The sequence below is a fragment of the Ralstonia flatus genome, assembly GCF_958439105.1.
Classification (GTDB): domain Bacteria; phylum Pseudomonadota; class Gammaproteobacteria; order Burkholderiales; family Burkholderiaceae; genus Ralstonia; species Ralstonia flatus.
The window spans coordinates 111997-167506 of record NZ_CAUDLI010000006.1 but is presented as its reverse complement, the minus strand read 5'-3'; the positions used below and the strand labels follow the sequence as shown (position 1 = coordinate 167506).

Sequence of the window (55510 nt, the reverse complement as noted above, 5' to 3'; positions counted from 1 at the left end):
GAGCAGCGTCAGCAGCGGCTGCACGCCGAGCACCGTGGCCAACAGCCCGGGCGTGAGGCCGCGGTCCAGCGCGAGCAGATAGCAGATCGAATAGCCGCCGGTCAGCAAGGCACCGGTGGCGGCCACCTTCAGCCGCGAACCCGGCGCCGGCCACCACCGCCCGCGCCGCAGGCCGAGGCCCGCCAGCACCAAAGACGCGAGCGCAAAGCGCCCGACCAGAAACGCGAACGCCGGGACATGCTGCACCCCGATCTCCGCAAAGATTGCACCGCTGCTCCACAGCAGCACGAATAGAACCGTCGCGCCGGACCCTGCCAGCGCGGCTTGCATGGAACGCATTCCACTCACCTGTCGAAAAGAGATGTCGGGTTCCGGCGCGCAGGCAAGCGCCTGCCTCGGGCGTGTGCCCGAGCCTGGTTCAGGTCAACCGGAAACGAAGCGGCTGGAAATCAGCCGAGAGCGGGCGGCGGCGGCGGCTGTGCAGCGACCGCGTCGTAGCCCCAGGAGACGACAGGAGGCGGGAAGGGCCCGGGCTGCACGCACACGTCATCCACGCGGGCGCGACGGCCGGCGGCGAGGAGGGTGGCGTGAAGTCGGGACATGAAGACGAAGATTCAGAGAATCAAAGAGGCGATGAATCGGAATTGGCCGATGGCGTCTGAGCAGACTATCGGGATCGCGCGCTGGGCGCAAGGGCGGCGCGTTACGGTTACCTCAGGTACGACTTGATCACCTGCATCACCGCATCGAGGTCTTCCTGGCGTTGCGCCTCGGCAGGTTCCTTCACGACGTGATCGGTCAGGTGGCCCTCGATGACCGCTGCCATCAATCCGTTGACCGCGCCGCGAATCGCCGCGATCTGCTGCAGGACGGCCGTGCAATCGCCCTCGTCGGCGAGTTGTTTTTCCAGCGCAGCGGCCTGCCCCTGGATGCGCCGTACGCGCGCCAGCAGCTTGGCTTTGTCGCGGATGGTATGAGCCATGGGTCGGGTATCGAGGTGAGGTGAACGACGCGCGAGGGTAGCATCACTATACTCGGGGGGAGTATATTTCGCCTACCCGATTTCACTTCCTTCCCCATGACCGCGTTCACCACCCTGCTGCAGCAAGGCAACGCCTGGCTGTTCGTTCCCAGTGCGATCCTGCTCGGTGCGCTGCATGGCCTGGAGCCCGGGCATTCCAAGACGATGATGGCGGCGTTCATCGTTGCGATCCGCGGCACGCTCACGCAGGCGGTGTTGCTGGGGCTGTCGGCCACGGTGTCGCATACGGCGGTGGTGTGGGCGGTGGCCATGGCGGGCCTGTACTTCGGCCGCAACTGGAACGCAGAAACCACCGAGCCGTATTTTCAGATGGTGTCGGCCGTGCTGATCGTGGCCGTGGCAGCGTGGATGATGTGGCGCACCTGGCGCAGCACGCACGCGGCGCACGGCCACGATTATCACCACCACGATCACGGCCATGACGACATCCAGCGCATCGACACCGGCCATGGCGTCGTGCAGCTGGCCATCTTCGAAGATGGCGTGCCGCCGCGCTTCCGGCTGACACGCGAGGGCACGCGCGGCACCGCATGGTCAGCCGAGCAGGTGCAGGTCGTCACCGAGCGGCCCGACGGCAGCCGGCAAACCTTCCGCTTCGTCCAGCGCGACGGCTTTCTCGAATCGGAGCACGCGATTCCCGAGCCGCATGCTTTCGTAGCGCGCCTGTCGCTCGGGCACGAACACCATCGGCATGACTACGACGTCACGTTCTCCGAGCATGATCACGACCATGACCATGATCACAGCCATGGCGGCCTCGATGTTTCATCTGCCGAATACCAGGACGCCCACGAACGCGCGCACGCCAACGACATCCGCCGCCGCTTCACCAACCGTGAAGTCACCACGGGCCAGATCATCGTGTTCGGGCTCACGGGCGGGCTGATTCCGTGCCCGGCGTCGATCACCGTGCTGCTGTTGTGCCTGCAGCTCAAGAAGATCACGTTGGGCGCGGCGCTCGTGCTGTGCTTCAGCATCGGGCTGGCGCTCACGCTGGTGGCCTCGGGCGCGCTGGCGGCGCTGAGCGTGAAGCACGTCTCCCGGCGCTGGGGCGGCTTTGGTGAATTTGCACGCAAGGCGCCGTACCTCTCAGGCGTGCTGATCGCGCTCGTGGGGTTGTACGTGGGCTGGCAGGGCGTGCATGGGGTGATGCAACTGCCGTAGCAACGGCTGCGTGTTTGGTGCGACAAGGCTGCATCCATTGCCGCAGGGCCTGCGTATCTGCAGGTACAGGCTGAGGCTGGTGCGGCATGTTTTTCGTCGATGCAGTGTCAGGTTTGCATGCGCACCGCGACCAACCTGTGGGATCCGGGCGGCCACGCGCCGCTAGCGATCCAATGGATGCCGCCTCCGGCGGCACGTTCACCGCACGAGGAGTTCATCATGCACACCCGCCGCCTTACCCTGGCCTTGCTTGCCACGCTTTCCGCTTCCGCCGCGCTGTTCATCGCCCAACCGGCCTCGGCCGTGCAGGCCAAGTACGATCCGTACACGCAAGGCGCCGTCGACAAGACGGACCCGTTCACGCAGGGCGCTGATCGCCAGGCCGACACCTATGGCTATCTGTCGTGGAAGTACGATCGTTTCGACCCATATGCGCAAGGCGCCGATCGGCAAACCAGCGCACACGACGTGCTCGCATGGCGCGGCGATACGAGCTACCCGGGCAGCACGGACGGCGCACGCGCGTGACGGGCCGGGTTGGCACGGGAGGGACCGTGTAAGCGGGCCCTCCACGCAGCATCACGTCGTCGATGTTGCCCCGTCGACGATCCGGTCATACAGGGCACGCGCTGCAGGCGACAACTGCGCTGCCTTGCGCGTGACGAGCACCAGCGTGCGCGACACCTCGGGCTCGACCAGCTCCACCGTACGAATCATCGGATACGCGTTCTTCTGCATCGCCAGCCGCGGCACCACCGCCGCGCCCAGGCCTTCGGCCACCAGGCCGAGCGCCGTTGAACTGCGCTGCACTTCATAGAACGAATGCAGCGTCACGCCGCTCGCCTTGAGTGCGCCGTCGAGCAGGCTGCGGTTGCCGCTGACCTCGCCGGCAAAGATGAGCGGGTGGGGCTGCAGGGCCTGCCACCGGATGCGGCGCCGCTTGGCGAGCGGATGATCGTCTCGGCAGACGAGGACGTACGGATCGCTCGTCAGCGGCACGCTCACGAGTTCCGGATGCTGGTCGCCCGCAATGCTGATGCCGAACTCGGCTTCACGACGCAGCACCGCCTGCAGCACGGACGCCGAGGCGTGGTCGAGAATCTTCACGCGATCGTGCGGCCGGTGCTCGGAGAACGCGCGCAGGATGCGCGGGAGGTAGTGCACGCCCACCGTCGGGACGCAGGCGATTGTGATGTCGCCGCGCTGGCTCAGGCCGGTCTCGCGAATCTCCGTGAGCGCATCGGACAACTCATTGAGCAGCCGGCGCGCCTGCGGCAGAAAGCGCTGACCGATTTCCGTCAGCTCGGTCCGGCGCGTGGTGCGCTCCACCAGCGCCACGCCAAGAAACGCCTCCAGCTTGCGCAGGCGCTGCGTGATGGCGGTCTGCGTCACGTGGAGCGTATCGGCGGCTTGCGTAAAGCTGCCGCTCTCCGCAATCGCCACGAATGCCTGCACGCCGAGCGTATCGATTTTCATCAGATAAATGAATGAATTCCAGCAATGAATTCATTTTACTGATCTTCCGCCGCGCCACAGAATGCCCGTGTTCGATCGCAACCCCGGCAAGGAGAACCACCATGACCACGCAGCACGATTGGAGCGCAGATCAGTACGTCCGGTTTGAAGAAGAACGCACGCGGCCTGCCCGGGACTTGCTGGCCGCGGTGCCGCAAACGGCCATCCGCAGCGCCGTCGACATCGGCTGCGGGCCAGGCAATTCCACCGAGGCACTGATGGCGCGCGCGCCCGGCGCGGCCGTCCGCGGGTTCGATACTTCGGCCGACATGATCGAGGCCGCGCGCAAGCGCCTGCCGCACGTGGATTTCGAGATCGCCGACGTTGCCACGTGGAACCCGCCCGAACCGTTCGATCTGATCCTGGCCAACGCCGTGCTGCAATGGTTGCCCGATCACGGCACGCTGTTCCCGAAATTGATCGGCAAACTGATGCAGGGCGGCCACCTTGCGGTGCAGATGCCCGACAACCTGGACGAGCCGACGCACCGCCTGATGCGCGAGGTGGCTGCCGACGGTCCGTGGGCCGGCAAGCTCAAGGGCGTCGAACGCACGGAGCGGTTTGACCCACGCCGCTACTACGCCATGCTGTCACCGCTGTGCAGTCGGGTGGACGTATGGCGCACCACGTATTTCCACCCTCTGCGGGGTGGCGCGGATGCGGTGGTGGAATGGCTGAAGGGAACCGGCCTGCGACCCTTCCTCGCGGCGTTGAACGAGGACGAGCGCCCCGCATTTCTCACCCGCTATCGCGACGCGATTGCCCAGGCCTATCCGGCACTCGACGATGGCACGGTGCTGCTGCCGTTTCCGCGTCTCTTCATCGTGGCGACGCGCAAGTAGGCGCAATCGCAGAAGCAGACGCGCCGCCATGAAAAAAAAAAGCCCGACGGCAAATACCGGCGGGCTTTTTTATCCGACCTCTGCGTCGCTTAACGCGACGGGTTCAGGGTCAGGTTCATGTGACGGTTCACATCCTTGTACAGCAGGTAACGGAAGCGGCCAGGGCCACCCGAATAGCAGGCCTGCGGACAGAACGCGCGCAGCCACATGAAGTCGCCGGCTTCCACTTCGACCCAGTCCTGATTGAGGCGATAGACGGCCTTGCCTTCGAGCACGTACAGGCCATGTTCCATCACGTGGGTTTCGGCAAACGGAATCACGCCGCCCGGCTCGAACGTGACGATGTTGACGTGCATGTCGTGGCGCATGTCGCTCATGTCGACAAAGCGCGTCGTCACCCAGGCACCATTGGTGCCCGGCATCGGGATCGGCTCGACATCCTGCTCGTTCGTCACGAAGGCTTCCGGCAGGGGAATGCCATCGACAACCTGGTAGTGCTTGCGGATCCAGTGGAAGCGCACCGCGGCATCGCTCACGTTGTGCAGCGTCCAGTCGGCGCCCGGCGGGATGAACGCGTAGCCGCCCGGCGTGAGCGTGTGCTTCTTGCCCTGCAGCGTCAGCTCGGCTTCGCCTTCAACGACGAACAGCACGGCTTCGGCGTTCTTGTCCTGCTCGGGCTTGTCGCTGCCGCCGCCCGGATTCACTTCAACGATGTACTGCGAGAAGGTCTCGGCAAAACCCGACAGCGGGCGGGCGATCACCCACAGGCGCGTCTGGGTCCAGAACGGCAGCCAGCTCGTGACGATGTCGCGCATCACCCCCTTGGGGATCACCGCGTACGCCTCGGTGAACATCGCGCGATCGGTCAGCAGATCCGTCTGCGGCGGATGGCCGCCATGCGGCGCGTAATACGTGGTCTTAGACATGTTGCATTCAGGCAATGGGTTGGTCCGGCCCCGAGCGCAAACAGCAACAGGCGGTTCGTACGCGGGCGGCGTTGACGATAGCGAAGTCGCCCGCAATCGACCAATTAAATGTTCCGATAACTTCCATTCGATTTGCCACTACCGCGCCAGCATCAGATCAAGGTTCTGGACCGCTGCGCCGGATGCGCCCTTGCCGAGGTTGTCGAACACCGCCGTGAGCAGGACCTGGCCGTGGTCGTTGGCGAACACGCCCAGCCGCATGTCGTTGGTGCCGTTGAGCGCCTGCGGGTCGAGATGCGGCACGGCGGGCGGCACCTGCAGCGGCATCACCTCCACATGCTGCGCACCGGCGTAGTGTTCAGCCAGACATGCGTGCAGCGCCGTCGCATCAACGTCGGCGTTGAGCAGACGCAGCTCCAGCGGCACCGTCAGCACAATGCCCTGGCGATACGCGCCGTAGGCCGGGACGAACATCGGCCGCTGCGTGAGCCCGGCGTGCAGTTGGATCTCCGGCGTGTGCTTGTGCGCCAGACCCAGCCCGTACACCTGGAACGGCAGGGCGTTTGCTGCCTCCGGCCCCTCGTACGTTTCCACCGCGGCGCGGCCGCCGCCCGAATAGCCGGACACGGCATGAATGCTGATCGGGTAATCCGCCGGCACAAGGCCCGCCTGCACGAGCGGGCGCAGCAGCCCGATCGCGCCGGTCGGGTAGCAGCCCGGGTTGGTCACGCGCGACGCGCCCGCAACACGTTGAGCTTGCTCGTCGCTCATCTCCGGAAAGCCGTAGACCCAGCCCGGCGTGGTGCGATGCGCGGAGCTGGCGTCGATCACGCGCACGTGCGGGTTGACGATGGCCTCGACCGCCTCGCGCGCGGCCGCATCGGGCAGGCACAGGATGGCGATATCGCAGGCGTTGATGGCTTCGGCACGGCGTTGCGCGTCTTTGCGGGCGTCGGCGGGAAGCGTCAGCAGTTTCAGGTCTTGCCGCTCGACGCGGCCGCGCAGACGCTCGTGGATTTGCAGGCCGGTGGTGCCTTGGTCGCCGTCGATGAAGACGAGGGGCGTGGACATGGCGGGCGCTCCCAGGGAAAGAAGATGGTGATGAATGCGAGCCTCCATCTTCGAGCGCGACCTAGAATATGAAAAGTTGAATTTCACAACCGTCACATTCAGGTTTTCTGAATCATGCGAGAGATCAGCCTGGACCGCCTGCGCACGCTCGTCGAAGTGGCCCAGCGCGGTTCGTTTGCCGACGCGGCGCGGGCGCTGCATCTGGCGGCGCCCACCGTCAGCCTGCACATTGCCGAACTGGAAGATCGCGTGGGCGCGCAGTTGCTCTCCCGCAAGCGCGGGCAGGTGCAGCCCACCGCCATCGGCGAGGCGATGGTGGAGCGCGCTCGCAAGCTGCTGGCCGATGCCGAGCAGGCGCTGGACGACATCCAACGCCAGGTGCAGGGACTGAGCGGGCGCGTACGGCTGGGCGCCTCCACCGGCGCCATCGCGCACCTGCTGCCGCAGGCGCTGGAGGTGCTGCGGCAAGACCACCCCGGCATCGACGTGCAGGTGGCGGTGCTCACATCGCAGGAAACGCTGGCGAGGCTCGCCGATGGCGCGCTCGACATTGGCCTCGTGGCACTGCCGCAATCGCGGGTGGCGGGGCTCGCCATCAAGCCATGGCGGCGCGATCCGGTGATGGCGTTCCTGCCGGCGCACTGGACGAGCCCCGCGCGCATCACGCCGGCTTGGCTGAGCGCGCAGCCGTTGATCCTCAACGACGCCACCACGCGTCTGTCGCGCCAGACGACCGAGTGGTTCGCCACGGACGGTTATCACCCCGTGCCGCGCATCCAGCTCAACTACAACGACGCCATCAAAAGCCTGGTCGCCGCCGGTTATGGCGCCACGCTGCTCCCGCACGAGGCGTCCGCCGCACCGTCGGATGTGCGCATCACCATGCGGCCGCTGCGGCCTGCGTTGTGGCGCGAACTTGGCATCGCGCACCGGGCCGGCCACGTCGAGCGATCGACCCAGCATGTGCTCGACGTGCTTTGGATGCTGCGCGCGAAATAGCGCATTGCGCGCCTTGGCACCGTGACGAGGCGGAGAATCCGCTGAATAAGGTTTGACTTCTTGTGTCGTGACAACTATCGTAAGATATGTTTTTCGACACAACCCGGCGCGCCCGGCCGCCCATTCCGAGCTGCGCGCGCCGCCTCCTCCCTTTCTTTCTTCGCCCTCATGCCTCTACTTGATCCCTCGCGCGAGCGCCGGTTGCTCTGGCTGCTCGCGCTCACGCAGTTCACCGTCATCATGGATTTCATGGTGATGATGCCGCTTGGTCCGCAGATCATGCATACGTTTGGCATCGGCCCGGCGGCGTTCGCCACGGCCGTTTCGGTGTATTCGTTGTGCTCGGGTGCGTCGGGCCTGCTGGCCGCCACCTATGTCGACCGCTTTGACCGGCGCCGGCTGCTGCTCGCCGTCTACGGCCTCTTCACGCTCGCCAACCTGGCCTGCGCGCTGTCGGGCAGCTACAGCATGCTGCTGTTTGCCCGCGCGTTTGCGGGCGTCACGGGCGGCGTGCTCGGGTCGATCATCATGGCCGTGCTGTCCGACGTGATTCCGCCCGCGCGGCGCGGCGCGGCCACGGGCGTGGTGATGTCGTCGTTTGCGCTGGCGGCCATGGCGGGCGTGCCCGTGGGCATTGCCATTGGCGCGCACTTCGGCTGGTCGGCGCCGTTCTTCCTGCTGACGGCGCTCACGGTGCTGATCTGGCTGGGCGCGCGGCAAACGATTCCGCCGCTGGCCGAACATCTGGCCGGCAATCGCAGCCAGACGCTGGGCGAGGTGCTCTCCGGCCTGTGGCGGTTGCTCACCAACCCGCGCCATCTGCGTGCCTTCGTGCTGACCTTCGTGATGATGGGCTCGCACATGCTGGTGATTCCGTTCATCTCGCCGGTGCTGGTGGCCAACCACGGCGTGGCGCCTGAAAACCTGTCGTGGCTGTATGTGGCGGGCGGCGCGGCGTCGTTCTTCAGCTCGCGCGCCGTCGGCAAGCTGGCCGACCGCTACGGCCGCCGCCGCGTGTTCGTGGGCGCGGCACTGCTGGCGTTCATCCCGGTGCTGCTCATGACGCATCTGCCTGACTGGCCGTTCATCGGCATGCTGCTGTTCTTCCCGTTCTTCATGGTCATCCTCTCCAGCCGCATGGTCCCGATGCAGGCGCTGATGACGACGGTGCCCGCCCCGCAGGTGCGCGGCGCGTTCCTGTCGGCCAACAGCGCGGTGATGTCGGTGGGGACCGGCGTGGGTGCGTGGCTGGGCGGTCTGCTGCTGTCCGGCGGTGCCGGCGGGCGCATCGAGGGCTATGGCCTCAACGGCTGGCTGGCCGTGGCGGCCGGGCTCTTCTGCGTGTTCTGGGTGAGCCAGGTGAAGGGCTCGGATGCGCAAGGCGATCCGTCGCTGGCGGCATCGCCTGCAGCACCGGCATCTGGTGCACCTGCCGGCGCGTCGGGTCCGCAAACGGTGCCGCAAGCACCGCAGGCGGAAAAGGCCTGAGCGGTTATTCGGCTTCCAGCACCGTCTTCAGCTTCACCAGGTCGCGCTGCACCCATTCGGCATCGGCGTTGAATTGCGCGTCGTCCATGTTCGGCTGCTGAAACAGCGTGAGCGAGACGGTAGTGCCGGCGCCGTTGCGCACCACGCGCAGCGGCACGTAGACGATCGATCCATCGGGCAGACGCACCCAGTGATCGGCGATGCCAAATTCATTGGGCGGGCTGAAGCGGATGAACACGGTGCCTTCGTCGCTGTTGGGCGCCGCCTTGGCGATCCACTCGTCGGGTGCGGCGCCCGAACCCTGCGTACCGGGCGCGAGCCCTTCCGACAGGCCGGTCGCCCAGATCGGAAAGTTCAGCGGCTCGGCCAGGAACATGGCCACGTCATCGAAGTGACGCTCGACGTTGATGCTCAGGGTGCGGACGTTGTGCAGCATGAGGCCTCCGTGTGCGGCGTTCGCCGTGCGAGGCAGTATATGCGGCGCTCAGGCGGGCAGCTTGCGAAAGCTGATGGCCAGGCGGTTCCACGTGTTGATGGTGCTCACCAGCAGCGTCAGGTCGACCAGCTCGGCATCGGAGAACTGCGCGCGCACGGCCCGCCAGACGTCGTCGGGCACGCGCGTTTCTGCGACGAGGGTGACGGCTTCCGTCCAGGCCAGCGCGGCGCGTTCGCGGTCGGTGAAGAAGGGCGTTTCATGCCAGACCGACACGGTGGCCAAGCGGCGGTCGTCTTCGCCGCCCTTGCGGGCATCGGCGGTGTGCAGATCGACGCAATAGGCGCAGCCGTTGATTTGCGAGGCGCGCAGACGCACGAGTTCAGTCAGCGGTTTTTCCAGCGTGCTTTTGCCCAGCGCTTTTTCGAGGCCCATGACCGCCTGGATGGCGGCGGGATTGCTTTGATAGAAGTCGAGGCGGGGTTCCATGAGAGGCTCCTGTATTCGCTGTATTGAGAACTGGAGCCAGTCTAGGCGCGCAGGTGGCACCTTGGAATTGCCAATCCCCGCGAATATCAGGTAGCCACCTTAGCCAGCGCTTCCGCGAGCTTGCCGAGGCCCGCGTCGATCTCGGCAACGTTCACGTGGCCGTAGCCGATCAGCAGCCCAGGCTGCGGCGGCCGCGCCACATACATCCTGGCGGTGCCGTACAGCCCGACGCCCACGCTTTCCGCCAGCTTCACCAGCTCGGCTTCGGGCAACGGCGCGTGCACCTGCGCTGCCAAATGAATGCCCGCCGCCGACGGCACGGGCGCCAACCACGGCGCCAGCGGGCCACGCAGATGCCGCAGCAGCGCATTCCGGCGCGCCGCGTATTCCTTGTGCATGCGGCGCAGGTACTTGGCGAAATCGCCGTCGAGCATGAACTTGCCCAGCGCCGCCTGCATGAGCGATTCGCTGTGCCAGTCAGCCAGCTGCTTGGCGTGCCGCAACGGCGCCACCAGCGACGCCGGCGGCACCACATAGCCGATCCGCAGTTCCGGAAAGATCGTCTTCGAAAACGTCCCCACGTAAGCCACGCAACCGGCGGTGTCCAGGCTTTTGAGCGATTCCATCGGACGGCCGTCGAAGCGGAATTCGCTGTCGTAATCGTCTTCGATGATGAGCGCGTCATGACGCTGCGCCCAGTCGAGCAGTTGCGCGCGACGCGCGAGGCTCATCGGCATGCCGAGCGGAAACTGGTGCGACGGCGTCACGTAGACGAGCTTGGCGTGCTTGGGCAGCGCATCAACGACGAGGCCTTCGGCATCGACCGGCACCGGCACGACCTTGGCACCCAGGGCCTGCAGCGCAATGCGCGCGGGCGGGTAACCCGGATCTTCGATGGCGACGGTGTCGCCCGGGCGCACCAGCACGCGCGCAATCAGGTCGATGGCCTGCTGCGCGCCATGCGTGACGACAATATCGGCCCAGGCACACACCACCGCGCGGCTGAATGCGAGATAGCGCGAGATGGCCAGACGCAGCGCCTGATCGCCCGCGGGGTCGTGATAGCCGCCGCGCCCGCGCGCCTGCTGGCGCAACGCGTGCGCAACACAGCGGCGCCACACGTCGAACGGAAACAGGCGCTTCTCGGTCACCCCGCCAACAAAATCGTGGACGATGTTCAGGCGCGGCTGAGGCAGCACCGCCGGCATGTTGTTCCACGGCGTGTCGAAGGTGCGAGCCACCGGCGCAGGCGACGCCAGTTGTGCAGCGGGCGAGGCCATCGGCGTGCGCGCGCGCAATCCTTCGGTGGCCTCAGCGACGAAGGTGCCGGAACCGGCGCGCGTGCGCAGATAGCCCTCGGCGATGAGGCGTTCGAATACGTCCAGCGTGGTCTTGCGCGACACCCCAATCTGCAGCGCCAGGTCGCGCGTGGAAGGCAGACGCTCGCCCGGCACGAGCCGGCCGTCGAGGATGGCGGTGCGGAGTTGTCGATAGAGCTGGCCGGCAAGGTCATGCCGGCCGTGGATCGTCAAATGGACATCCATCGTGGGCGCAGTGTGCGAAGGGGCTGCGCCATTCTACGGAAGGTGCCGGAGGCGGGGCAGAGCGACCGACGCTGAAGCTCAGCCCTCCCGGCCGTCGGCGCGCGGCGCCATCAGCCAAGGCGTGTAGCGCCACAGGTACGCCACGAACGCCGCCACCCACAGCACGCTCGCCCCGCCGATCCACATCTCGCGCGGCAGCAGCGCTGGGCCTGCCACGCGCACGACTGCAGCCAGCGCGATGGCGGCGTAGGCGAAATTCTCTGCCCGCCCCGTGCGCAGCATCCGGCCGGTGTGGCCGAGCGCGGTGCGCGTGATCATCGCGATGATGGCGCCGCCGATGGCTCCCGCCGTGAGCGCATGCAGCGCGGTAGAACGGTCGCCCCAGCCGAGTGCAGCCGCTGCCAACATGGCAAAGCCGACGGGCAGGAAGGCATACGCCACATGCAGGATGGAGACGATGGGCGTGCGCAGCGTGCGGCGTGTGTCCCAGCCTGCCCAGCGGACGGCCTGCACGACTGCCGCCGCCGCAAACACGGTGGCAGGAACGATGCCTTGCAGCGGCGTCGCCAACATGACGACTGCGAGCGCCGTTGCAGGCACGATTGCGCGCTCGGCCCAAACCACACGGCGGACATGCACGCCCGGAACCGCGTTGGACGTAAACATCGGGATGACGCGTCCGCCAATGACCGTGACGAACAGGCAGACCAGCCCGGCGGCCGCTTCCAGGCAACGCAATGCAGCAAGGGGCGCCTCAAGCGCCAACGCGCCATGAAACGCTGCGTTGACGACACCGAGCACCAGCAGGGCGATGGCCAACCCGTAGTTGCGTGCGCTCTTTGCGCGCCGCAAGACGCGTAGGAACGCCACGCCGCACGCCGGCAGGAACGCCACATCGGCTGCCACAGCCAGCGACACGGGCCCGGTCCACATCAGCACACGTGCCGCCAACCACAGCCCGGCGAGCGCGGCGAGCTGCGGCCCTTGCGGGGTCTGCAGGCCCGTCCAGTTCTTGCCCGCGGTGAAGAGAAAACCGATCACCACCGCCGCCGCAAAACCGAACACCATCTCGTGCGCGTGCCAGAACAGCGGCGCCATCGTAGCCGGGCCTCGCGCCGAAGGCAGTGCACCCAGCAGCAACGCCGCCCACAACGCCATACCCAACACGGCAAACGCCGCCGCCAGCAGATAGAACGGCCGGAAGCCGAGCGCGAAGACGGCCCGCCCCGTGTAGGGCACGCGGCTTGCCGGGTCAGGCTTGCCGATGGTGAGCAACGGGGCTTGGCGGGGCATGGTGAAGTCCGTGGTTCAAATCAAAGGATGTCGTCCAGCAGGTCGGGGCCGAACACTTCGCGATGGATGCGCTCCGACGGCACGCCGCTGGCGAGCAGCGCCGCACGCTGCGCCTGCATGAACGGCAGCGGGCCGCAGAGATAGAAATCCGCGTCCGCCGCGTTATCGCGCACGAATGTGTCGACCGTCATGCGGCCGGGCCGTGCGGGGCGCGATGCGAACTCCGCGTCTTCGCCGGACTCCAGGAAGACGTGCGCCTCGAACGCCGGCAGCGCTTGCGCCGCACGCTCCAGATCGTCGGTGTGGGCAACATGCGAGGCGGCGCGGGCGGCGTGGCTGAACACGATCTTGCGGGCGCTGTTCTCCTGCGCGAGCGTGTTGAGCGCCGAGATCATGGGCGTAATACCAACACCCGCCGACATCAGGACGATCGGGTTGTCGGTTGCCAGTTGCGGCACGAAGTCGCCGTAGGGTTGGCTGACGAGCAGGACGTCGCCTTCGCGCGCATTGGCATGCAGCCAGCTCGACACGGTGCCCGCAGGGCGATCGGCATCACCCGCATCGCGCTTGACCGAGATGCGCCACGTGCGGCCATTCGGCGCGTCCGACAGGCTGTACTGCCGCTGTTGCAATGCGCCCGGCGCCGGCTCCACTTGCACCGAGATGTATTGGCCCGGCAGGAAGTCTGCCAGCGGCGCATCACCCACGGCTTCCAGCGTGAGAGACACCACGTCTTCGGCCTGCTGACGGCGGCTGACAATGCGCACCGGCTGACGATGGTCGGGGCCGCTGCCGGTGTGCTGGTAAAGGCGCGCTTCAGCGGCGATCAGCTCGGCGGCGAGCAGCCAGTAGGCTTCGTCCCAGGCGGCAAGCAGGTCGGGGGTGGCAGCATCGCCCAGCACTTCGGCAATCGCACCCAGCAGGTGGCGCGCGACGATCGGATAGTGGCTCGGCTTGATACCGACAGCGGCGTGCTTGTGCACGATGCGGTTGACCACGGGCGCCAGCGCGGCGTTGTTGCCATGGTTGGCGGCATACGCAAACACCGCCGAAGCCAGCGACTGCTGCTGCGACCCATTGGCCTGGTTGCCCATGTTGAACAGGTTCGTCAACTCGGGATGGCTGGCGAACATGTTGCGATAGAAGGTCTGGGTGATGGTCAAGCCGTGCTCGCGCAGCACCGGAACGCTGGCATCGATGTAGGGCTTGGACTGGTCGGACAGCATGCTGGACTCCAAATATGCGTGAAATATGCAACAAATAAGACGGGGGCGCCGTCACGCTTTTGTTCTGGATGGCCTGGTGCTCAGGCAACGGCTTACGTTGGATTCTATTAAACGTATATTCGTGATGCAACAAATAGACCTGCGTCAAACCGGCGCATCTCCAGCGGCAACTTCCGGATAAGATGCGCCATTCATGAATGTTTTACCTGCAGAGCCCGCACCCCCGCCATGCGACTGACCGACTACACCGACTACGCCCTGCGCACGCTCATCTACGTGGCCGTGCATCCGGACGAACTCGTCACGATCCAGCGCATTGCGGATGCCTTCGGCATTCCGAAGAACCACCTCATCAAGATCGTCCAGCAGCTTGGTCAGGACGGCTTCCTGCATACCGTGCGAGGGCGCGCGGGCGGCATCACGCTCGGCCGGCCCGCCGCCGAAATCAATCTCGGCGACGTGGTGCGCGCCACCGAGCCCGACTTCCGCATGGTCGAATGCTTCCAGGGCGACGACAACCACTGCGTCATCACGCGTGTGTGCGGCCTGCGCGGCGTGCTGCACGCGGCGTTGCAGGCGTACTTCGACGTGCTCGACGGCTATACGCTGCAGGATCTGGTCGACAAGCCCAACGCGGTCAACCGGGCGTTGGGAGAGGCACCGCTGCCGATGCCGCGTGCGGCCCGGCGCAAGGTGAGTTGATCCATGCGCGCAGGAACGTTCGTCCGATGGCTTCCTACAGTCTCTTCGATGTATTGCCCCGGAGCCATTCCAATCCGTCCGCCCTGCGCTGTCTAAGCCGCATTGCGCGCCTCAAAGCCGCCCCACTGCGCCGCTCTGGTCCAACTCGAAGCGCTATTCGCCTCACTGCAGTCCCGCTCCCCGCCGGGCACAAGTTGACAACGTTTGACAGCAAACGTGCCTGACGCTGCCTAAATTGTCCGCTCCGAAAACACTCGGCACCCAGGCTTCGCGCTCGCGACATGCTGTCAGTTGGCAGCCCAGGTGCCGGCTATCTGGGAGCAGGCATGAGCGAAAGGCGCATCAACACCAAGCACGTACACACGTTTGAAAGCATCAAACAGCTGAACGAAGACGATTCCGAATTCTGGTTTGCACGCGATTTGGCGCCGGTATTGGAATACCAGGATTGGCGCAACTTTGTGCAGGTGGTCGAAAAAGCAAAAATGGCCTGCCAGCGGTCAGGCCAGGCCATCGAAGACCATTTCGGTGAGTTCAACAAAATGGTCGAACTCGGCTCCGGTGCGGTTCGCAAGATTGTGGACTTCCGGCTCACTCGCTACGCCTGCTACCTCATCGTGCAGAACGGCGACCCGTCGAAACCTGTCATCGCCAACGGGCAAACCTACTTTGCCGTACAGTCGCGGCGCCAGGAACTGGCCGATCAAGCGCGCTTTGGCGCGATGTCTGAAGACACTCGCCGTCTCATGCTGCGCGGTGAGCTGACGGAGCACAACAAGGCCCTGACGACCGCCGCCAAGCGCGCGGGGGTGGAATCCGGACTGGACTACGCCATCTTCCAGAACCACGGCTACAAGGGCCTTTACGGTGGCCTGGGCGCCAAGGACATCCACACCGCTAAAGGGCTGTCGAAGAAGCAGCAGATTCTCGACCACATGGGAAGCACCGAACTGGCCGCCAACCTGTTCCGGGCCACACAAACCGAAGACAAGCTGCGGCGTGAAGGCGTCCGCGGCAAGCGCGAGGCCAACCAGACGCACTTCGAAGTGGGTGCCAAGGTGCGCCAGACCATCAAGGAGATCGGCGGCACCATGCCAGAACAACTGCCAACGCCGGCAAAGAGCATCCAGCAGATCGCGAAGGAACAGAAGCGGCTTCAGCGCAGCGCCAAACCATCGGGGGAAGAGAGCAGCTGAGCCCGCGCAATCGCGGCTTAGAACAACACCCTTACCAAAGCGCGTCGGGAGACGCTCCATGTCCAAGACCCGCGCGCGTCAACATCGCATGCTGACGTAGCCCGCGCGCCGCTTCTACCTTGAGCGTGTCTTCGGCTCTCGCGCATCATCGCTCAGGCATGTTCACTGCTGCAAAACGGTCGTTGGCCGCGCCATTTCCGGTGACGGCCAAATCAACCGACCAGCGGAGGTGTCATGAAACCCACTCGCGACAAGAGCAAGCACGCGTCGCATTCGAAATCGACGTCGCACAGCAATCGCAGCAGCGCATCGGCCAAGGAGCGCGGCGGACACGCCAGCCAGGGCAGCGGCGGCAAGTCGTCTGAACGTGCCGGTGCCAAGTCGCACGAGCGCGGCGCACATGGCGGGGGCGGAGGCGAACACGCAACGCACTCGCCGATCGGCATCCAAAAGGCCTTGAAGGGCGCGTCTTACCCGGCGAAGAAGCAGGAGCTGCTGAAAACCGCGCAGGCCAATGGCGCAGACGACAGCACGCTGAAGACGCTGCGCGATATGCCCGACGACGAGTACGACACGCCGGCCGCGGTTTCCAAGGCTGTCAGCAACGAAAAGTGATGCGCCTCGGCGCAGGAGGACGACTCATGAACAGATCGACACAGCGTTTGAGCGCGCGGCGTGTGGCCGCGTTGCTGGTGGCAGGTGCGCTCGGCTTTGGCGGCGCGCTGAGTGTGGCGCGGGCGGCAGCGGACAAGTCCGACACGACGTTCGTTACCAAGGCCGCAGCCTCGGGCATGCTCGAAGTGCAGGCCAGCCAGGTTGCGATTACGCGCGCGAGCAATCCCGACGTGCGCGCCTTCGCACAACGGATGGTGAAGGATCACACCACCGTCGGCGACGAACTGAAGACGCTGGCTGGCAAGAAGGGCATCACGGTGCCCGACAGTCTGCCCGCGGACGAGCGCGCCAAGGTCGACAAGCTCAGTGCGCTTGAAGGCGCGAGGTTCGACAAGGCTTACGCCGATGAAGTGGGCGTGAAGGCGCACAAGGAGGCGGTCTCATTGTTCGACAAGGCATCGAAGGACGCCAAGGACCCCGACATCAAGGCGTTCTTCGCGCACAACCTGCCTGCGCTGCGCGAGCATCTGCAGATGGCGGAGCAATTGAAGCCAGCGGTGAAATGATCTCGTGGCCCAACCCATGACTGAGGTGATCATGAATAGCCGACACCAGAAGGGCGCCGGACACCAAGCCGGCGACGACACCTTCCTGACCGACGTGTCCGAGACCGATGCCGAGGGCACGACGGTGCGCGAAGCCGAAGTCCGCGAACGTGACATGTCCGAAGTGGACGGACGGAAATCGCACCGCCAACCGGCCGGCGAGGAAGAACGCGATACGTCTGCCAAAGACGCACCCTGACGCTGCACCAACCTTGCGATGAACACGGCCCCTTCGATGGGGCCGTTTTTCTTTGCGCGTTGTTTGCGTATTCCACTCATTCGCTGCATTGCGCACCGCTTGCGGTTTTCACAAGGCGTCTTCACCAAACCGTCATGGTGGAACGCGAAGATTCCGCCACGCAAACGTTTCACTCGTGCATGAGCCGCCCACACGCATGGGTGGCCGGAGGCGTTTGCCCGACCTCATCGAATCGACAGGAAACCACAATGCTTTCGACCAAGAAGACGCTGCTCGCGATTGCGGTGCCGGCGTGCATGACCCTCGGCTTGTACGCGTGCGGCGGCAGTGACGACGCCGCGCCCACGACCACCGCAGGCACCTCGCCGGCACCCGCTCCGACGCCTACGCAGCCGGCCAAGCCGCAGGGCATGTGGACCACGGGCGACCTGCACGTGCACACGGCGGAGTCCGTCGATGCCGTCACGCCGCTGTCGACGGTGCTCGATCACGCGTTCGACCTGAGCGGCCTCGACTGGATGGCCGTGTCGAACCACCTGCGGCCGTCGCCGCGCGACGCCACCGGCGCCACGCTTGCCGGCGGCTCCATTGCCGCGTCGGCCGGGATCGCCAAGTACGAGATGCCCACCATTGCGCAAGCGCAGGCGGCAGGCAAGTACGCCGGCAAGCTGATCTTCTCCGCGGCCGAGTGGGACATGCCAACGCACGACCACCTGAACGTCGGCATCTTCGATGGCACCGACAAACTGCAGACGTCGGCCAAAGGCCTGAACAAGTTCGAGTACTTCTTCACCCAGCAATCTGCATCGCTGTTCGATCCGAACGATGTGACCGCATGGCAGCAGGAAGGCCCGCGCGCCGGCACGACACACACCGACGTGGTCAACGCCTTCAAGTGGCTCAAGACGAATTACCCGAACACCAGCTACGGGCTGATCAACCACCCGTCGCGCAACCCGGGCAAGTACACGGTGGCCGACTTCCGTGAGTTCAACGACACGGCGCCCGACATCATGTTCGGCATCGAAGGCATGGTCGGCAACCAGATGGAACCCGATCGCGGCGGCTATACCAGCGCCTACATCGACGCCAACCTGAAGAACCGCACCTACGGCGGCGTCGACTACGTGGTCGCGCAGGTCGGCGGCGTCTGGGATGCGCTGCTCGGCGAGGGCCGCCGCATCTGGAACTTTGCCGATTCCGACCACCACTTTGAAGTGGATGCCACGCAGCAGTTCAGCAGCGGCTACTACCCCGGCGAATACGCCAAGACCTATATCTGGCTGCCGGGCACCAGCCCCGACCTGAAGACCTTGTTGGCGGCCATGCGCTCCGGCAAATCGTTCGCCGTGTTTGGCGACCTGATCAACGCGCTGGATTTCACCGCCGGTACCGCGGCCACGTCAGCCGACATGGGGGGCACGCTCACGGCCAAGGCCGGCGACAAGGTGACGATCACCATCCGCTTCAAGAGCCCTGATCACAACAACTATGAGTACCCGCTCGGCAGCGGCTTCAAGGTCAACATGCGGCCGGTGGTCGATCACGTCGACCTGATCGCCGGCGACGTGACGGGCAAGGCTGCAGCAGGCACGCCGGCCTATGCGAAGGACACCAACGACTCCACCAAGGTCGTCGCCACGTTCACCAAGGCGGACTGGAAGGTCGACGCAGAGGGCTACAACACCGTCACGTACACCTACACGGCCGGCAAGAACCAGTACTTCCGCCTGCGCGGCACGAACCTCGGCATGAACGTGTCGGGCGAGACCAGCAACGGCAATCCGCTGCCCGACCAGAAGACCGTGGTGACGGAAAACGCCGCGCGCTTCAACGCCATCAACGATCGCAACTACAACGATCTGTGGTTCTACTCGAACCCGGTGTTCGTGTCGGTGCAATAAGTGCCGCGGCCGTCAGGCAGACGCGGTGACCGACGCTGCGGCGGGCGCGCTGGTGCGCCGCAGCCACACCGTCACCGCCAGCCCGACGCCGCCCGGCCCGGGCGCCAGCGCAATCTGGCCGCCCATGCGATCCACGATCTGACGCACGATCGCCAGGCCCAGGCCGCTGCCCTGGGTCTGCGTGCCTTCCAGACGCGTGAAGCGTTCGAACACGCGTGTGTACGCCTCGGGCGGAATGCCTGGGCCGTTGTCGATCACGGTCAGCATGGCCCAACCGTAGTCCGCCGACACCTGCACCGTCACGTGGCCGCCTTCCTGCGTGTAGCGCACGGCGTTGTCGACGAGGTTGAACAGCAGGGCGGCGATCAGCGTGCGGTTGCCCGACGTCCACACAGGCTGCTCGGCGGGCTCGATGCCCAGATCGATCTGGCGGCCATCGGCCAGCAGCGCGAGGTCTTCCAGCACCGTGCGCGCCACCTGTGAGAGGTCCACCGCCTCGCTCGTCGCAGCCGAGGCTTCGGCCTGAGACAAGAGCAGCAGGTCGTTGATGAGATCCGCCAGATTGCGCGTGCTGGTGCGCGCGGCCTTCAGGACTTCGTGCAGCGCAGCATCGGCGTTGGCTTGCGCCGCCACCTGCATCTGCGTATCGAGAATCGCCAGCGGCGTGCGCATCTGGTGCGCGGCATCGGCAATGAAGCGCTTCTGCGTGAGCGCGTTGTCGGCAATACGCTGCAGGTACTGGTTGAACGCGCCGGCAATCGGCTGCAGTTCGTGCTGCAGGCCGTCGGGGTCGAGCGGCGCAAGGTCGGTGGGCGCCCGTGCCGACACATTGCCGGCCAATCGCAAGATCGGTCGCAGTTCCAGCGTCAGGCCGATGAGGATCATCGCCAGCGCCAGGCCCACGAGCGCGAGTTGGCGCACCGTGGCGGGCCACCACAACTGGCGGATCATCGCGTCGCGCCCGTTCATGGTTTGCGCGACGCGCGTGACGACGCGCTCGGTGCGGCCGGCGTCGTACATGGTGCGCACCACGGCGGCCACGTGCACGGGCCGGCCTTCCACGGTATCGGTGTAGGTGCCGGCGTCCGCCAGGCCCGCCGCATCAAACGCAGGGCGCGTGCCGAAGTCGAGCCGCCCGGCCAGCAGCCGGCCATGCTCGGTGCTGACCTGGTACGTGACTTGGTCGCGCACGGGGCTTTCGGGCGCGGCAAACACCGCCAGCGCGGCCGGCGGCACCGAGACGCGCAAGCGGCCTTCGTCCCATTCGACCTGGCCGCTGATCATCTGGGCAGCCGTGTCGAGCGCATGAAAGTGCACGAGATCGGCGTTGTGGCGTGCGGCGGCCAGGTCCAGCCAGCCGTCCGCCGCCACATAGACGACCAGCGGCAATGCCAGCCACAACACCAGCCGCGCACGCAGGCTGTGCGCCCGCGCTGGCGCTGGATCAGGACTGCGCAGCGGAGGCATCGCGCAGCAGGTAACCAAGGCCGCGCAGCGTGACGATGGTGGCAGCGGAATGCTCCAGCTTCTTGCGCAGGCGGTGGATGTAGATTTCGATGGCCTCGGGGCTGGCTTCGTCGTCCATCCCGAACACGCCGTTCACCAGCGCCGGTTTGGAGACCGTGCGCCCGAGCTTGAGCATGAGGATTTCCAGCACGGTGTGCTCGCGCGCAGGCAGCACCAGAGGCTGGCCGGCCAAGTTGAAGGTGCGGCTGCCGGTGTGGTACGTCAGGTCGCCGCATTGCAGCTCGACGGATTGGTCGGGCGCGCTGCGCCGCACCAGCGCCTGGATCCGCGCAATCAACTCGCGAATTTCGAACGGCTTGACGAGGTAGTCATCCGCGCCGGCACCCAGGCATGCGACCTTGTCGTCGATCCCGCCGCTGGCTGTGAGAATCAGCACCGGCACCGGGTTGCGCCGGCCGCGCAAACGTTGCAATACGCCTTGCCCCGACAACGTGGGCAGTTGCAGATCAAGCAGCACCACGTCGTAGTGTTGCGTGAGCAACAACGTGTCGGCAGATTCGCCATCGGTGGCGTGATCCACGGTGAAATGGGCGCGGCGCAGGGCTTCAGACAGCCAGTGCGCCAGCGGGGCGTTGTCTTCGATCAGGAGCAGCTTCATGCGAAAACAGCGCGTCCGAAAAATGAAAGCGATTTGTGGGTTGCCGCTTCCTAGAATGGTGGCGGCTGCCTACGCGCGCCGGAGGCATCACTCACCAGCTCCGGACCGCGCGATACCGATATCTACAAAAGAGCCGGAGACAACTCAATGGGTGTTTTTACCTGCAGGAGCGCTCGCGCACGCGGCCTCCGGGGCTGGATCACGCCGTGGCTCGCTGCCCTGCTGGCAGTGGCAGCCTCGCACGCCCTCGCCCAAGACCCGACGCGCCTGACGCTCATGGTCAGCGGCACCGCCAAGATGATCTACCTGCCCGCGACGCTGGCGCAACGCCTGGGCTATTTCCGCGACGAGGGGCTCGAGGTGGAACTGCTCTCGCAGCCTGCCGGCGTCGATGCCGAGAGCGAACTGCTCACCGGCTTTGCGCAAGGCGTGGTCGGCTTTTATGACCACACCATCGACCTGCAGGCCAAGGGCAAGGAAGTGCGTGCCATCGTCGTATTCAGCCAGGTACCGGGCGAAGCGGAAGTCGTCTCGACACGGTTGCCGGCAGCCGTGCAGTCGATGCGCGACCTGCGCGGCCGCACGCTGGGCGTGACGGGCCTGGGCGCATCGACGAGCTTTCTCACGCGCTACCTCATGGCGCAGCAGGGGCTGTCGGCCGGCGACTACACCATGCTGCCGGTCGGCGCCGACCGCAGCTTCGTCACCGCGCTGCGCAACGGCCGCATCGACGCCGGCATGACCACCGACCCGACGGTTTCGCGCCTCGTGCACAGCGGCGAAGCCCGCGTGCTGCTCGACTTGCGCACGCTGGAAAGCACGCGCGCCGCGCTGGGCGGCCCGTATCCGGCCGCGTGCCTGTATCTGCAGACCGAATGGCTGGAAGCGCATCCGGACATCGCCGCCAAACTGGCCCGCGCCTTCGTGCGCACCCTGCGTTACATGCACACGCATGGCGCAGAAGATATTGCGGCCCGCATGCCGGCTGAATTCCGGCGCGAGCATCCCGAGCTGTACGCAAAAGCGCTTGCCGCCGCGTTGCCCACTTTCAGCACCGACGGACGCATGCCGGACGACGGCCCACCCACCGTCCTGCGCGTCCTCGCCGCCAGCAATGCCAACGCGCGCGACAAGCACATCGACCTCTCGCGCACCTATACCAACAAGTTTGTCGATCAGGTGCGCGAGCGCCGCTAGCTCAAGCCAAACACCCGCTTAGAAGCGCGTGCGCATACCGACGGCGAACTCCGTCTGGCTGTTGTGGCCGTTGGTGCTGCCCACGATGTACTGATCCTTCAGCTTCATGTAGTCGGCCGCAACGTAGAACTCCGTGCGCTTGGACACGTGGTAGAACACCGAGCCGTACAGCGTGCTCTTGCGACCGCTGCCCGCTGCCGTCGCGCCGACCACGCTGGCATACGCGTTGAGCGTGTTGCCGTCGGCGCTGAAGGCGGCGTTGTTGGCCTTCATGATCTGATAGCCGATTTCGTAGTCGAACGCGCCCGGGGGCGCCACCTTCAGCGACACGGTGTACGCGTTGTCGCTGCGGTTGCCGATCGCGGCCGGCTGCTCGCCGGTGTAGTGGAAGTAGCCGGCATTGACGCGGAACATGCCGAAGATCACGTTGCCGCCCACCGAATACGAACGGTCCATGAAGCCACCCACCTTGGCCTGTTGCGCGAAGCCGGCCAGGTGGAAGTTGTCGCCGTTGTAGCCGAGAGCCAGCGATTCGGTCGTGCCTTGCGTGAACTGGCCCGGCACTTCGCCAAACTGGTAGCCCAGGGCCGTCAGGAAGCGGCCGTCCCACATCTTCTTCCACACCACGCCGTTGTTCATGCGGGTGCCGGTGGCGCTGCCTGCATAGAAAATCAGCTGCTTGAAGTTGTTGACGTTGGTGTAACCACCTTCGTCCAGACCGACTTTCTCGCTGGTGTACGGGTCGCCGTAGATCCCGGAGATGTCACGCGCAATCGCGTTCTGGCGGCCGAAGGTCAGCTTGCCCAGCGCTTCGCTCGACAGGCCCACCCAGGCGTCGCGGTTGAACAACACGCCCGGGGTGTCCATGTTGCCGGTCGGCGTTTCGAATTCCGATTCCAGCTTGAAGATGGCCGACGTGCCGCCGCCCAGGTCTTCCTTGCCGGTCAGGCCCCAGCGGCTGCCGGAGAACCAGGGCACCTGGAAGCCGGTCAGGCGCGCGCCCGAGGCATTGGCGTTGTTGACAGTGCTGATGGTGGTGTCGATCAGCCCGTAGAGCGTCACGTTCGACTGGGCATGGGCGCCGCTGGCGGCCAGCGTGGCCGCTGCGGCTGCAGTTGCCGCAAGGGCAAACTTGATGCGGGACATTGAAGTCTCCTTCCTTTGTGGGTGATGGTGTCCGGTCGTGGTGCCGGCTTCGGAAAACGCGCGACGGCGGTGGGTCAGGCCGCCGAAGCAATCGCTGGGCGAGCGTAGAAGGGGCCACCTTTCTGGAGCCTTTCGCGTCGGCGTGCACGCAACGCTAGGGTCTACCCGTATTGGGGCATGGGCAGGCGCGCGGTTGTTGCGTCGTCCAATGCAACCCATTGCAGCCCCGGCAATCGGGCTCGCGGTAGAGTGTCGAGTCACCTCACCCCAACTCCACCAGACCTTCCCCATGCATCCGTCCCAAATGACCGGCCTGCAATTGCTGCAGGCCATGTCGCGCGGCGAGCTGCCGCGCGCGTCCATCAGCGAAACCATCCCGATGACGATGGATGTCATCGAAGCGGGCACCGTGCACTTCACTGCCCAGGCCGACAAGCGCCACCTCAATCCCTTGGGCGGTGTGCACGGCGGCTTTGCGGCCACGGTGCTCGATTCCGTGACGGGCTGCGCCGTGCATACGATGCTGGAAGCCGGCGTCGGCTACGGCACGGTCGACCTGAACGTGAAGATGGTGAAGGCCGTGCCAGTAGACACACCGCTGGTGGCCGTTGGGCGCGTGCTGCATGTCTCGCGCACGATCGGCGTGTCGGAAGGCGCGCTCAAGACGCAGGACGGCACATTGCTCGCGCATGCCACGGCAACGTGTGTCATCCGCCGTCCGTAAATCGAATCGACCTGGAGCACCTGATGTCTGAACCGCTGCAAACCCTGCCTGCCTTGTCTGCGAAGACCACCGCGCTGGTGCTGATCGACCTGCAACGCGGCATCCTGCCGTTCGCGCAAGGGCCGCATACGGCCGAGCAGGTATTGGACGCGTCCGCCAAGTTGGCCAAGCGCTTTCGCGAGCTGGGTGCGCCCGTGGTGCTGGTGCGCGTAGGTTGGGCAGCCGACTACGCCGATGCGCCGCGCCAGCCCGTCGACCGTCCCACGCCCACACCGCCCGGGGGCCTGCCGCCGCAATGGTGGGAACAGCCCGCCGAGCTGGAAGTCGCGGCCACCGACATCCAGATCACCAAGCGCCAGTGGGGCGCGTTCTACGGCACCGAGCTGGATCTGCAACTGCGCCGTCGCGGCATCACCACCATCGTGCTGGGCGGAATCTCGACGCATGTGGGTGTGGAGTCGACCGCGCGCGCCGCGTGGGAGCACGGCTACGCGCTGGTGCTGGCCGAAGATGCGATGAGTTCGAACGATGCGGCGATGCATCGTTCGTCGGTGGAAAACGTGTTCCCGCGACTGGGCCGCGTGCGCGACACCGACACCATCCTGGCGGCGCTGACGGCCTGAACGTTAGGCGCCGTCCTCGACCGGCACGTACAGCACCATGCGCAGGCGCGGGTCTTCCATCACCGGCAGGCCGATGTAGTCGTAGCGGACGACCTTGCCGCCAGGCGTGCGAATGAGCTTGTGCTCGGCGCGCTGGGCGCGCACCTCGTGCTGGCGCCACCAGGTATCGAACTCGCGGCTGCTGGTGCGCAGCCGGTCGACCAGCGCCACGAGCACCGGGTCGTCTGCGTGAGGGTCGTACACGGCACGAAACTTCGCCAGCATGCGGCGCGCCTCGTTTTCCCACTCGACAAAACGCTCGCGCGCATTGGCATACAGGAACATGTAGACCAGGGAGTTGCGGTCTTCCGGCGGCATCGTGCCGAAATCCATGAAGAGCTGCGAGGTCGCCTCGTTCCAGCACAGCAACTCGGTGCGGTAGCTGCGCACGTGGGCCGGCAAGACCATGCCGGCAACAGCGCGGCGCAAGACATCGGGCACCGCTTCGGCGGCCGGACGCGCCGACGCCGCAGCCGCCGCGCCCGTCAAGACCGACTCCGCGCGCGCCAGGCCGCGCATGTGCGCGCGTTCATCCGAAGACAGCTTCAGCGCACGCCCGATCGCCTCGATGGTCGCCACCGACGGCCGCACGTCGCGCCCCTGCTCGATGCGCACATACCAATCGATGCTGATATTGGCGAGCTGCGCGACTTCTTCCCGGCGCAGCCCGGCGGTGCGGCGGCGCCCGGTGCCCTCGGGCAGCCCCACATCCTGCGGACGCAGATGGCTGCGGCGGCTGCGCAGGAACTCGCCCAGCTCGTTGCGGGGCGCGGCGGGCAAGGGCGCGAGGTCGGCGGTGAAATCGTCCATGGCGGTATTACACACGGCGGTGCGTGTGGGTGGGAGGGACAAGCTCATCCTAGGTTAATCCTAGCTCTGCATCGAATCGGCGCGCGCACCTACGCTGCGTTCACCTCTCTTTCCGGAGCCGATCGTGACCCACGTTTCTTCTGCTTCCGCCGTATTCGAACCCCGTCGCTGGCTCGCCTTTGGTGTGATGGTGACAGCGCAATTCATGTTCATCGTCGACGCGTTCATCGCCAATGTGGCGATCCCGAGCATCCGCACGAGCCTGCATGCCACGCCCGCGCAACTGGAGGCGGTGCTGGCGGTGTACCAGCTTGGCTACGCGATTCTGCTCATTACCGGTGGCCGTCTGGGCGACCTGTTCGGTCGCAGGCGCGTCTTCCTGCTGGGCCTCGTGGCCTTTACCGCCACCTCGGCCGGTTGCGGGCTAGCGGGCAGCGCGGCGGCGCTCATTGCATGGCGTTTCACGCAGGGGCTCTCTGCCGCGATGATGGTGCCGCAAGTGCTGGCGAGCGTGCAGGCGCTCTTTGCCGGCGCCGAGCGTGACCGGGCGCTGTCGATCTTCGGCCTGGTGATGGGCACGGGCGGCGCGGCCGGGTTGCTCGTAGGCGGCGCACTCACCAGCGCAGATATCGCCGGGTTGGGCTGGCGCACGGCCTTCCTGATCAACGTGCCGGTCGGTTTGACCGCCGCGCTGCTCGGCTGGCGCTGGATTCCGCGCCCCAGCGCTGACGCGGCAAAGGTGCATCTCGATACCGCCGGCGTGGCGTGGATGGCCGTCAGCGTGGCCGCCGTGCTGGTACCGCTGCTGTTCGGCCGCGAGCTGCACTGGCCGGTGTGGACGCTGGCACTGCTTGCCGTAGGCGTGCTGGGCATGGCGACGTTCCAGCAGCTTGAAGCCCGTGTCGACCGCGCTGGCGGTACGCCGCTGCTGCCGCCCACCTTGCTGCAGCATCGCGCGTTCATGACCGGCCTGACGGCATCTGCGCTGCACTACATCGGGATGATGGCCTTCTTCCTGGTGCTGACGCTGTATCTGCAAAACGGGCGGCAGCTGTCTGCGGTGCGCATGGGCGTCGCCATCCTGCCGCTGGCCATCACCTTTCTGATGACGTCGCGGGTGGCGAATGCGCTGGTGCGGCGCCATGGCGTTCGTGCGCTGCTGGCAGGCCTCGGCCTGATGGCGCTGGGGCTGCTGACGCTGCTGTCGGGTTTCGGCACGGCGTGGGCGCACCCCGCCACGCCGAGCATGGTGCGCATCGGCATTGCGGTGGCGCTGTACGGCGCGGGGCAAGGCCTGGTCGTCGTCCCGCTGATCGGCCTGGTGCTGACCGGCGTGGCACGCACGCAAGCCGGTGCAGCAGCAGGGCTGCTGATTACCGCGCAGCAATTGGCGGGCGCGCTGGGCGTCGCCTGCATCGGCGGGCTGTATTTCACGTTTGCCGCAGGCGGCGGTGCCATTGGCATGGCGCACGGCACGATGGCGGGATGCATCGCCATGTTGGCGGCGCTCGGCGCGGCGGCCGTGGGTTTTGCGCGGCTCGGGGCACAGCAACGGCAACTGGCCGCGGCCGGCGCGGCAAGCCCGGCCTGAGTTACACCACACGATTCGATACTCGGGTGCGCGACACAAGCGCGCCCGCGTGCATTGATCGGCCCCCGCGGACATTCCACACTCCCGCGCGATGCGCTTGGCATCGCTCGCCTTCCTTCCGCATGGCCACTGTTTCCCACCTCCGCACCGCGGCTTCGGCCCCGTCCGCCGCACCGTCGCTGGCTCGTCGCATCGTCGCGGAGGGGCTCGGCACAGCCCTGCTGATTGCAGTGGTGATCGGCACCGGCATCCACGCAAGCCGGCTCTCCGGCGGCGATGCCACGTGGACGCTGCTGGCGCAATCGCTGGCCGGTGGTGCCGGTCTGCTGGCGCTGTTGACGGTATTTGCGCCGGTGTCGGGTGCGCACCTGAACCCGGCCGTCACGCTGTCGACGTGGCTGCGGGGCGGTCTGCGTGGGCATGAGGCCCTGGCCTACCTGGCTGCACAAGCCGTGGGCGCCGCGCTGGGTGTGGCCGCTGCGCACGCCATGTTCGGCATGCCGGCGTGGGCGCCGGGCACGCATGCCGCAACCGGGCCGGCCCTGTGGTGGAGCGAGGCGCTGGCAACGTTCGGATTGATTGGCGTGGGCATCGCCTGCGGCCGTCACGCGCCGAAGCAATTGCCGCTGGTGGTGGCCGCCTATATCGCGGCCGGATATTGGTTCACGTCGTCGTCATCGCTGGCCAACCCGGCTTTGGCCTTTGCCTGCGCGCTGACCGACGGCCCCTCCGGCATCCGCCCCGGGGATGTCCCGGGCTACATGCTCGCGCAACTGCTCGGCGCCATGCTGGCAACGCCATTGTTCAATTGGCTGATGGGCGCGGAAGCATCGCCGACGCAGGCGTCCGACACGGGCATCACCCGGACGCAAGCCGTGCCGATGCCACGCCAGGCAGGCTGAACTGGGCGCTCAGCGCAGCGCCGTCAATCCGCTGTCGCGAATGTACTGAAAGAGATCCGTCTCGCGCGCCAGCCCCAGCTTGCGCAGCGCCACGGTCTTTTGCGTGCTGACCGTCTTGATGCTCGAACCGAGCCTGAGCGCAATGTCCGACACGGCCATGCCGCCGGCATACATGCGAAGCACTTCGCGCTCGCGCACGCTCAGTCGCTCGAACACACTCCGTTCGTTGGAACCAAGGCCTGTGTCCTCCAGGATGCGCGGGCTGTCATAGCGCACGCCGCGCGCACCGGCCATGACAGCGTGGCCGACATGAACGAGGTCATCGTTCTTGCTCACAATGCCGGACACGCCGATTTGCCGCATGGCGCGCAGGAGTGCCGGGTTGTGAACCATCGTGCAGACAACGATGGCGCGCTTCGGATGCTTCTTGCGCAGGCGCGCCAGCAGTTGCATGCGGTCGAAAGCGGGGTCGCCGCCGAGGTTGTAGTCGGTCACGATGACGTTGCAGTCGGCGCGCAGGAGCACCTCCAGCAGCTCGCGTCCGTCGTGTACCTGTGCGACGACACGCAGCTGCGGAAACTGCCCAAGGGCCACCGCCAGCCCCCGCAGAATCAACGGATGATCGTCTGCCGTCACGATCGAGAGGACCGAGGACATGCGCGCGCCGTCAGCCCAGGCGCATCGCCGGCGATGGCGTGTCGTGCTCGGCAAACAGCAGGGTAGGAGAGATCGGAGCCGTCATGGAAGGAGGGAAGGCCGCAGAGAGGAGCGGGTACCTTACTCACCTGATCTGCCCGGCGGGGTCAGACTTTTCTTACTTTTGCAGGATGTAACCTTTCGGGGCAGAAGCTGTTTCTATCAGGGCTGCGAAAAACTGAATGGCCCTGCGGCATTCGCCCTCAAGCCGCCGCCTGCACGTGCGCCAGAAACGCCGTGACGGAAAGCGGCGCGGCCCACAGATAGCCCTGGCCCGTGGCGCAGCCGAGCGCGCGTAGGGTCTGGCGCTGCGCATCGGTCTCCACGCCTTCGGCAATGCACTCGAGCTGCAGCGAGCGCGCCAGTTCGATCATCGTGCGGCAGATCACGCCGCGCTGACTTGTCTGATCCACCGCCGCCGTAAACGAACGATCGATCTTGAGAATGGTGAAGGGCAGGTCGGCCAGCAGCTTGAGCGTGGCAATGCCCACCCCAAAATCGTCGATGGCCAGCGGATGGCCCAGCAGGCGCAAGCGGTTCAGCGCGATGGTGAGCTGCGCGGCATCCGGCACGGGCGAATCCTCCGTCAGCTCGATCGCGATGGTCGCCGGCGCAATGCGTGCCTCGCGCACGATCGCTTCGATGCGGTCGATGGTGCCGGCCCGGCTCAGCGTCTGCGCCGACGCATTCACCCCGATCGAAACCGGATGCGCATACCCGGCCAGCGCGTGCTGCACGCGCACGCAATGCTCCAGCACGTGAAAGAACAGGCCATCGGCCAGCCCCAGCGCTTCAAGGCGCGGCACGAACGCGGCGGGCGACACACGCCCGTGCACGGGGTGCATCCAGCGGCAGAGCGCCTCGGCGCCCGCAATCTGGTTGCTGGCCAGATCGTGCTGCGGTTGGAACACGACTTCGATCTGCTCGGGCGTTTCGTGGATCAGCGCGGCCAGTTCGTCGTCGGAAAACTGCGGCAGGCCCACGGGTGCAGCGGGCGCCCGGTCCCGCTCGCGCGCGGCGGCTTCTTCGAGCAACGGCAGCACGTGCGCCGGGCGCAGCGGCTTTTGCACGCCGTGCGTGCGCGTCAGCCCGATCGCGTCGGCCAGGCTGACGTGCGACTCCACGATCGGCGCATCCATCGCGCTGACCCACGCCCACACGGGCGCCTGTCGCGGAAAGACCTGGCCGCCGCGCAAATGCATCTGCTCCATCAGTTCGGGGCCGTTCATGCCGGGCATGTCGATGTCGCACAGCACGAGATCGACGTGGCAGAGCTGGAGGAGGTAGAGCGCCTCGCGGCCGTCGCAAGCGGTCAGGATCTGCTGCACGCCCAGCGTATGGAGCAGTTGCCGGGCGGCAGCCCGTTGCACGGGGTGGTCGTCCACCACCAGCACGGCGAGTTGCGCGAAACCTTCCATCGGCCAGTCCTTGTTGTTGTGGGTATCGGGGCGAAGCGCATCGTGTCTGCGCGGTGTGACGCCACCGTCAGCCGCCATTGAAGCACCGCGCGCAGGCCTTGTCAGGCGCAGTCGATGCACGGAGCCGGAAAAAACAAAGCCCGCGCAGCTTTTCAACTGCGCGGGCCTTGAGCGATTCCCCCAACCTTTTGAGCTTCCGACGCCGGTGTCGACGGCGTCGGGATGGAAGAAATCGTGCCCGAAAAAAATGAAGCCCGCAACAGGGGCGGGCTCAAAAGGGGGGGAGTGCTCTCTAAAGAGAGAGCAAGGTGAAGTTTAGTGGAGGGGGTGCAGTCAGACTGTCCGGGGTTCGCCGAAACCCTTGTAGGACAAAAACTGACGAAATTTCGCGATGTTAGCTGCACAAAGCACACCGTTGCGCGCACATTCGCAGCGACAAGGTGATTCAAACAACGCTTTGAATAGACGCCGGTCCGACGCGCCGTAGTGATCGAAGCGGGGCTCGAAGCGGCCGCTTGAAAATTCCGCGCTCGTTGCTATCGGGCAACGCACCCCGGAGCAAGACGCCGAAAAGATGAGAATTCAGAGTAGCCAGAACCGGCCGAGATGCAAGGCGGCCAGAAGAACGGCGAAAGCCGCGCGCCAAAGAAAAAAGCCCGAGCACCAGGTGCTCGGGCCACAATCCACCAAGGAGGGTGGAGGAGACAGTTCCTACTATAGCGAATCGTTTGCTGCGTTGCAATAAGGTAGAACTACTTAATGTAACGAGAAGCTACAAGCGTTGCCGGCGCGCCACGTGTGACGAAAACGATTGCAACCGCCCAATGATGATGCAACGCAACAAAGCACGTGGCGCACCGAAAGCTCACGTCAAGCTCGCGGTGCGCCACGGTTCAATTTCGGGCCGATTGGCGAAAGTAACTGCTGACTTAGCAGCTCAACTTAAAACGCCGGCAGGATCGCGCCCTTGAACTGCGTGTCGATGAACTTGCGCACATCTTCCGATTGGTAGGCGCGCACCAGCGTCTTCACCCACGGCTGGTTCTTGTCTTTTTCACGCACGGCGATCAGGTTGGCGTACGGCCCCTGGCGATCCTCCAGTGCGATGGCGTCCTTGGTCGGCGTCAGGCCGTTCTTGACGGCGTAGTCGGTGTTGATCGAAGCGGCGTCCAGATCATCCAGCGAGCGCGGCAGCTGCGCCGAATCCAGCTCGATCAGCTTGATCTTCTTCGGGTTCTCGACCACGTCGCGCGGGGTGGCGTTGTTGCCGTTCGTGCCGGCGCCCGCCTTCAGCTTGATCACGCCGGCCTTCTGCAGCAGCAGCAGCGCGCGGTTGCCGTTGGACGGATCGTTCTGGATACCGACCTTGGCGCCTTCCTTGAGCTGCGCCAGCGACTTGACCTTCTTCGAGTAGAAGCCCATCGGCGCCACGTAGGTCAGGCCCACGTTGACGATCTTGTAATGGCGCGCCTGGATCTGGCTGTCGAGGAAGGGCTGATGCTGGAAGCCGTTGGCGTCCAGGTCGCCCGAATCGAGCGCGGGGTTGGGCTGGGCGTAATCGTTGAACTCGATGATCTTGACGTCCAGGCCGTCCTTCTTGGCGACCTTCTGAACGACTTCCCAGATTTGCGCATCGGGGCCGCTCATGGTGCCGAGCTTGATCTGCTTGGTGTCGGCGTTGGCGGCGGTGGCGACGGCAAAGGCAATGGCCGGTACGGCCACGCGCGCAAGGCGGGAGAACAGAGACATGGAGAAACCTCGTGGATCTTGTCGTGAATGAAATCCGCCCGCGGGTAGCGGGCGTGTGACGCGATCCTGTCATAGCGGCGAACGTAACCGAACGACTTTTTCGGCATGTCCATATGCCCTGCAACGGTGCAGCCAGGCTAGGCGATGGGCTCGCCGTCTTCCACAGGCGGCGGCTCGGCGGCGGGCAGGGCGACGACGAAGCATGCACCGCCATCGGCCGGCGCCTCCACCCAGATGCGGCCGTGATGCGCGCTGACGATCGCCTCGCACACCGCCAGGCCCAGGCCGACGCCGGTGGTGGCCGATTCCTTTTCGCCGCGCGTGAACTTCTCGAAGATGGTGCGCATCGAACCGGCGGGCACACCCGGCCCGTGGTCGCGCACCCGCAGGCGCAGTTCGTTGCCGCGCGCTTCATCGCGGACGAGTTCGCCCGAGACGCGGACCTCGGTGCCGGCCGGCGCAAACTTGCCCGCGTTCTCCAGCAGGTTCGACAGCACGCGCTCCATCAACGGCCCATCGCAGCGAATGAGCGGCAGCGCCGAAAGGTGATCCACCACCACACGATGATCGGGCAGCGGGTTCGCCTGCAGCGCGGCGCCCACCAGCTCCTCGATCGATTGCCACTCGAGCCGCAGCTTGACGTCCTGGTTCTGCAGGCGAGCCATGTCGAGCAGATTGGTGACCATCGTGCGCATGCGCTGCGCCTGCTGGCCGATGGCGGCTGCAGCTTCGGCCTGCAGCGCGGGCAAGGGCGGCTGCGCGCGCAGCAGCGTCTCGGCCATCCCCACCAGGCCCGTGAGCGGCGTGCGCAAGTCGTGCGACACGGCGGCCAGCAGCGAATTGCGCAGCCGCTCCGATTCAATCCGCACCAGCGCATCGCGGGCCACTTCCACGTAATGCACACGCTCGATGGCGATGGCGATGAGGGTGGCGCAGGCGTCGATCTGGCGGCGGTTGTCGGGCTGGGCGAGCACCTGGAAGGTTTCGGGCTCCACGGCCAGCACACCGCGAATCGCCATCGGCGCCTTCAAGGGCAGATACAGCACCGAGCCCGACGGCAGCGTATGCGTGCCTGTACCGGCAGGCTGGCCATGCTGATACGTCCAATCGGCCAGCACGCGGTCAAGGTTGGGCATGCCGGACGGCGCATCGGTGCTGCCTTCCGGCTTGGCAATCTGCGGTGCGCCCAGCCGCCCATCGAGCCCGACGAAGAAGAACGCACAGCGCCCGCCAAACGTTGCGTTGACGAAGCGCCCGCCGATGCTGACGATCTGGTCCAGCGTGAGCGCGGCGGACAACTCCCGCGCGGCCTCATACAGCGCATGCGCCGACGCCTCGCGCTGCACCGCCACCTCGGCCTGTTCACGCAGGCCGGCCGTCAACTGACCCACCAGCATGCCCACCGCCAGCATCACCCCAAAGGTCAGCAGGTACTGCACGTCGCTCACGGCAAAGGAAAAGCGTGGCGGCACGAAGAAGAAATCGAACAGCGCCACCGACAGCACCGACGCCAGCGCCGCCGGCCCGCGCCCATGGCGCATCGCCACCGCCACTACGGCTGCCAGGAACAACATGACGATGTTGGCCAGATCGAACACCGGCCGCACAAGGCTGGACAGCGCCGTCGCCACGCCCACATACACACACGCGGCCACGTACGCCGGCTTGAGCCAACCGGCCTGTGCATCGGCCGCACGCTGCGCCTCGCTGCGCACGTCGGCACGGCCAATGTCTGCTGCGCGCGGCGGCAGCTGGATATGCGCCGGGTCCGCCGCCGCGCGAATCACGTCGACCTCGGGGCAGTGCCGTGCCAACGCTTCGGCAAAGTCACCGCTCGGCAGCCGGCGCTCCAGCCCGATCGCCAGCCGCAACGCCACGACAATGGCCCGCGCCGATCGCCAGCGCTTCTCCGGCGGCCGCCCGATCACCGCCTTGGTGATGTTGTGGCGGCGGATATAACCGGTGATCGCCTCGACGGCGTTGGTGCCGGCCAGCGTCTCCACCTTGGCACCGGCGTCTTCGGCCAGCTTGAGCAGGGCATGCAACCGCTCGGTACGCGCATCGGCGGCGCGCAGATGCGGCATCACCACGGCCACGGCATGCCAGTCGCATTCCAGCTGCGCGGCCAGCCGCGCGGCGCTGCGGATGACCTGTTCGCCATCGCCCTGCGGGTCCAGACACGCGACGACGGTTTCGCGCGTGCGCCAGACGTTTTCAATGCGACGCGCGCGGCGATAGGCCTGCACGTCATCGTCGACGCGATCGGCGGTGCGGCGCAGGGCGAGTTCGCGCAGCGCGATGAGGTTGCCCTTGCGGAAGAAATTGCGCGCGGCGTGCTGCGCCTGCTCGGGCATGTAGACCTTGCCCTCGGCCAGGCGGCGCAGCAGTTCATCGGCGGGCAGGTCGACGAGGATGACTTCGTTGGCCGCATCGAACACCGCATCCGGCACGGTTTCCCACACGCGGATGCCGGTGATGCTGCCGACGGCCTCGTTCAGGCTGTCGAGATGCTGGACGTTGACGGTGGTCCAGACGTCGATGCCGGCGGCAAGCAGGTCTTCAATGTCCTGCCAGCGCTTGGGGTGGCGCGAGCCTGCCACGTTGGAGTGGGCAAGCTCGTCGACGAGGATGAGGGCAGGCCGGCGCGCCAGTGCGGCATCCAGATCGAATTCGGGCAACGTGCGGCCCTTGTATTCGACTTGGCGGGTGGGGAGGTGTTCGAGGTCTGCGACCAGCGCGGCGGTTTCGGCGCGGCCGTGGGTTTCGACCAGGCCGATGATGGCGTCGATGCCGGCGGCGCGGGCGGCCTTTGCTGCGGCCAGCATCGCGTAGGTTTTGCCTACACCGGCCGAGGCGCCGAAATAAATGCGGAGTTTGCCGCGGGCGGACTGCTCTTGGCCGGATTGGAGTTCGGCTAGGAGTTGGTCGGGGTTCGGGCGCGCGGCTTCTTGCATGTTGCGTATTTTGGGTGTTTTTTTTTGTTGTGGGTGCATCCCTTGTTTCATCCCCTGCCGGGGCTGACTCACTTTCTTTGTCTTGCCAAAGAAAGTAAGCAAAGAAAGGCGCGCCCGAGATGGCGACCCCCTCCTTGAATTTATGTCGCAGGGAGGGGAAGGGAAAAACTCGCTTCGCTCAGACAGTTTCCCTTCCTTTTTCCTCCCTGCAACAGAAATTCAAGGCGCCATCTAGGGCAGGGTACGGCCACACCATCGAAGTACAAACGCTGTAGTGGGTACGCGCCACAACGCCACGCCAGGCCAGGCCAGGCAAGTCAGTAAGACTAGGTGGAGATAGCGAGCGAAGCGAAGCAGCACACCGCAACAAACGAGACACCGATAAGGCACGCAAACCACCGTTTTGGCCGTTGACGTTCCTGCCCTTGATGGCGCCTTGAATTTTCGTAAGCGGGCGGAAAAAAGGTGGGGAACTGTCTGAGCGAAGCGAGTTTTCCCCACCTCCGCCCGGTTACGCAAATTCAAGGAATCTTTCGCCATCTCGGGCGCGCCTTTCTTTGCTTACTTTCTTTGGCAAGACAAAGAAAGTGAGTCGGGCCCGGCAAGGCACGAAAACCGGGGACATACCATCAAGGCCCGACTCAAAACCCTCACTTCAAATCATCCAACGCCAAATTCAGTTCCAACACATTGACGGTAGGCTCGCCAAACACCCCAAGCACGGGCCCCTTGGTGTTCTCAGCCACCACCTTCTTCACCAGGTCCGGTGACATGTGCCGCGCCCGCGCCACCCGCTCCACCTGATACGCCGCAGCCGCAGGACTAATCTCCGGGTCCAGCCCACTCGCAGAAGCCGTCACAAGATCAGCAGGAATCGGCGCACTGTTCGTCTGGTCCGCTTCCTTGAGCGCCGCAATGCGGGCCTTCGCCGCTTCCGTCAACGCCGGGTTGCTGGGCCCAAGGTTCGATCCGCTTGACGCCTGCGCGTTATACGGATTCGGCGCAGTCGCCGAGATCCGCCCCCAGAAATACTCCGGGGTGTCAAAGTTCTGCCCGATCAACGAAGACCCAACAGCCTTGCCGCCACGCTCGATGATCGAGCCCCCGGCCTGCGCCGGAAACAGCGCCTTGCCGACACCCGTCACCACCACCGGATATAGCACCCCGGTAATGAGCGACAGCCCGACGAACACCACCAGCGCCGCACGCAGCAGCCCACCTTGTTGCGGCACATCGGCCTGGACAGGTTGACGCGCTTGAGTTGTGGTTGCCATGAATGCACTCCTTCCTTAAACCCAGCCCATCGCGGCCAGGAACATGTCGATGATCTTGATGCCCGGGAAGGGCAGCAGCAGGCCGCCCAGGCCGTAGATCAAGAGATTGCGGCGCAGCAGCGTGGCGGCGCCCAGCGCGCGGTACTTCACGCCCTTGAGCGCCAGCGGGATCAGGAACACGATGATCAGCGCGTTGAAGATCACGGCGCTCATCACTGCTGATGCCGGCGTTGCCAGGTGCATCACGTTCAGCGCGGCGAGCTGCGGATACGTCGTCGCAAATGCGGCCGGGATGATGGCGAAGTACTTCGCCACATCGTTGGCGATGGAGAACGTGGTGAGCGAGCCGCGCGTCATCAGCATCTGCTTGCCGATCTCGACAATCTGGATCAGCTTGGTCGGGCTGGAATCCAGGTCGACCATGTTGCCGGCCTCCTTGGCGGCCTGCGTGCCGCTGTTCATGGCGACGGCCACGTCGGCCTGTGCCAGTGCGGGCGCATCGTTGGTGCCGTCACCGGTCATGGCAACGAGGCGGCCCTGCGCCTGCTGTTCGCGGATCAGCGCCAGCTTGGTCTCGGGCGTGGCTTCGGCAATGAAGTCGTCGACGCCGGCTTCAGCGGCGATGGACGCGGCGGTCAGGCGGTTGTCGCCGGTGATCATCACCGTCTTGATGCCCATCTGGCGCAGCTCGGCAAAGCGCTCGCGGATGCCGGCCTTCACGATGTCCTTCAGTTCCACCACGCCGAGCACGCGGTCGTTGTCGGACACCACCAGCGGCGTACCGCCCGCGCGTGCCACATCGTCCACGGCCGTCGACACGGCATCGGGAAACTTGCCGGCCAGCAGCGTGACATGCGTGCGAATCGCGTCGGCCGCGCCCTTGCGGATCTGGCGTGCCTCGCCGTTGTGCCCAACGTTGATGCCGCTCATGCGCGTTTGCGCAGAGAAGGCGACGTACACCGGCTGCGTCTTCGCCAGCGCGGCTTCATCGATGGACGCCTCGCCCAGGTTGCGCGCGAGCGTGACGATGCTGCGGCCTTCCGGCGTTTCATCGGCCAGCGACGACAGCCATGCGGCCTCGGCCAACTGCTTGGCCGTCACGCCCGGCGCGGGGATGAAGCGCGACGCCTGGCGGTTGCCGTGCGTGATCGTGCCGGTCTTGTCGAGCAGCAGCACATCCACGTCACCAGCCGCTTCCACGGCGCGGCCCGAGGTGGCGATCACGTTGGCCTGCATCATGCGGCTCATACCCGCCACGCCAATGGCGGAGAGCAGCCCGCCGATGGTGGTCGGGATCAGACACACCAGCAGCGCGACGAGCACGGTAATCGTGATCGGCGAACCGGCCTTCATCGCTTCCACCGAGAAGATCGAGTACGGCAGCAACGTGACGGTCGCCAGCATCAGGATGATGGTCAGGCTCACCAGCAGGATCGTCAGCGCCAGCTCGTTGGGCGTCTTCTGGCGCTTGGCGCCTTCCACCATCGAGATCATCCGATCGAGGAAGCTCTCGCCGGGGTTGGCGGTGATGCGCACGATGATCCAGTCCGACAGCACGCGCGTGCCGCCCGTCACGGACGAGAAATCCCCGCCCGATTCGCGGATGACCGGTGCCGATTCGCCGGTGATGGCGCTTTCGTCCACCGAGGCCACGCCTTCGATGACCTCGCCGTCGCCGGGCACCATGTCGCCGGCTTCGATGAGCACGATGTCGCCACGGCGCAGCGCGGTGGCGGCGCGTGCTTCCACGCGGTCACGGCGGTGCGCGTCTGCCAGCACCTTGGCCTGCACCGTGGTCTTGATGCCGCGCAGCGATGCGGCCTGCTGCTTGCTGCGGCCCTCGGCCAGCGCCTCGGCAAAGTTGGCGAACAACACCGTGAACCACAGCCACACCGACACGGCGAGGATGAAGCCCGCCGGCGCTTCGGCCTGGCCGCGCAGCGCCATCACCCACAGGATCGTGGTGAGGATGCTGCCGACGTAGACGACAAACATCACCGGGTTCTTGGCCTGCGCGCGCGGCGACAGCTTGCGGAAGCTGTCGACAATGGCGGGCTTGACCAGCGCCGACGAGAACATCGACAGCTTGCGCACATCCTTGGCGGACAGCGTGGTGTGCGTCGTATGCGTGCTGCGTGCCTGCGGCTCGGCCGCTGCAGCAGTACCAGTACCGGCGCTCGGCTCAAGCTTGTGCTTGACCGTACGCACAGCCGGTTCGGATTCGGGATAACGGATAGCCATAAGGCACCTGTTGATATTGAGTGGACTACGCGCCGTGGAACCTGCTCATGGTCCGTAGCGAGCGGCCCGAGGTTGGCGCGAGAAGCGCAGCCGTACAGGTGTACGGCGAGCATCGCAGGGCCAAGATCGGGACGCGCAGTAGGAACATGGGCAGGTTCTTAGCGGGCGAGGTGTTCTGCAATCGGGCCCAGTGCGAGCGCCGGGATGTACGTGAGCGCGCCCACCAGCAGCACCGAGCCGATCAGCAGCACCACAAACAGCGGGCCGTGCGTGGGCAGCGTGCCGGCCGTCACGGGCAGGCGCTTCTTGGCGGCAAACGTGCCTGCCATCGCCAGCACCGGCACGATGATCCAGAAGCGGCCCAGCCACATCGCAATGCCCAGCGCGATGTTGTAGAACGGCGTGTTGGCAGACAGGCCCGCAAACGCGCTGCCGTTGTTGTTGGCCGCCGATGAGAAGGCGTACAGCACTTCAGAGAAGCCGTGCGTGCCCGGGTTGAAGATGCCGGCCTTGCCCTGCGTGACCACCACGGCGATGGCCGTGCCCACCAGGACCAGCAGCGGCGTGACGAGGATGGCGATCGACGTCATCTTCATCTCGAACACCTCGATCTTCTTGCCGAGGTATTCCGGCGTGCGGCCGATCATCAGGCCCGCGATGAACACGGCCAGGATGGCGTACACCAGCATGCCGTACAGGCCCGAGCCCACACCGCCAAACACCACTTCGCCCAGCTGCATCAGGAACATCGGCACGAAGCCGCCCAGCGCGGTCAGCGAGTCATGCATGGCATTCACCGCCCCGCACGACGCTGCCGTCGTGATGGTGGCAAACAGCGACGAGGCCACGATGCCGAAGCGCGTTTCCTTGCCTTCCATGTTGCCCATGGCCTGGTCGATGCCGAGGTTCGCAAGCATCGGGTTGGCATGCAGTTCAGCCCATCCCAGGAAGACGGCGAGCACGGCAAACAGCACCGTCATCGCCGCAAGCACCGCCCAGCCTTGCCGGCCATCGCCCACCATGCCGCCAAACGTAAAGCACAGCGCCGCCGGGATGATGAAGATCGCCAGCATCTGCACGAAGTTGGTCAGCGCGTTGGGGTTCTCGTACGGGTGGGCGGAGTTGGCGTTGAAGAAGCCGCCACCGTTCGTGCCGAGCATCTTGATCGCCTCTTGCGACGCGACCGGGCCCATCGGCAGGGTCTGCGTTTGCGTGGTGGCTTTCTCGGTGACGGGGTTGCCTTGTGCGTCCTTGAGCGGCTGGCCGCTGGCGTCCATCTTCGGGTTGTCGTACGTGGTGGCGGTGACGGTGGTCACTTCCTTGTAGCCATCGAAGTTCTGGATCACACCCTGGCTCACGAAGAACACCGACACCAGAATCGACAGCGGCAGCAGCACGTAGACCGTGGCGCGCGTGAAGTCGACCCAGAAGTTGCCGATGGTGTTGGCCGAGTGGCGCGCAAAGCCGCGAATGAGCGCAATCACCACCGCAATGCCGGTCGCCGCAGACAGGAAGTTCTGCACCGCCAGGCCGAGCATCTGCGTGAGATAGCTCATCGTGCTTTCGCCCGAGTAGCCTTGCCAGTTGGTGTTGCTCACAAAGCTGATGGCCGTGTTGAAGGACGAATCCGGCGTGATGGCGCCAAAGCCCTGTGGGTTGAGCGGCAGCCACTGCTGCACGCGCTGCAGCGCATACACCGCCAGCGCGCCCAGCACGTTGACGACGATGACGGCCAGCGCGTAGTGCTTCCAGCCCATCTCGGCCTGCGGGTTGACGCCGGCCACGCGATAGAACAGCCGCTCGACGGGGCCAAGCCAATGGGTGCGCGAAGGCTTGTCGCCAAACACGCCGGTCATATACGCGCCCAGCGGTTTGGCCAGAACCAGCAGCACGACCAGGTAGATCGCCAGCTGGAGGAGGAACGCATTCATGGTGTGCCTCGCAGTGTTGTTAGAAGCGTTCGGGCCACAAGAGGGCGACGAACAAGTAGACGAGCAGGACCACCGTGATGGCCCCGGACAGCACATAGAGCCAGGTCATTGCTGTTTCTCCATCGCGTGCGTGGTGGGTTGGTCTTTGGTGGCAAGCCGGCCGGAGAGGGCGAGCAAGCCGCCCACTGCCAGGGCCAGCACCGCAAGGCCGGCGAGATAAACGAGGTCCATATGCGCTCCCCTTTCCTTCAGGTCGTGTTGGTCAGAACGTCTTGGTCACCGCCAGCAGCGCGGTGGCCTTGCCCATGTAGTTGCCGCGCGTGTTGGTGTACGCGGCGCGCGCGGCGTTGGTGTCGATGTACGCAAGCGATGCCGTCCAACCGCTGCCGAAGTCTTTCGTCACGCCCACCTTCCAGTCGGCATACGACGTGCGCACCACCTGGTGCGGCACCTGCTGATAGCCCACGTGCAGGTTCAGCGTGAGGCCCCAGAAACCGGTGTCGAAGTTGCCCGACAGATCGAAGTACTGGCTGTGGTGGCTATCCGCAAAACCGAACAGGTTGGAGAACGCATGCGAGTACTTGAACGAGACCGGCCCGTAGCCGATCTGTGCATAACCTTCGGTGGTGTGCGGGCGGGTGTAGCCGTCGGGGTAGCTGCCAGGGTAGTAGTACTGCAGCACGCCCACATCAATGGGCACGTCCTTCATTAGCTCGGTCTTGTAGCCGCCGTAGAAATCCATCTCGATGGGGGCGGAGACGTTGGGGTTGGAATCCCCCAGCCAGCTGATCGACGAGTTCCAGTTGCCCACGTAGAAGCCGTTGGGCAGCGCGTAATCCACACCGCCCTGAATGGCCGGCTTGTTGTTGGTCTGCATGAGACCGCGATAGCGGTATTGGCTGGCCAGCGTGACGTTGGCCGTCAACGGGCTGGCGGGTGCTGCGGCCGGGGCCGGCGCAGCGTCAGTGGACTGCGCAAAAGCGGCCGCGCTCGACAGTGCTGCGGCACAGAAGACAACGCCACCCATGACGGTGGCGTGCAAAGAAACCTTGGCTTGCATGGACCTTTCCCTTGTTGTTGTAGGTGCCGCCCGGCCCGGCGCAGGTGCGCGTCAACTGGGGCCGGATGCGGCGTGCAGGCAGGCTCCCGTCACAGGGCCTGCGTGCAGTGCAACATTAGGGAAGCGCGGATAAAAACGGGATAAAGCTTCGGGGGAGGGGTGTAAACGCCGTGTAAAAACGGTCGATTGCCTAGGCGACGGCCGCCCCGGTTACAGCAGCAGCGCGCGCAAGCGCGGCGCAGGCGCACCATGCCGTAGCGGATAGCGCCGGTCTTGGTTGTCGGATTCCGGGGATACGGTCGCCTGCGGCGCGGCGCGGCGCGGCGGAGCGGGCTGAGGCGCGCTTGACGTCGATGGCGAGACAAGTGGGGTGGCGCTCGGCGCAGAAGGCAGCGACGCTACGTCGTGGCCGCAAGCGCCTGACGGGCGCGCGGGTTAGCGGACGAGCGTGACCGGAATGCGCGACAGGCGCATCAACCGGTTGGAAAGCCGCGCGGCCATGAGCGAGCCGAGCGGCGAGCGGGCAGCCGAGCCCATCACGATCATGTCGCATTGGTTGGCCGCAGCGGTTTGCGCGATGGTTTCGGCCACGCGACCGATCCGCACCTGGGCAACGTAGTGCGCGCCGGCGTCGTCCAGGATGGCGCGCGCGCGCCGCAAGGCCTCTTCACCGCTTTGTTCCTCAATCTCGCGCAAGGCCTGGAGCGAGTGGTAGGCGCTGGCGCGTCCCCCTTCAATCGGTGTCTGTACGTTGAGCAGCACGATGTCCGACGCGCAACGGTCCTGGCAGAGAAAGGCTGCATGGCGAACCGCGTCGAGCGCGTGGCGAGAACCGTTGACGGGGACGAGAAGCTTGAGCATTGCGTAACCCTGATCACGTTGATCGACCGGCGGCAGGGTAAGTCGGGTCGTTGCCTGCACAGTGCCGGGGCATGGCCGTTTGAACAGCGTGACGGCCTGTCAGTGTTATACGAACGCCGCCGCAAAGACGGTGTAAAGACTGCGGCCCGTGCCCATAAAAAAGATGTAAAGGGACGTGCGTAGCGCGTGCGCCGTGGGCGCGGCGTCGGCTGAAACCGGCCCAGCACGATCCGCCGCAGCGCGAGCGGAAGTCTTCACGAGGGATCCCCGGGGTTCGAGAGCCCTTTTTCATGGTGGTCGATTGCGCGCCCATAGCGTCGGGACGCGCTTCGCTCATCCAGGTAAAGCACCACGAACAACATCACGAGGGCGAGCACGGCACCGGCGCCGAGTAGCCATCTGGCGGCCAAAGTCATGATGAATGAGCGCACTGCGCCCCCATAGTCCAGTCCATGCAAGGGTAGTCAGGCGGCCATTAAAAACGTGTAGAGACTTGGCGCGACCGTAGAAAAATCCTGTAAACGCCCTGCCTGCGGGTTCGCGCTGTTGCAGGTCCGGACAGCGTTTGCGGGTGGGCAGCGCGGCAAGCCAGCCCAGGCATGCATCTGTAGCGTTGCGCAGAGCGTTGTTTTAGATTGCCGAATAGAACGCGATCCAACTCGGCGCGCACGGGTAAGAAAGCCCGCCTCCCGCGACGACGCCGCCCGCATCGAAATCGTCTGCAGCAGGGGAGACACCATGGCCCGCTTCGCCAAGATGTGGCAGTTGCTGTTCGGCAAGCCACTGGACCCGCTGGACCCGCGCACGCGACACGCCATTGCCGTGACGCCACTGCTGGCGTGGGTCGGCCTGGGCGCGGATGGTCTCTCATCCTCCTGCTACGGCCCGGAAGAAGCCTTCCTTGCACTGGGCCAGCACACACCGCTTGCCTTGTTCCTTGCGCTGGCCACCGCTGCCACGGTGTTCATCATCGCGCTGGGCTACAACCAGGTCATCGAGCTGTTTCCCACTGGCGGAGGCGGCTACCGCGTCGCCACGGCACTGCTCGGGCCACGGCCGGGTCTCGTGTCGGGCGCCGCTCTCCTCGTCGATTACGTGCTGACCGTTGCGACCTCGCTCGCCAGCGGCGTCGACGCTTTCTTCAGCCTGCTGCCTGTGAGCGCGCAGGCTTTCAAGCTCGGCACCGAGATTGTCCTGGTCGTGCTGATGACGGGGCTCAACTTTCGGGGCATGCGCGAATCCATCCTCGTGCTGCTGCCCATCTTCATCGGCTTCGTGGTGCTGCACCTCGGCTTGATCGTCTACGGCGTTGCGGTGCATGGGCAGCATCTTGCGGCCGTGGTGCCCGAAGCCGTCGGCGAGGCGCATGGCATGTCGCAGGCCTTCGGGCCGCTGGTCATGATCGGGCTGCTGATGCGCGCGTTCTCGATGGGCGGCGGGACCTATACCGGGCTGGAGGCCGTCTCCAACAACGTCAACATGCTGGCCGAACCGCGTGTTCCGGCCGGCAAGCGCACCATGGTGTACATGGCAACGTCGCTGGCCTTTACGGCGGGCGGCATCATCCTGCTCTACATGCTGTGGCAGGCCAAACCTGTGGAAGGGCAAACGCTCAACGCCGTGGTGTTCGGCAGAGTGATCGAGCACATGGGCCTGGGCTCCGACTTTGCACGCAATGCGCTGCTGGCCGCCGTGCTTGCGTTCGAGGCCGGCCTGCTGCTGGTAGGCGCGCAAACCGGTTTCCTGGATGGCCCCGCGGTGCTGTCGAACATGGCGCAGGACTCGTGGGTGCCACGTCATTTCCGTGACCTGTCGACGCGACTGGTGCGGCAGAACGGCATCATCGTGATGGGCGTGGCCAGCGTGATCATCCTGCTTTGGACACATGGGCAGGTCGCGGTGCTGGTGGTGCTCTACAGCATCAACGTGTTCCTGACCTTCAGCCTGTCATTGCTGGGCCTGTGCACCTATTGGTGGCGCCGCCGCCGCGATGGCGGCAACTGGTACACGCACTTCGGTCTGTCCGCGCTTGGGCTTTCGGTCACCAGCACGGTGCTCGTCATCACGTTGGTCGAGAAGTTCATGGCCGGCGGCTGGTTGACCGTGCTTGTCACCAGTGCAGTGGTCGCGCTGTGCTTCCTGATCCGGCGGCATTACGACGAAACGCGCGCACTGATCGCCAAGGAAGACGCCTTGTTTGCCGGCCAGCCGCCTGAAGTGGACCCGACCACCGCCCCGGCAACGCCCGACCCGTCGCAGCCGACTGCCATCCTGCTGGTGGGCAAGCACCGCGGCGCCAGCATGCACGCGCTGCTGTGGGTCAACCGGTTGTTTCCGGGCCACTTCAAGAACGTCATCTTCCTGGCCGTGGGCGAAGTGGATGCACAGAGCTACGAGGGCGCGGAGCATCTGGACCACCTGCGCCAGACCATTGGCACATCGCTGCAGTACTACGTTGCGCATTGCCGGCGTCACGGCATGGCCGCCGACTACCGCATCGCCTTCGGCACGCACCCGATTGCCGAATTCACCCGGCTGGCGGAAACCACGATGGACGCCTTTCCGAACAGCGTGTGCTTTGCCAGCAAGCTGATCTTCAAACAGGTCAACTTCCTGACCGCATGGCTGCATAACCAGACGCCGCTCGAGATCCAGACGCGCCTGCATGTGCAGGGCAAGCAGATGGTGCTGCTGCCGATGAATGTGGGGTAGGGGGAGCTGATGTGCGGGGGAGTGTAAAGACGCTGCAGAAAGCCCGGCGCCCCTTGCTGCGACGCCCGGGTTTCTCTGCTGGACTGTTTACCTGTACTCCCAGGTGTCGTCGATCTTGATGATCTTCCAGGCCGCATCCACTCGCTTCATGAACAGCAGCACATGCACCGGGTCTTGCGAGCCAAAAGAGACCGGCACAACTGCAACATCGCCCAGCATCAGCGCGCGTTGCACTTGCATATGGGCGAGCCAGTCGCGGCTATCGTAGTCCTGCACCTTCAGGAAATAGTCCACGCCATTTGGCGCGCCGGCTTGCGCGTAGTCGTTGCGCAACCGGGCAACGGTCTCTTTGGCGACATAGCGCTCAATGTCCGGCTCGCGCAGCGGATATGTGTGATCCGAATCGTGCTGAATGAACCAGGTGTAGAACGAGATGGCTGCGGCCTCCGGCGTGTTTTGCGAGACGGCGGCCTGTGCAGCGGATGCCGACCAAACCGCGACGGCGCATACCACCGCAACGAGCAGGGAAAGGACGCGGGTCATGAGCTTGCCTCAGTGATAACGGTAGATCTTGTAGGCCGGTTGGGCGCTTCGGTACGCCGGGCCAGGATAGAAACCGTGCAACTGCTTGAAGTCCGATATCCAGTGGGAGCCATCGTAGATCGCCATGTGCCCGTGAGGGTGCCCGGGGGCGGGTTGAATCACGATCGCGTCTCCCTTCATCGGCGAGCCTGTCACCTCGTGAAACCCGGCTGCCCGCAGTGAGGGGCCGTAGTCCTTTGCCGAGCGGGTGCGCTGCAAAGAAATGCCGCCCCATTCAATCGCCTTGCGCACGTATTCTGCGCAGCGGCCCACACTATTCGGCTCGATATTGCTTGCTGCATAGTTTGCAGCCAAGATGCCGTCATACATTGCGTGCTCCTGAGAAAGTTGGTTGAGGGCTTTCTCTTTTACGGGGTGCACATCGGCAAATGCATGAGCCGTTTCTGAAAATTCAACCGGGTTCGAAGGCCTCTTTGTGGCTGGGATTGGTCGTGACTATTTCAGCTTGCCGAGAACGGCGATGTGAAGGCGGTGCACAACAAGCTTGGAGATGCGCGCATGGAACCTAAGGAGCATTTGTGAAGCGATTGGTAGCGCTGTTCTGCGGCTTGTTTTCACTCAATGCGCTCGCTCAGATTCCAGAATCCGTCGTGAGAAGCTGCATGCTTCTGGAAAGTAGCGGCCCGGACGTCGAGTACAGCGGGCTTGAAAGCACCGGAACCATCAGCGACGACGAAATTCCTGGCTACTCGCTTTTTTCCTATGCTCGGCATGACATCATTTTCGGCTATGCGACGGCAAACAAAGGATCGCGTGACCTGATCGTTGTTGGAGCGATGCGGGTTCCGATTTCCCGAGCAACCAGGCTAGGAAGGGATCATCCACAGCGTATTGACTCTTCTAAAGCGGTTTACTCGATCCTCACCAAGGCGCATAAAAACTATTTCTGCATTGCATCAAATTTCGGCGGACTGGGTCGGAGCGGGTCATTCCAGAATATTCGGCAAGCCTACATAGCACCGTTGAAAGTCGCTCCTAGCGGTAGCAGCATGGAAGCGGTCTATTACGGGGTGCGGGATATTCGGAATTTCGCAAACAAGGCGAAATAGAGAAACGGGCGATGCCCTAGGAGGATTCACTGCATGGAAGCCGCGCGAGGCGGCTTCCGTCACGTGCAGCAACTACGCCTGGTGTCACCCGACGGCAGTCTCGCCCTCCTTCCTCCGCGGCGACTTAGCAAACCGCACCGACAACGCCTTACGCGCCGCATCCAGCCCTTCACCCTTGCCGGCCACCTTGAGGAAGGCATACCCCTCCAGCACGGCGTTCATGACATCGCTGCCGAGCGCAAGCTGCGAGTCGGCCATCCGTTCCTGGATGCGATTCACGCGCACCAGGCGGCTGCGGAGTTGGTCGAACGCCGCCAGGTCGCGGCGGACTTCCGCAAGATTGAAGTTGGCAGGCAGCACGTTGGGGTTGTTACCCAGCACCTCTACCGCCGTGCGGGCGAACGCTTCGGACTTGTCGCCCATCTTGTTCAGAAACCGGCGCTGCTCGATCGATAGGCCGATCAAGCCGGTGAGCTTGTCTTCGATGGTCTTGAGGGCGCTATCCAAGGCGGCCAAATCTGTTGTGCTGAGTTGAAGCGAAATCAGGTTCTGCGACATTGCATTCCTTTTTTAGGGGTTGGCAACGTCATGCCGGGGGGCATGACCGCCGCAGATTGGACGCTGCTTGACGCAACAGCAATGGTCCGCCACTCCATTTCACAAATTGCCTGCGTCGATGGGGTTCTGAACTCCATCGATGCGGTTTGGAACGCCATGCCCCCGGGTTCGGAACGCCAAGTGTGAGGTTCTGAACCTCATCGTTGGGGTTCAGAACGCCATGCGTGAGGTGCCGAACCTCAACCGAGAGGTTCAGAACTTCATAGGGTCGCGTTCTGAACTCCACCTTCCGAGTTCAGAACGCCATGCATGAGGTTCGGAACGTCACGATTGCGGTTCCGAACCTGAAGGTTGCAGTTGTGAACCCCACCGTTGCGGTTGGGGACTCCATTGGCTGCAAATCAGACGCTGGAGGCAACCCCCATCGCTATAATTCCCCCGCTGCCGCACCAACGGCAGCCGGGTGTAGCAGCCCGTCTCTTTCTCACAGGCCGGATAGCCGCTGCCACGCGGCTTTTTTCATCCGGAGCTTGTGCACGCCTATTGTTTTTACGGCGGGCCGGGCAGGGAGACCTTCGGGTCTGCCGGTTTCCTGTGAGGCCGGTCTGCTACCCCTGTCGTCGGGCCCGCCACCCTCGTGTAGCAGCGAATGGCTGGGCCTCTCTTGTCTCACAGGAGGTTCCATGACCGGAGTCGCAAGCGGGCACCGCCCCGCGTCTTACCCATCTCCACCACCCACCGACGCGCCCACGTCGTCCAACGCAGGCGGACTCACCAAAAACCGCGTCTACCTGAACGGCGCACTCGAGGCGCGGGCGTACCTCAAGCGCATCCGCACTGCCATGTGCACCCACGGCCAATGCCGGCCGGGCATGCTGCTCGAACAGCTGCAACTGTTCTCCGCGCAGTCGTTCCCGCCGCCATTCGTGAAGGGCTTTGTGGATGCAATTGATGGGTACGTATCGATGTCGCTCGGGGGCCGCGATGTCGATCCGCAGACGTGGGATGTGTTAGCCGCCATAGAGCGGCGTGGCTACAGCCAATAACAACAGATTGACGCATTCCCGTGACGGGCGGGAATGCCAGAACGGCACGAATCGGGGTCCCGGGTCACCGCGCCAAAATGAAGGCCCGCGCGAGTACACCCAAGACGACTGCAATCACTGCCCAAAACAGCCATGTCGGAATAGGCACGGGATTCTTCTCCCGGATCGGGGTGTTCAGATAGGTAAGCGCCTGGGCCTTACCGGCGATATCCCGTGACAAGAACGCTCGCCAGGTGAGTACGAGAGCGGCAAGCAGAGATGCCACACCACCCGTGAGTGCCACGAGCACGTAGAAGTAGAAGGAGCCGGTGTTGGCTCCGGCGCGCGTTGCGATGAATACCTCACCGAGCCGTCCTTTCAGTCGGACAGTTCCCTCGGTCCAACCCTCCAACCCATGAAGCAGCAATGCAGCTGCAAGCAGATAAAGGCACACCACCATCGCGTATGCGCGGAAGGTGCGTTTTGCTGAGGTATCGGTCTGCATGATGTTTGGGTGTTGATCGGCAGTAGGGCTCCCGCCGCGCGCTATCACTCAACCCGCTCCTCAAACTCGCTGAGCCGCCTCATGACAGCGGGATTGTCTTTGTACCGCCGCTTCAATGCGGCAAGACGCTTGTCAGTGCCAGCGCAGTAGATGTCGAAGCTGTCGAGCAGCCTTTCTCGACGCGCAACTTGCTCCGGACTGTCTTCCTCAATCACTTGCCGACGGATGTAGTCGCAGGTCTTCCGTTCCTCAATGAACGTTGTCACTTCCGATGGCGGGCGCGGCGGCGTAAGCGCGCTTGCGTGCAAACACGCGGTCAGGAGGACGAGGCAGCCAGCGAACTTCCATGTGATGTTCATGTGAGCACAGATGCGTTGAATAGGTCTTGTGACAAGGGCGCGCGGCTTCAATGCGCCATCCGCCGGAGCGCACTGAGCCCAACGATGGCGAACAGAAGCAGGAAGGCACCAAGAAACCCCGTCAGTAATCCACCAACCATCGCGCGATTGCGGAACCACGTCGGGCCGAATGATCGCGTCGACAAGTTGGCTTCGACCTGGCTGCGCCCTTGTGCGATATCGCCAAGGTGTCTGGCAACGGTTTCAAGGTTGGACAAGAAGCGCTCACCGCCTGTGGAGTCTCCGTCGATCGTCCCGGCCCAGGTGTTCACGCGGGCATGCAGGGACGCATCGCACCATTCGACGGCGCCCGCGTAGCGGGTCAAAAGGAGGTCCAGCGCAGCGCATAGGTCGCTGTCAGCGGCAACCGCCTGAGCAACGTTGGGCGCTTGTTTGCCATACGCAAAAAGGCCGGGGCGGATCTCAGCTTTCGGAAGCCATGCCAGCGGGTTCACGAAGCGCATCTTCTCCTTTGCATAGAACCCGACGTCGACGGGCTTGGCGCAATCGACAGCAATCGTCGCAACTTCAAGTGCTTGCAGGCGCGCAATCGAGACCTTGCGCTGCCGGGCCATTTCATCAACTGACTGCATGGTGTGCGGTGTCTGGAGTGGGCAATCTTTTTGCAAACGTCAAACCTTCCCCACCGGCTTCAACTCCCACATCGGCAGGTAATTCATGATCGGCCGTTCAAACGTGCCGCCCTTGTCGAGAAAGGGCTTGGCCGAATCCAGCATCGGCCGAAACGTATCCAGTTGCTTGGCCGCATCGAGATCAGTCCACAGGCTCACGTTCGACAGCGACGACGTCGACTCGTCCTCGCCCACATAAAACGCGACCAACCCACGCATGGCTTCGATACCCGGCCGGAGCACGGCTTCGAGGTCGTTCATCATCTGGCGCATCTCGGCGAACTTGTCTGGCGGACACCGAAGAATCGAGACTCGGACGACTGGTTGCATTGGAAACTCCTCGCATTGAGATGCGTTGAACAATTGACGTCTCTACTCTCAGCGATCCGTTGGTCTACATGTCATCGCCAATTCGTAGATTTCGCTTCGTAGCTTGCTAAAGCGTTCGTTGTCGTTGAAGTCCATCGTTACTTCAACACCGTTACTTCGCTGCAGAACCACATCGTTCAAGCTGCCCATGCCCCCATACGCCGAGAGCAGATGCTCGATACCGTAGCCATCACGGGAACGAATACGCATCGCGTCCTTGGCCAGCCACTCAGCCCACCCCGTCTGTTCGTAGGCGCGCAATAGCGCCGCCGCTTCATCGAGCAATTTGGTGAGCGTTACTACTCTCCAGGACATTCACAGATCCACTTCATGTTTGTTATGGGACGCCTTGCTCAGAAACCACCACATTGCCGGCGCCGCGATTGCGAATGTGCATGCTGCCGAAACGGCATTCCACCCGGGCGCCAGTGCAAACAGACCAGGCACCTCTTGCATTGAACCGCTGAGGAGAGAAATCGCCAGGACGATGCCGAACGGAACTGGAACAAGCATGATGGTTGCAGGGGCCAGGACGGGGGTGAAAGCCGTCATGAAAAGCGCTGTCCCTGCTAGTACCCGCACGCCGCGAGCAAACCGCGGTACGCATGTGACAGCCGTCGCGCCTACAGAGAGGGCGACGACCGAAACATCGAGAGCTAACTCAACGACGTCCATTTGCGCACACCGCTACTGCGCCAAAAACTGAACAACCGCACCCACCGTAGCCCGCGTCTGCTCCTCCATCAACCAATGCCCCGCATCGGGAATCACCAGTTCCTGCACGTTGGTAGCGGCGTTGCGCATGACGATGGCCTCGTTCTCGCCAAACGACTTGGCGCCCCCAATGGCGAGCACCGGCATGGGCAGCTTGGTGGCAATGGCTTTCTGGTTGTCCTCCGCGTCTTGCGGGATCGACAGGAACTGGGCAAACGCTGAATGCATGGCACCCGGCTTGGCGTAGAGGCGGGCGTAGTGGACGCGCGTGGCTTCGTCGATCTTGGAAGGGTCACCAGCAAACTCATTCCAGAAGCGGTCAAGGTAGATGCGCTCGCGGCCTTTGACGAGCCGCTCGGCATCGGGGCCGCCGAACGAGAAGTGCCAGAGCTTGGGCGATCGGACGATCTGCTCCCACGGCGGCACGCCCGGCACGGGGGCGTCCATCACGACCAGCCGCGTGGTCTTGTCCGGATAGCGCGCTGCATAGGCAAACGCCACCATGGTGCCGATGTCGTGGCCGACCACATCGGCCTGGTCGATGTTCAGCTTCGTCAGCACAGCGCGGATGTCACCGGCCTGCGTGCGCTTGTCGTAGCCGCCTTCGGGGTGCGACGACAAACCCATGCCGCGCAGATCCGGCACCACCACGGTATGCGTGCGCGCCAGCTCGGCGGCGAGCGGTGCCCACATGTCGCCCGTATCGCCAAAGCCGTGCAGCAACACCACCGCCGGGCCGCTGCCGCCCACGCGCACAAACAGCGTCGCGCCGTCGGTCTGGATGTTCTGGTGCCGAAAGCCCGGCGGATACGGTTTCACCTGCGCTTGCACAAGGGGCGTCATGGCGAGCATGAACACGACGGCTGCAAACAGTTTTCGCATGGCTGTTCTCTTTGGGGGAGCGGGTGGCTGGCCGGGCCTGGGCGGAAGCAGCCTGCAGATCGGGCCGTACACCGTCGGAAACGCACGACGCAAGGCCTCGTCAAGAGTAATACGCGCCAAGCGGTGTGCAAGCGGGAAGGAGAGGGTGGAGGCGCGCGCCGGCGCCTTGGGGGTTACGCCTGCGGCGGGTGCTCGCCCGACGATTCGATGACGTTGGGATGGCCGCTCGCAGCAAAGCGCGGTTCAAGCAGGTTGTGCAGCAGCACGCCCAGCACGGCGCCTGCGCATTCGGCCAGCACAAACCCCGGCACGCTGCCGGGCGCGATGCCGGCAAAGCTGTTGCTGAACATGCGTCCGAATGCGGCCGCCGGGTTGGCGAACGACGTAGACGCCGTGAACCAGTACGCCGCGCCGATGTACGTCGCCACCATCGACGCAGCCCGCCCGTGGGGCGCCCGCAGGATGACGAGCAGCAGGCCGGCGGTGGCCACCGCTTCGGCAATCCACTGGCCCGTGCCGCTGCGCACCCTGGTGGAAAACTGCAGCAGGGTCATGTCGAACATGGCGTGCGCCAGCCATGCGCCCAGCACCGCGCCCAGCATTTGCGCAACGATGTACGGCAGCAGGGCGGCGCCGGGCAGCTCGCCACGGGCCGCCATCACTGCGCTCACCACCGGATTGATGTGGGCGCCGCTGATGGGCCCCAAGGCTTCGATCAGCACGTAGAGCCCGCCCACCGTGGCGGCGGTGTTGGCGAGCAACGCGATCGCGGCGTTTCCGCCCGCCAAGCGCTCGGCCATGATCCCGGAGCCGATCACGATGGCCAGCAGTAGCGCCGTACCCAGTGCTTCGGCGGTAAGCCGGCTGCGCAGTTCGACCATGGTGTTCAAGCCTGCGCAATGCGTTCCAGCGCGGCCTGCAGCTCCGCGTTGCTGAGGGTGTCGAGCGGCAGGGCCAGCAATTGCAGCATGCGGTAGCCGATGGCCTGGCGTGTCAGTTCAAAGGCTTGCCGCTTGCCCTCGTCGCCGCCTGGCGCGTTGGAGGGGTCGGCGTAGCCCCAATGCACTTTGACCGGACTGCCGGGCCAGTAGGGGCAGGTTTCCGCTGCGGCGCTGTCGCATACGGTGATGACGATGCGCATCTGCGGGGCGCCGTCGCCCACGAACTCGTCCCAGCTCTTGCTGCGGTAGCCGATGGTATCGATGCCTGCGTTGGTGAGGGCTTCCAATGCGAACGGGTTGAGGCGGCCACTGGGCGCGCTCCCGGCGCTGTAGGTGCGCACGTCTTTGCCGAGTTGTTTGGCCCAATGGTTGAGCATCCCTTCGCTCAGCACGCTGCGTGCGGAGTTGTGGGTGCAGAGGATCAGGACGTTGGTGGGGCGGGTGGGGGCCGGGGTGGTCAGCATTGGCAGTCGGCGCGGGCGCTCAGGCAGGCGTTGCCCTGGCAGCAGTTGTCGGTCAGGAAGCCCAGCAGGGCATTCATGTGGTCATACGCCGCGCGGTAGATCAGGTTGCGGCCGTCGCGCTCTTGCGTGATCAGCCGCGCTGTCGTCAGTTCCTTGAGGTGGAACGACAACGTCGCGCCCGGCACTTCAAGCTGTTCGGCAATCGCACCCGGCGTGAGGCCGGTTGGGCCGGCCACGACCAGCATGCGAAACACCTGCAGGCGAATGCCGTGAGCCAGCGCGGCGAGGGATCGGATGGCGTCAGTCTCTTCCATAGTTCCAACATATTGAAACTATTGGATGACAGCCGCGTGTCAATCCGCAGGCTGTGTTGCCGCTTTGCCCACAACCCCGCCACGGCCTCGATGCCCCACAGAGGGTTTATAGGTTTACTTCTTTATGTATACAGATAGTAGTAGTAGATAACGGTGGATAAGTCCTGTGGATAAGCAACAAAACCGCTTTGACATCAAGCACTTGCAGAACGGACAACCCATCGGACAGGGTGTGCCGTTGGGTGGATGACTGCGGGGGATCGCATCTGGCCCGCTCGCCCCGCCGGGAAGTTATTCCCGTGCTGTCTGCACGCTGACCCCGGAGAACCAACACGCTTGTCCCTGGAGTTATTCACAAGGGGATGGGGAGTTATCCACAGTGGCGTCTCTCCCACCCGCCTAGTGCGGGTAGTACTCCAGCTCTGCAATGCGCGCCCGGATTGCCTCCACGTTCAGCCCTTCGATATCGGCGCTCGCCACCGAGCCGGCGTCCGCCCGCCACGGCGCGTTGTCGGCCGCCTTCTGGGCATTCCGGTAGGCCAGCCACGCACGTTGCGCGTTGCGGATGGCCTCGCGCGATACGGGGTCGGTTTTGCTCATCACGGCCTGGTACAGCGCGTTCATCTGCCGGTCGTAGGCCTGATACGCGGTGTGCGTGCATTCGGTCATGCCGGCCGTGGTCTCGCCGCGCGGGGTTTTCAGGCATTGCTCCAGCGCGTCGTCGATGGGGTCGGCGGCCCATGCGGCCAGCGGCAACAGCAGCGCGGCCGCGACGGATAGCGTACGGACGACGCCGCGCATACGCCGGGTGGCGAGATCGGATGCTTGGTGGGTCGGGGCGTTGAGCGTAGGAAGGGCCATTGCGTACCTCATCGTTTTTACGGCGGGGGTGGTTGCCATGGTAGGAAAAGACTTCCCGTGCCGCATGGGGCGTGGATGCAACGCGGCCATGTGCGGATAAAGCTCACCACGCCGCGGCGTTCCCGAGCACAATTCCGCACACACTGATATCCGCCATCGACATGAAACACGCTCGCCTACCTCATCTGCTGTGCATTGCCGGCCTGCTGCTCGGCACGCAAACCGTCCACGCTGCTGAAGATGCCTGCGCCGCGCAGGTGGAAGGCGCAATCAAGCGGGCGTACCCCGCTGCGAAACGTTCGGGCAGCGGCTACAAGGTCGACGGCGCCCGCATCCAGTTGTCGGAGGCGTTCAACCCGCATGCGGTGGTGTGCCGTACGTGGCCCGCGCACCCGGAACTCACGCTCATGGCGGTGCCGCTGATGCAACAGGAGGATGCTGACGGAGGTAACGAAGGTGACCTTGAACTGTTCGTGCTCGACACGGCCAACGGCAGCATCCGGCAACGTCTGCGCCTGCCCGCGCGCATGTCGGACGATGCGGTGCGCATCCGGTCCGTCACGTTCGATACAGCGCGCTATGTGGTCGCGCCCGGGCAGACGGCGTTTGGCGTGCGCCTCGTCAAGGAGGGCAGCTCGCGGGCCAATCCGTTCAGCGAAACCGGTCTGTGGCTTTACACCCTCCAGGGCAGTCAATTGAAGCCGGTGTTGAACGGCGTCGTGGTGGAAACCGGCGGCGGCGAATGGGATACCAATTGCGCCGGCGCGTTCGAGCAAACCAAGCGCACGCTGACCATGACATCGGACACGCACAACGGGTACGCCGACATCGCGGTGTCGGAAACCAAGTCCGCATCCACCAACAGGGTCGACAACGCCGGTGAATGCCA

General features: G+C 64.8%; 59 protein-coding genes (2 of these 59 running past the window's edge). 20 read left to right on the top strand and 39 right to left on the bottom strand.

Features of this window, described 5'->3' with window-relative positions; all coding sequences use genetic code 11:
* Together R2676_RS15490 and R2676_RS15485 are read right to left on the bottom strand one after the other, a co-directional pair.
* A protein-coding gene (locus tag R2676_RS15490; protein ID WP_206273436.1) for a DMT family transporter crosses the window boundary here: on the bottom strand, positions 1-339 show its start. Its footprint begins 525 nt before the window's first position; only the first 339 of its 864 coding nucleotides appear in the window; it begins with the start codon at positions 337-339; the stop codon falls past the left edge of the window.
* Between the two features lie 370 nt (positions 340-709).
* Complete coding sequence (locus R2676_RS15485) at positions 710-982, bottom strand: metal/formaldehyde-sensitive transcriptional repressor (RefSeq protein WP_206273435.1); 273 nt, start codon at positions 980-982, stop codon at positions 710-712.
* A 96-nt stretch (positions 983-1078) separates the two neighbouring features.
* Between R2676_RS15485 and R2676_RS15480 the strand changes: the two genes are divergently transcribed.
* Positions 1079-2206: a nickel/cobalt efflux protein RcnA gene (locus R2676_RS15480; protein WP_206273434.1), complete on the top strand. Its 1128-nt coding sequence runs from the start codon at positions 1079-1081 to the stop codon at positions 2204-2206.
* A gap of 219 nt (positions 2207-2425) precedes the next feature.
* On the top strand, positions 2426-2734 hold the full coding sequence (locus R2676_RS15475; protein ID WP_206273488.1) for a hypothetical protein: 309 nt from the start codon (positions 2426-2428) through the stop codon (positions 2732-2734).
* Positions 2735-2785: 51 nt separating this feature from the next.
* Here R2676_RS15475 and R2676_RS15470 read toward each other — a convergent pair whose 3' ends face one another.
* Positions 2786-3682: a LysR family transcriptional regulator gene (locus R2676_RS15470; protein WP_062737650.1), complete on the bottom strand. Its 897-nt coding sequence runs from the start codon at positions 3680-3682 to the stop codon at positions 2786-2788.
* Between the two features lie 101 nt (positions 3683-3783).
* On the opposite strand from R2676_RS15470, the gene tam reads away from it, so the two are divergent.
* Positions 3784-4563 (top strand): trans-aconitate 2-methyltransferase, encoded by a 780-nt coding sequence (tam, locus tag R2676_RS15465; protein WP_206273433.1) that lies wholly within the window; start codon positions 3784-3786, stop codon positions 4561-4563.
* An 89-nt stretch (positions 4564-4652) separates the two neighbouring features.
* Here tam and R2676_RS15460 read toward each other — a convergent pair whose 3' ends face one another.
* Together R2676_RS15460 and argC are read right to left on the bottom strand one after the other, a co-directional pair.
* A complete protein-coding gene (locus R2676_RS15460) occupies positions 4653-5489 on the bottom strand; it encodes a bifunctional allantoicase/(S)-ureidoglycine aminohydrolase (RefSeq protein WP_027678748.1) in 837 nt (278 codons plus the stop codon).
* Positions 5490-5627: 138 nt separating this feature from the next.
* The gene (gene argC / locus R2676_RS15455; protein ID WP_206273432.1) at positions 5628-6560 is read right to left on the bottom strand and encodes an N-acetyl-gamma-glutamyl-phosphate reductase; all 933 of its coding nucleotides are present in this window, start codon (positions 6558-6560) and stop codon (positions 5628-5630) included.
* A 114-nt stretch (positions 6561-6674) separates the two neighbouring features.
* On the opposite strand from argC, the gene R2676_RS15450 reads away from it, so the two are divergent.
* Together R2676_RS15450 and R2676_RS15445 are read left to right on the top strand one after the other, a co-directional pair.
* Entirely contained in the window at positions 6675-7559 is an 885-nt protein-coding gene (locus R2676_RS15450; RefSeq protein WP_206273431.1) for a LysR family transcriptional regulator, read from the top strand.
* Positions 7560-7727: 168 nt separating this feature from the next.
* Entirely contained in the window at positions 7728-9047 is a 1320-nt protein-coding gene (locus R2676_RS15445) for an MFS transporter (RefSeq protein ID WP_206273430.1), read from the top strand.
* A 4-nt stretch (positions 9048-9051) separates the two neighbouring features.
* Here the strand turns inward: R2676_RS15445 and R2676_RS15440 are convergent, their stop codons facing one another.
* The 5 genes from R2676_RS15440 to R2676_RS15420 all read right to left on the bottom strand — a co-directional run bounded on the left by R2676_RS15440 (position 9052) and on the right by R2676_RS15420 (position 14032).
* Positions 9052-9483 carry a hypothetical protein gene (locus R2676_RS15440; protein WP_027678752.1) on the bottom strand — a complete coding sequence of 144 codons (432 nt, stop codon included), beginning with the start codon at positions 9481-9483 and terminating at the stop codon, positions 9052-9054.
* 48 nt (positions 9484-9531) lie between these two features.
* The gene (locus R2676_RS15435; RefSeq protein ID WP_206273429.1) at positions 9532-9969 is read right to left on the bottom strand and encodes a carboxymuconolactone decarboxylase family protein; all 438 of its coding nucleotides are present in this window, start codon (positions 9967-9969) and stop codon (positions 9532-9534) included.
* Positions 9970-10055: 86 nt separating this feature from the next.
* The gene (gene pdxR, locus R2676_RS15430) at positions 10056-11513 is read right to left on the bottom strand and encodes a MocR-like pyridoxine biosynthesis transcription factor PdxR (RefSeq protein ID WP_206273428.1); all 1458 of its coding nucleotides are present in this window, start codon (positions 11511-11513) and stop codon (positions 10056-10058) included.
* 78 nt (positions 11514-11591) lie between these two features.
* Positions 11592-12806 carry an NnrS family protein gene (locus R2676_RS15425; protein ID WP_206273427.1) on the bottom strand — a complete coding sequence of 405 codons (1215 nt, stop codon included), beginning with the start codon at positions 12804-12806 and terminating at the stop codon, positions 11592-11594.
* Positions 12807-12826: 20 nt separating this feature from the next.
* Complete coding sequence (locus R2676_RS15420) at positions 12827-14032, bottom strand: globin domain-containing protein (protein WP_206273426.1); 1206 nt, start codon at positions 14030-14032, stop codon at positions 12827-12829.
* Between the two features lie 228 nt (positions 14033-14260).
* Between R2676_RS15420 and R2676_RS15415 the strand changes: the two genes are divergently transcribed.
* From R2676_RS15415 to R2676_RS15390, 6 genes are all read left to right on the top strand, one after another.
* Positions 14261-14734, top strand: a complete 474-nt coding sequence (locus tag R2676_RS15415) for an RrF2 family transcriptional regulator (RefSeq protein ID WP_206273425.1) — start codon at positions 14261-14263, stop codon at positions 14732-14734.
* Positions 14735-15060: 326 nt separating this feature from the next.
* The gene (gene dinD / locus R2676_RS15410; RefSeq protein WP_206273424.1) at positions 15061-15930 is read left to right on the top strand and encodes a DNA damage-inducible protein D; all 870 of its coding nucleotides are present in this window, start codon (positions 15061-15063) and stop codon (positions 15928-15930) included.
* 234 nt (positions 15931-16164) lie between these two features.
* The gene (locus R2676_RS15405) at positions 16165-16545 is read left to right on the top strand and encodes a DUF2795 domain-containing protein (protein WP_206273423.1); all 381 of its coding nucleotides are present in this window, start codon (positions 16165-16167) and stop codon (positions 16543-16545) included.
* A gap of 26 nt (positions 16546-16571) precedes the next feature.
* Positions 16572-17111: a DUF4142 domain-containing protein gene (locus R2676_RS15400; RefSeq protein ID WP_206273422.1), complete on the top strand. Its 540-nt coding sequence runs from the start codon at positions 16572-16574 to the stop codon at positions 17109-17111.
* Positions 17112-17142: 31 nt separating this feature from the next.
* On the top strand, positions 17143-17349 hold the full coding sequence (locus tag R2676_RS15395; protein WP_206273421.1) for a hypothetical protein: 207 nt from the start codon (positions 17143-17145) through the stop codon (positions 17347-17349).
* 248 nt (positions 17350-17597) lie between these two features.
* Entirely contained in the window at positions 17598-19253 is a 1656-nt protein-coding gene (locus R2676_RS15390) for an S-layer protein (RefSeq protein WP_206273420.1), read from the top strand.
* A 12-nt stretch (positions 19254-19265) separates the two neighbouring features.
* Here R2676_RS15390 and R2676_RS15385 read toward each other — a convergent pair whose 3' ends face one another.
* Both R2676_RS15385 and R2676_RS15380 read right to left on the bottom strand, forming a co-directional pair.
* Positions 19266-20720, bottom strand: a complete 1455-nt coding sequence (locus R2676_RS15385; RefSeq protein ID WP_206273487.1) for a sensor histidine kinase — start codon at positions 20718-20720, stop codon at positions 19266-19268.
* The gene (locus R2676_RS15380; RefSeq protein WP_206273419.1) at positions 20698-21378 is read right to left on the bottom strand and encodes a response regulator; all 681 of its coding nucleotides are present in this window, start codon (positions 21376-21378) and stop codon (positions 20698-20700) included. Before R2676_RS15380 ends, R2676_RS15385 begins: the two co-directional genes overlap by 23 nt.
* Before the next feature lie 147 nt (positions 21379-21525).
* On the opposite strand from R2676_RS15380, the gene R2676_RS15375 reads away from it, so the two are divergent.
* Positions 21526-22575 carry an ABC transporter substrate-binding protein gene (locus tag R2676_RS15375; RefSeq protein ID WP_206273418.1) on the top strand — a complete coding sequence of 350 codons (1050 nt, stop codon included), beginning with the start codon at positions 21526-21528 and terminating at the stop codon, positions 22573-22575.
* Positions 22576-22593: 18 nt separating this feature from the next.
* Here the strand turns inward: R2676_RS15375 and R2676_RS15370 are convergent, their stop codons facing one another.
* Positions 22594-23721, bottom strand: a complete 1128-nt coding sequence (locus R2676_RS15370; RefSeq protein WP_206273417.1) for a porin — start codon at positions 23719-23721, stop codon at positions 22594-22596.
* Positions 23722-24010: 289 nt separating this feature from the next.
* Here R2676_RS15370 and R2676_RS15365 point away from each other — a divergent pair, with 289 nt between their 5' ends.
* Positions 24011-24445 (top strand): PaaI family thioesterase, encoded by a 435-nt coding sequence (locus R2676_RS15365; RefSeq protein WP_206273416.1) that lies wholly within the window; start codon positions 24011-24013, stop codon positions 24443-24445.
* A gap of 23 nt (positions 24446-24468) precedes the next feature.
* Positions 24469-25068 (top strand): hydrolase, encoded by a 600-nt coding sequence (locus tag R2676_RS15360; protein ID WP_206273415.1) that lies wholly within the window; start codon positions 24469-24471, stop codon positions 25066-25068.
* Positions 25069-25071: 3 nt separating this feature from the next.
* Here the strand turns inward: R2676_RS15360 and R2676_RS15355 are convergent, their stop codons facing one another.
* Positions 25072-25965: a helix-turn-helix transcriptional regulator gene (locus tag R2676_RS15355; protein ID WP_316857319.1), complete on the bottom strand. Its 894-nt coding sequence runs from the start codon at positions 25963-25965 to the stop codon at positions 25072-25074.
* A 76-nt stretch (positions 25966-26041) separates the two neighbouring features.
* Here R2676_RS15355 and R2676_RS15350 point away from each other — a divergent pair, with 76 nt between their 5' ends.
* Both R2676_RS15350 and R2676_RS15345 read left to right on the top strand, forming a co-directional pair.
* On the top strand, positions 26042-27508 hold the full coding sequence (locus R2676_RS15350; protein ID WP_206273414.1) for an MFS transporter: 1467 nt from the start codon (positions 26042-26044) through the stop codon (positions 27506-27508).
* A 122-nt stretch (positions 27509-27630) separates the two neighbouring features.
* Positions 27631-28410 carry an aquaporin gene (locus tag R2676_RS15345; RefSeq protein WP_206273413.1) on the top strand — a complete coding sequence of 260 codons (780 nt, stop codon included), beginning with the start codon at positions 27631-27633 and terminating at the stop codon, positions 28408-28410.
* Between the two features lie 9 nt (positions 28411-28419).
* Here the strand turns inward: R2676_RS15345 and R2676_RS15340 are convergent, their stop codons facing one another.
* The 11 genes from R2676_RS15340 to R2676_RS15290 all read right to left on the bottom strand — a co-directional run bounded on the left by R2676_RS15340 (position 28420) and on the right by R2676_RS15290 (position 42594).
* On the bottom strand, positions 28420-29067 hold the full coding sequence (locus tag R2676_RS15340; protein WP_206273412.1) for a response regulator: 648 nt from the start codon (positions 29065-29067) through the stop codon (positions 28420-28422).
* Positions 29068-29309: 242 nt separating this feature from the next.
* On the bottom strand, positions 29310-30524 hold the full coding sequence (locus R2676_RS15335; protein ID WP_206273485.1) for an EAL domain-containing response regulator: 1215 nt from the start codon (positions 30522-30524) through the stop codon (positions 29310-29312).
* Between the two features lie 942 nt (positions 30525-31466).
* The gene (locus R2676_RS15330) at positions 31467-32273 is read right to left on the bottom strand and encodes a MetQ/NlpA family ABC transporter substrate-binding protein (protein ID WP_027678773.1); all 807 of its coding nucleotides are present in this window, start codon (positions 32271-32273) and stop codon (positions 31467-31469) included.
* A gap of 137 nt (positions 32274-32410) precedes the next feature.
* Positions 32411-35227, bottom strand: coding sequence for a DUF4118 domain-containing protein (locus tag R2676_RS15325; RefSeq protein ID WP_206273411.1), 2817 nt, complete (start codon positions 35225-35227; stop codon positions 32411-32413).
* 650 nt (positions 35228-35877) lie between these two features.
* Positions 35878-36501 carry a potassium-transporting ATPase subunit KdpC gene (gene kdpC / locus R2676_RS15320; RefSeq protein ID WP_206273410.1) on the bottom strand — a complete coding sequence of 208 codons (624 nt, stop codon included), beginning with the start codon at positions 36499-36501 and terminating at the stop codon, positions 35878-35880.
* 15 nt (positions 36502-36516) lie between these two features.
* The gene (gene kdpB, locus R2676_RS15315; RefSeq protein WP_206273409.1) at positions 36517-38742 is read right to left on the bottom strand and encodes a potassium-transporting ATPase subunit KdpB; all 2226 of its coding nucleotides are present in this window, start codon (positions 38740-38742) and stop codon (positions 36517-36519) included.
* A gap of 158 nt (positions 38743-38900) precedes the next feature.
* Positions 38901-40673 (bottom strand): potassium-transporting ATPase subunit KdpA, encoded by a 1773-nt coding sequence (gene kdpA, locus R2676_RS15310; protein WP_206273408.1) that lies wholly within the window; start codon positions 40671-40673, stop codon positions 38901-38903.
* Between the two features lie 19 nt (positions 40674-40692).
* Positions 40693-40782 carry a K(+)-transporting ATPase subunit F gene (gene kdpF, locus R2676_RS15305; RefSeq protein ID WP_004628487.1) on the bottom strand — a complete coding sequence of 30 codons (90 nt, stop codon included), beginning with the start codon at positions 40780-40782 and terminating at the stop codon, positions 40693-40695.
* Positions 40779-40904: a hypothetical protein gene (locus R2676_RS15300; RefSeq protein ID WP_004628489.1), complete on the bottom strand. Its 126-nt coding sequence runs from the start codon at positions 40902-40904 to the stop codon at positions 40779-40781. The genes kdpF and R2676_RS15300 overlap by 4 nt, the downstream gene beginning before the upstream one ends.
* A gap of 31 nt (positions 40905-40935) precedes the next feature.
* Entirely contained in the window at positions 40936-41733 is a 798-nt protein-coding gene (locus R2676_RS15295) for a TorF family putative porin (protein WP_027678778.1), read from the bottom strand.
* 435 nt (positions 41734-42168) lie between these two features.
* Positions 42169-42594, bottom strand: a complete 426-nt coding sequence (locus tag R2676_RS15290; protein WP_009239489.1) for a universal stress protein — start codon at positions 42592-42594, stop codon at positions 42169-42171.
* 738 nt (positions 42595-43332) lie between these two features.
* On the opposite strand from R2676_RS15290, the gene R2676_RS15285 reads away from it, so the two are divergent.
* Entirely contained in the window at positions 43333-45306 is a 1974-nt protein-coding gene (locus tag R2676_RS15285; RefSeq protein ID WP_206273407.1) for an APC family permease, read from the top strand.
* 87 nt (positions 45307-45393) lie between these two features.
* Here R2676_RS15285 and R2676_RS15280 read toward each other — a convergent pair whose 3' ends face one another.
* Positions 45394-45849 (bottom strand): DUF3828 domain-containing protein, encoded by a 456-nt coding sequence (locus R2676_RS15280; protein ID WP_206273406.1) that lies wholly within the window; start codon positions 45847-45849, stop codon positions 45394-45396.
* Positions 45850-45858: 9 nt separating this feature from the next.
* Entirely contained in the window at positions 45859-46218 is a 360-nt protein-coding gene (locus R2676_RS15275) for a CHAP domain-containing protein (protein ID WP_206273405.1), read from the bottom strand.
* Between the two features lie 209 nt (positions 46219-46427).
* On the opposite strand from R2676_RS15275, the gene R2676_RS15270 reads away from it, so the two are divergent.
* On the top strand, positions 46428-46958 hold the full coding sequence (locus R2676_RS15270) for a hypothetical protein (protein ID WP_206273404.1): 531 nt from the start codon (positions 46428-46430) through the stop codon (positions 46956-46958).
* 84 nt (positions 46959-47042) lie between these two features.
* Here the strand turns inward: R2676_RS15270 and R2676_RS15265 are convergent, their stop codons facing one another.
* Positions 47043-47516: a hypothetical protein gene (locus R2676_RS15265; RefSeq protein ID WP_206273403.1), complete on the bottom strand. Its 474-nt coding sequence runs from the start codon at positions 47514-47516 to the stop codon at positions 47043-47045.
* 683 nt (positions 47517-48199) lie between these two features.
* Here R2676_RS15265 and R2676_RS15260 point away from each other — a divergent pair.
* Entirely contained in the window at positions 48200-48562 is a 363-nt protein-coding gene (locus R2676_RS15260; protein WP_316857315.1) for a hypothetical protein, read from the top strand.
* Positions 48563-48626: 64 nt separating this feature from the next.
* Here the strand turns inward: R2676_RS15260 and R2676_RS15255 are convergent, their stop codons facing one another.
* From R2676_RS15255 to R2676_RS15205, 11 genes are all read right to left on the bottom strand, one after another.
* A complete protein-coding gene (locus R2676_RS15255; RefSeq protein WP_206273400.1) occupies positions 48627-49046 on the bottom strand; it encodes a hypothetical protein in 420 nt (139 codons plus the stop codon).
* A 44-nt stretch (positions 49047-49090) separates the two neighbouring features.
* The gene (locus tag R2676_RS15250) at positions 49091-49405 is read right to left on the bottom strand and encodes a hypothetical protein (protein WP_206273399.1); all 315 of its coding nucleotides are present in this window, start codon (positions 49403-49405) and stop codon (positions 49091-49093) included.
* A 47-nt stretch (positions 49406-49452) separates the two neighbouring features.
* Positions 49453-50037, bottom strand: coding sequence for a hypothetical protein (locus tag R2676_RS15245; RefSeq protein ID WP_206273398.1), 585 nt, complete (start codon positions 50035-50037; stop codon positions 49453-49455).
* A 39-nt stretch (positions 50038-50076) separates the two neighbouring features.
* Positions 50077-50406 (bottom strand): hypothetical protein, encoded by a 330-nt coding sequence (locus R2676_RS15240; protein WP_206273397.1) that lies wholly within the window; start codon positions 50404-50406, stop codon positions 50077-50079.
* 48 nt (positions 50407-50454) lie between these two features.
* Complete coding sequence (locus tag R2676_RS15235) at positions 50455-50760, bottom strand: DUF6966 domain-containing protein (protein WP_206273396.1); 306 nt, start codon at positions 50758-50760, stop codon at positions 50455-50457.
* On the bottom strand, positions 50761-50997 hold the full coding sequence (locus R2676_RS15230) for a hypothetical protein (RefSeq protein WP_206273395.1): 237 nt from the start codon (positions 50995-50997) through the stop codon (positions 50761-50763).
* A 135-nt stretch (positions 50998-51132) separates the two neighbouring features.
* On the bottom strand, positions 51133-52041 hold the full coding sequence (locus R2676_RS15225; RefSeq protein WP_206273394.1) for an alpha/beta fold hydrolase: 909 nt from the start codon (positions 52039-52041) through the stop codon (positions 51133-51135).
* A 173-nt stretch (positions 52042-52214) separates the two neighbouring features.
* The gene (locus R2676_RS15220) at positions 52215-52922 is read right to left on the bottom strand and encodes an aquaporin (protein WP_206273484.1); all 708 of its coding nucleotides are present in this window, start codon (positions 52920-52922) and stop codon (positions 52215-52217) included.
* A gap of 5 nt (positions 52923-52927) precedes the next feature.
* Positions 52928-53446 (bottom strand): arsenate reductase ArsC, encoded by a 519-nt coding sequence (locus tag R2676_RS15215; RefSeq protein WP_206273393.1) that lies wholly within the window; start codon positions 53444-53446, stop codon positions 52928-52930.
* Complete coding sequence (locus R2676_RS15210; RefSeq protein WP_206273392.1) at positions 53440-53760, bottom strand: ArsR/SmtB family transcription factor; 321 nt, start codon at positions 53758-53760, stop codon at positions 53440-53442. The genes R2676_RS15215 and R2676_RS15210 overlap by 7 nt, the downstream gene beginning before the upstream one ends.
* A gap of 399 nt (positions 53761-54159) precedes the next feature.
* Positions 54160-54621 (bottom strand): lysozyme inhibitor LprI family protein, encoded by a 462-nt coding sequence (locus tag R2676_RS15205; RefSeq protein WP_206273391.1) that lies wholly within the window; start codon positions 54619-54621, stop codon positions 54160-54162.
* A 161-nt stretch (positions 54622-54782) separates the two neighbouring features.
* Between R2676_RS15205 and R2676_RS15200 the strand changes: the two genes are divergently transcribed.
* On the top strand, positions 54783-55510 hold the 5' portion of the coding sequence (locus R2676_RS15200; RefSeq protein ID WP_206273390.1) for a PA3715 family protein. 94 nt of this gene lie beyond the right edge of the window; only the first 728 of its 822 coding nucleotides appear in the window; the start codon lies at positions 54783-54785; the stop codon falls past the right edge of the window.

Coding starts and splice junctions, on each gene's coding strand:
- R2676_RS15250 (WP_206273399.1), bottom strand. CDS start 49,405: ATGAACATCACATGGAAGTTCGCTGGCTGCCTCGTCCTCCTGACCGCG.
- R2676_RS15260 (WP_316857315.1), top strand. CDS start 48,200: ATGACCGGAGTCGCAAGCGGGCACCGCCCCGCGTCTTACCCATCTCCA.
- kdpA (WP_206273408.1), bottom strand. CDS start 40,673: ATGAATGCGTTCCTCCTCCAGCTGGCGATCTACCTGGTCGTGCTGCTG.
- pdxR (WP_206273428.1), bottom strand. CDS start 11,513: ATGGATGTCCATTTGACGATCCACGGCCGGCATGACCTTGCCGGCCAG.
- R2676_RS15290 (WP_009239489.1), bottom strand. CDS start 42,594: ATGCTCAAGCTTCTCGTCCCCGTCAACGGTTCTCGCCACGCGCTCGAC.
- argC (WP_206273432.1), bottom strand. CDS start 6,560: ATGTCCACGCCCCTCGTCTTCATCGACGGCGACCAAGGCACCACCGGC.
- R2676_RS15460 (WP_027678748.1), bottom strand. CDS start 5,489: ATGTCTAAGACCACGTATTACGCGCCGCATGGCGGCCATCCGCCGCAG.
- kdpC (WP_206273410.1), bottom strand. CDS start 36,501: ATGGCAACCACAACTCAAGCGCGTCAACCTGTCCAGGCCGATGTGCCG.
- R2676_RS15210 (WP_206273392.1), bottom strand. CDS start 53,760: ATGGAAGAGACTGACGCCATCCGATCCCTCGCCGCGCTGGCTCACGGC.
- R2676_RS15440 (WP_027678752.1), bottom strand. CDS start 9,483: ATGCTGCACAACGTCCGCACCCTGAGCATCAACGTCGAGCGTCACTTC.
- R2676_RS15400 (WP_206273422.1), top strand. CDS start 16,572: ATGAACAGATCGACACAGCGTTTGAGCGCGCGGCGTGTGGCCGCGTTG.
- R2676_RS15420 (WP_206273426.1), bottom strand. CDS start 14,032: ATGCTGTCCGACCAGTCCAAGCCCTACATCGATGCCAGCGTTCCGGTG.
- R2676_RS15280 (WP_206273406.1), bottom strand. CDS start 45,849: ATGACCCGCGTCCTTTCCCTGCTCGTTGCGGTGGTATGCGCCGTCGCG.
- R2676_RS15375 (WP_206273418.1), top strand. CDS start 21,526: ATGGGTGTTTTTACCTGCAGGAGCGCTCGCGCACGCGGCCTCCGGGGC.
- R2676_RS15360 (WP_206273415.1), top strand. CDS start 24,469: ATGTCTGAACCGCTGCAAACCCTGCCTGCCTTGTCTGCGAAGACCACC.
- R2676_RS15425 (WP_206273427.1), bottom strand. CDS start 12,806: ATGCCCCGCCAAGCCCCGTTGCTCACCATCGGCAAGCCTGACCCGGCA.
- R2676_RS15295 (WP_027678778.1), bottom strand. CDS start 41,733: ATGCAAGCCAAGGTTTCTTTGCACGCCACCGTCATGGGTGGCGTTGTC.
- R2676_RS15285 (WP_206273407.1), top strand. CDS start 43,333: ATGGCCCGCTTCGCCAAGATGTGGCAGTTGCTGTTCGGCAAGCCACTG.
- R2676_RS15390 (WP_206273420.1), top strand. CDS start 17,598: ATGCTTTCGACCAAGAAGACGCTGCTCGCGATTGCGGTGCCGGCGTGC.
- R2676_RS15240 (WP_206273397.1), bottom strand. CDS start 50,406: ATGCAACCAGTCGTCCGAGTCTCGATTCTTCGGTGTCCGCCAGACAAG.
- R2676_RS15435 (WP_206273429.1), bottom strand. CDS start 9,969: ATGGAACCCCGCCTCGACTTCTATCAAAGCAATCCCGCCGCCATCCAG.
- R2676_RS15380 (WP_206273419.1), bottom strand. CDS start 21,378: ATGAAGCTGCTCCTGATCGAAGACAACGCCCCGCTGGCGCACTGGCTG.
- R2676_RS15255 (WP_206273400.1), bottom strand. CDS start 49,046: ATGCAGACCGATACCTCAGCAAAACGCACCTTCCGCGCATACGCGATG.
- R2676_RS15415 (WP_206273425.1), top strand. CDS start 14,261: ATGCGACTGACCGACTACACCGACTACGCCCTGCGCACGCTCATCTAC.
- R2676_RS15470 (WP_062737650.1), bottom strand. CDS start 3,682: ATGAAAATCGATACGCTCGGCGTGCAGGCATTCGTGGCGATTGCGGAG.
- R2676_RS15450 (WP_206273431.1), top strand. CDS start 6,675: ATGCGAGAGATCAGCCTGGACCGCCTGCGCACGCTCGTCGAAGTGGCC.
- R2676_RS15235 (WP_206273396.1), bottom strand. CDS start 50,760: ATGTCCTGGAGAGTAGTAACGCTCACCAAATTGCTCGATGAAGCGGCG.
- dinD (WP_206273424.1), top strand. CDS start 15,061: ATGAGCGAAAGGCGCATCAACACCAAGCACGTACACACGTTTGAAAGC.
- R2676_RS15205 (WP_206273391.1), bottom strand. CDS start 54,621: ATGGCCCTTCCTACGCTCAACGCCCCGACCCACCAAGCATCCGATCTC.
- kdpB (WP_206273409.1), bottom strand. CDS start 38,742: ATGGCTATCCGTTATCCCGAATCCGAACCGGCTGTGCGTACGGTCAAG.
- R2676_RS15245 (WP_206273398.1), bottom strand. CDS start 50,037: ATGCAGTCAGTTGATGAAATGGCCCGGCAGCGCAAGGTCTCGATTGCG.
- R2676_RS15345 (WP_206273413.1), top strand. CDS start 27,631: ATGGCCACTGTTTCCCACCTCCGCACCGCGGCTTCGGCCCCGTCCGCC.
- R2676_RS15355 (WP_316857319.1), bottom strand. CDS start 25,965: ATGAGCTTGTCCCTCCCACCCACACGCACCGCCGTGTGTAATACCGCC.
- R2676_RS15335 (WP_206273485.1), bottom strand. CDS start 30,524: ATGGAAGGTTTCGCGCAACTCGCCGTGCTGGTGGTGGACGACCACCCC.
- R2676_RS15230 (WP_206273395.1), bottom strand. CDS start 50,997: ATGACGGCTTTCACCCCCGTCCTGGCCCCTGCAACCATCATGCTTGTT.
- R2676_RS15480 (WP_206273434.1), top strand. CDS start 1,079: ATGACCGCGTTCACCACCCTGCTGCAGCAAGGCAACGCCTGGCTGTTC.
- R2676_RS15215 (WP_206273393.1), bottom strand. CDS start 53,446: ATGCTGACCACCCCGGCCCCCACCCGCCCCACCAACGTCCTGATCCTC.
- R2676_RS15485 (WP_206273435.1), bottom strand. CDS start 982: ATGGCTCATACCATCCGCGACAAAGCCAAGCTGCTGGCGCGCGTACGG.
- R2676_RS15220 (WP_206273484.1), bottom strand. CDS start 52,922: ATGGTCGAACTGCGCAGCCGGCTTACCGCCGAAGCACTGGGTACGGCG.
- R2676_RS15265 (WP_206273403.1), bottom strand. CDS start 47,516: ATGTCGCAGAACCTGATTTCGCTTCAACTCAGCACAACAGATTTGGCC.
- R2676_RS15330 (WP_027678773.1), bottom strand. CDS start 32,273: ATGTCTCTGTTCTCCCGCCTTGCGCGCGTGGCCGTACCGGCCATTGCC.
- R2676_RS15225 (WP_206273394.1), bottom strand. CDS start 52,041: ATGCGAAAACTGTTTGCAGCCGTCGTGTTCATGCTCGCCATGACGCCC.
- R2676_RS15275 (WP_206273405.1), bottom strand. CDS start 46,218: ATGTATGACGGCATCTTGGCTGCAAACTATGCAGCAAGCAATATCGAG.
- R2676_RS15395 (WP_206273421.1), top strand. CDS start 17,143: ATGAATAGCCGACACCAGAAGGGCGCCGGACACCAAGCCGGCGACGAC.
- R2676_RS15300 (WP_004628489.1), bottom strand. CDS start 40,904: ATGGACCTCGTTTATCTCGCCGGCCTTGCGGTGCTGGCCCTGGCAGTG.
- R2676_RS15370 (WP_206273417.1), bottom strand. CDS start 23,721: ATGTCCCGCATCAAGTTTGCCCTTGCGGCAACTGCAGCCGCAGCGGCC.
- R2676_RS15445 (WP_206273430.1), top strand. CDS start 7,728: ATGCCTCTACTTGATCCCTCGCGCGAGCGCCGGTTGCTCTGGCTGCTC.
- R2676_RS15405 (WP_206273423.1), top strand. CDS start 16,165: ATGAAACCCACTCGCGACAAGAGCAAGCACGCGTCGCATTCGAAATCG.
- R2676_RS15385 (WP_206273487.1), bottom strand. CDS start 20,720: ATGCCTCCGCTGCGCAGTCCTGATCCAGCGCCAGCGCGGGCGCACAGC.
- R2676_RS15475 (WP_206273488.1), top strand. CDS start 2,426: ATGCACACCCGCCGCCTTACCCTGGCCTTGCTTGCCACGCTTTCCGCT.
- R2676_RS15365 (WP_206273416.1), top strand. CDS start 24,011: ATGCATCCGTCCCAAATGACCGGCCTGCAATTGCTGCAGGCCATGTCG.
- kdpF (WP_004628487.1), bottom strand. CDS start 40,782: ATGACCTGGCTCTATGTGCTGTCCGGGGCCATCACGGTGGTCCTGCTC.
- R2676_RS15340 (WP_206273412.1), bottom strand. CDS start 29,067: ATGTCCTCGGTCCTCTCGATCGTGACGGCAGACGATCATCCGTTGATT.
- R2676_RS15325 (WP_206273411.1), bottom strand. CDS start 35,227: ATGCAAGAAGCCGCGCGCCCGAACCCCGACCAACTCCTAGCCGAACTC.
- tam (WP_206273433.1), top strand. CDS start 3,784: ATGACCACGCAGCACGATTGGAGCGCAGATCAGTACGTCCGGTTTGAA.